Raw genomic sequence first — 56,301 nt, 5'->3', positions numbered from 1 at the left:
TTCAACAACTACATGAAATCAGCATATTTGACTTGAATCTGCAGAATACATAATTAAAACCGTGGAGGGTTTTCGTCCAGCAAAGTAATCTACAAATTGATTTCCTGAAAATTGAAAATTAAGGAACTCAATCGATTAAAGTGAAATGTAAGAAGATTCTTGATCTGCCTTATGCCGAATAGAAGAAGATCATATTCTCGAAGGATACTCTACATTACATGAAGAAGAATGCAATGAGTGAGAAGCCGTTTACTCTCAATGCTCATGTGAGAGAAAGGTTGGAGATGTGGGAAGGATGCTGAAAGAAAGTAGTGATTAAAAATATACATAAGTTAAAAAAATTAAGTTTGACCTAGTTCACATGATTTTTGTTGTAGTCATATAATGACATTTGCTTTCACCTTCCTTGAACTTGTCAAAGCAGATGAGAACTTTTACAAAAAAGATAAGAAAGCCTCGGGTGGGATTTGAACCCACGACCTCGTCCTTACCAAGGACGCACTATACCCCTAAGCCACCGAGGCATCATTATTAATGGGTACAACTCCCTGATACACAAAATCAAATATGAAGCTTTCGGTTGGGTTTATAAATCCCAGCGTTCGTCCACTGGAAACCTCTCATTTATCCACATCATGGTGCTGTTGTCATGTACTATGTGGTAGGAGCGTGAAAGCACCCTATTGATATCGAAAAGAGGGTCATTTTCTGCAATATTGATATTATCGAAATCCCTGCGGGTCTCAATGCCGCTGTTCCTCAATATCTTGCCAATGGGTATATCTGCGCGCATCAGGTCCTGGCGTATATTATCAGGCATCCTCTCGATGGGTGACAGGGACAATGCCCTCACAAAAGGAGTGTCACCTGCAAGAAGGGTGACCAGACGATAGTTCACGTCTGACCCTTCAGGGACCTTCAACAGAGAGGACATCTCAGCATCCGCTTTAACGATATGCTGCGCTTCAGTGACCACTGAAACGTCCTTACGGGTCATGATCTCCAAAAGGAAGGTCACAGAACCGTCTGTACCGGCACACACCCTAAGGCATGTTGGGATATCAAATGCCTTGAGATCCCTTAAGAATTCCGAATTAACGAATGTCACTACTGATCAATATCCGAACTTATTTTATGACCATCACTTTGAAACTGCTTTCTTTGCCTGGTTACGGCGTTCCTTAGCAGTATATCCGGTCGCGAGCAAAAGGAAGTCCCGGAAACGCTTGTTCGTATCAAGGATAAGCTCATCGTCAACAGAAGAAACATCCATGTCCGTATCCACTACAAGCATCTTGCCATTCATATAAACAGACAGCTCCTTCATAACACCATACGAAATAGAGAGCTTATCGCCATCTCTCTTGATTTCAACTGGGAAACATTTGCCTACCTCTTCATAGATCCGTTCGATGTCCGGAGAAAAACCACGTTTTAACTTATATTCCTGCATTGCAATCTCTTTCGTAAATACATTGAACACGAATAAATATTCCGGTGAGAATCAGCCGAATTTCTTCAAAGTCACCCAAAAGGAACAACCTTTTCCATCAGGATTGTCATCGACACCCACCTGACCCTTATGAAGTTCAGCTATCCTCTTAACAATTGCAAGCCCCAGACCCGCGCCTTTGATATGATCAGAATTAAACCTTGTGAACCTCTCGAACACAAACGGTTTGTCAGCATCAAGAACTCCAATGCCATTGTCCCTGACCATCACTTTCCAATGATCACCAAGGTCCGCTATATCCAGCTCTACCTTAGAGCCTTCCGGACTATATTTTATCGCATTGGAAAGATAGTTGACAAACACCGTATCGACCATCGGATTCGCATAAGCATGGCATTCCCCATTAAATGCTAACGAGACATCTATCGACTTCTTGCTTGAATGCGGCTCAAGGTCCTCGATCACATTCTTCAATATGGAAATAATATCTATCATCTTAAAGTCAATATCTTCGATCGACTCCAGCTTTGCATATTTCGATGAAGATTCAATGAGATCTATCATCTTATTGTTGCTCTTGCGGATCAGCCGTACCGATCTTTCCATCACAGGATCATCCATTCTATTGGACAAGAACTCGGAATAACCCTTAATGATTCCAGCCGGATTCATCAGATCATGACTTAAGATATCAACGAAAACATCCCTGGTATCATGCAGGCACTTCAGCTCCTCATTGGCACGTGACAAATGTTCAATGCGTTTTCTTTCGGACAGATCCCTGGAAGTAATAAGGACTACCGGCTTTTCCTCATAATCAATAAGCCTGCAATTGAGCTCGACAGGAATACATTTTCCATCTCTTGTATTGCAGCAAGACTCTAAAAGAATAGAATGGATATTCTCGGAACTGTTCAGGATATCGATCGTTTCCATAATTGAGACATCGACAAAAATTACAGAGCTGTCCATGCCAAGCAACTCGAAATATGAGTAGCCCAGCTCATCACATGCAGCCTGATTGATCTCCCATATCTTACCAGCAAGATCAAGGATGATCATGGGATCACTTGCTTTTTCGAAAAAGGTCTTGAACTTGAATTCGGTCTTGCTCACATACATAGTGGCCGAAAGAACAAGTCCGTTCAGTTTTTCAGAATTTGCTTGTATCGCTTCGATCGCACGTATTCGTTCTTCATTGACCTCACCATCAAGGAGAAGATCAGTACATTTTTTGATCGAAGCTGAAGGACTCAGCGGATAACACTCTGATCGCTCACAAAGGGAAGTATCAGAAGAGATAGGATCGTGCTTTTCAAAGAACGCTACAGGATCGTTGTATTTCATCTGCCCGGTCATATCATAGAAATAACCCACCCAACCTTCATTATAAATATCAGAGCCAATAGGAGATAATCGGTGTTCTAACCACCTGTGGGTTGCACCTTTTTTTGGGGGGATGTGTAGAAATATCTTTTCACCTTTGCAAAGCTGACCGACAACATTCGAATAACCGGAGCTTTCTCCGGACCCTGAGACCGAGAAAAGTATCTGGCATAGGTCCACCCCAACAACATCTTTCTGCCCACATAGATCATGGATCAAGAAATGATTTGCCCATTTTACCTTCAGATCACCATCTAATATTACCACACCGACCTTCAGGTGGTCCAAAACATCACTGGTCAATAAGCTGTAGATGCATTCTATGTGTTTTAATGCATCGGACTCCACCTTTCGACCTCCCAAATCATAATTAAAGGATATTAGCAAACTGTTTCCTTAAAATAAATAAATGCATCTTAATATTAAAACATGTCCATTTAACTTTAAGTGTCGCCTGTGTGTACAAATTGCAGTATTTCATGCACATGCTTATATATATCCTTAATTTCCATTGGACAAATATGATATTAATAACTACATATAACGCCCCGTAGCACAACATAAATAAATAAGTTATTACATATTATTATATAGAGTAAGGTTATATGATCGGTTCATATCGTACCACCAATCGCCACAACAACTTTTGTCAGTCGTTCAAAACCTTGCTCACTTTTTAATTATATCTTTTAAATATTGAAAAACATTATTACCCATATTGAACTGATTTTGCACAGCCCTTCGGAAACTTGTGCCCGGAACCGATCTTATTTTTCAAGGACAACTTTCCCATTGACACCCATCAGAATAACGCGGGGTACGGCCAAAAGAGCCTTCTTTCCGATCTTTTCCATATCCCCCCATGCAGGGACGGCACTTTCATAGTCTTGAAATGGAAGATCGAAATCGGGGTTGCTAAGGAACTGATAGAACAGTACTTCAGAAGCACCTTCCATATATGGGAACAAAGAAGGTAAAGTAACAAGGTTCACATACCCCGGAATTACGCGTACCCATATACGCAGCCACTTTTTGCGAGCAATTTCAAGAGAGGCCTTTAACAAACCCACATATTTCTTGGTTCTCTCTTCAGACATGCCCGTCAGCTCCATAATAGCCTTCACATCATCAAGAGGTGCTTTTAATTCCAGGACAAAGCCATGTACGTAAGGCAATGCTCCTTCCAGAACCTCAGGTTTCATCCCATTTGATTTTAACAGAACCTCTTTTCCGGCATCATTAAGTGCCTTTATGAGAGGGATAAGCTCTTTTTGCAATGTCGGCTCAGCCCCACCAAGGTGAACGGTCTTAGAAAGGGAATTGTTGGCAATATCTACCACTTCCCCCACAGACATTTCTTTGAAAGGCTGATGGATGTGAACACAATAAGGACATTTCATATTACAGCCAAAAAATTCCACACGCATCATTCCATTAGAATCAGATATATCGACCAAACGCATCTATACCCTCCAGTTACAACATTAACTACCTTGTATAGTAAGTTTTTCAGCAAAGGATATTAACCTATGTAACTACCTCCCCCCAGCCTTTCAAATAGGCATCACAGCGATTACTATTTATGCAGAACATGACATCAATTCATTAAATCCAAGGTGACCACAATGCCAAAAAAACTAACAATTGAAGATCTCGAAAGAAGGAAAGAGAAGATAGAGATAGAAGAAGAACTTGGCGAAAAGCTCGAAGACCTTTATGACATCATAATGCCTCCAGGAACCCCATCATACATAATGTATGACATGATCGAAGAGTTCGAACTGGAACCGGTCACAAGGAAACTTAGTGTCAACATCGTGGAATGTGATGAAAGGGATGTTATAGTCCTCAGAGGAAAACTCGAGGTCGTAAAGGAAGCAGAACAGTATTTCTTCAAAGAGATGGAAGAATATATCAACTCGAACTGAGCTGATAAAGGGAATGACCTGATGGCAGTGCCACAGGGTCATTCAACATCTTCTGCACTCAATTCAATTCCGGTTATAGTATCAGAGTTCAGGTCAAAGACAACTGCTTTTTGCTCACCCGAGTATATATCCACGAGACCGGAATCATTGATGTTTCCAACGACCGCCGCAGTTATACCGACCTCTTCAAAGATACGTATACATTCATCACAGTTCTCCGGTTTTGTACTGATAACATAGCCAGTAGCAGGGTAGATCTTAAGCCATTGTTCAAGCTCAAGCCCTTCAGGGATAGGGATCTTATCGACATCCACGGATGCACCGACTTTGCTTGTCTCACATAACATACCCAGAGTACCGATGGTACCGGGATTGCTGATATCCTTTCCTGCGATCGCCAGTTTCCTTTCAGCAATTGTCTGCATTACAAGGAAGCGGTCACGAACTGTCTGAGAATCCTTGAAAGATGTGGTATCCCAGCTGTAAGGGGAATTTTTCCCGACCCGACCATCCATATCATAGGCAACTATTATCGAATCCCCGGGTTTTGCCATATCACTTCTGATGATACAGTCCTTTTTGGCAACCCCGATTATTGCGACCCCAAGGGAATTGTAAGGGGTATCAGGGTGAATGTGGCCACCAACCATGGGAACGCCGAACTTCTTCACGCCGTCCTTTATGCCCCGCATCATCTCTTTGCAGGCCTCGGTGTCACAGGAAGACATGACATTGACCATTGCAACTGGCCTTCCACCCATTGCGGAGATATCATTTACATTGACTACCACAGAAGTGTACCCTGTCCACCATTGGCTTTCCATTGCGATCTTGCCCCAGATAGCATCAGCAGCGAACAGGATCACCTCATCGCCACCAGTATCCATCACCGCAGCATCATCACCAAAATCAACGATGGTCTCGCCGTATTCACTGCGGACATCCTCGAACATATTCACGATATCAGCAATGGGCTTTTTACGGGTCACACCTTCAAAATTCCGAAGGTTCACAGCTAATTGTTCAATATCCAATCGGATCCACCCTTTAATGTCCTTAAAAAAGAATGAAAGATCATTCGCTGTGATCTTTCTTTTCGATCGACTCCATCTTGATGACGTTCCTGCGCTCTTCACTCATCTGTGAAAGGTCCTTACCGATAAGACCGTAAGCATCAGACCTGCATTGGCGACAGTGCCTCATCTGCTGCACGTAAGGTTCACAGGAATCCTGTACCTCTTTACGTACTTCATTGGATGGAGGTTCCATGTCCGCGAACTTTGCCTGACATATAAGAGGCATGATGTTCATGATGAAAACACCCATTTCGCGTATCTTCCTTGCAACCTCTACAATATGGTCTTTATTGATATCAGGGATAAGAACGGTGTTCACCTTTACGACCATCCCAGCTTCAACAGCTTTTTTTATTCCTTCAAGCTGGTTGGCAATGAGGATCTCTGCAGCTTCAATACCTGTGTATGATTTGCCTTTGTAAGATATATGGTCAACTATCTGTGCCTGGATCTTAGGATCGATTGCATTGAGGGTCACAGTAAGTGTACTGACCCCTACCCTGAGAAGCTCATCCATTTTCTCCGGCAGAGCAAGACCATTGGTACTAAGACAAAGAGTTACTTCAGGGAACTCGTTCTTGATAAGTTCGAGGGTCTCAAAGGTCTCATCGTTAGCCAGCGGGTCACCAGGACCTGCCACAGCTACCACCTTAATGAAAGGATGTTCCTTGAGGACCTGTCGTGTCTTTTCAAGGGCTTCCTGTGGAGTTAATACTTCACTTGTCACACCTGGACGGCTTTCGTTCACACAATCGAACTTACGGTCACAATAGTTGCACTGTATATTGCATCTTGGAGCAACAGGCAAGTGTATTCGGCCATACTTATGCTGTGCGTTCTTATCATAACATGGATGTTCTGAGATCTTACGCAGAATCTCACGGTCCACATCATTTACATCATGACATTCTTCAGTGATTTTATCAGTATCAGGCAAAATATGTCCTCCGGCAGTAATAAAGCATCTGAACTTAAATTAAGACCCTTAAAGATATAGATATAGGTTTTGGAATGTATCAGTCAAAACCGTTCAATTCGCACCATTTTCCATGACCTTCCCATACCTTCACAGATACTGGAAGCCCGAGCTTCTCAAAAAGCTGACCATGCATGTGTTCACAGATATTTTCGGCACTTGGGAAAGGAAGAACGTCATTCAAGAGCTTATGATCATACGTTTTGAGGATCTCCTTTACGATCTTCTTGATAATGTAAAAGTCCATGACCATTCCATTCTCTTGTTTTTCGCCTTCCAGAACTATCTCTATCTTATACGTATGGCCGTGGACTATACCACAGGTCTCGTGTTCCGGCAAATAGTGCGCACTGTCAATGTATTCTATTATTCCAAGTCTCATTTTTGTCATTATAAGCAACCCCACATTTTGTGTGTCTGAGGAATTATTAATGTATCCACTGAATCAAGCAGGTCATTTTGCAATTGAAGCAAAAATCCAATGTCCGATGAAAAATGTTTTTGTGTAACCGGTTGAAGCACAACACAGGAAACATAGTCGTATATAGCATCCACCATGCCGAATACATCATCCGGGACGGTATCCTTCGTGACCACCAGTTTACAGAAACATTCCCTGTCCTTTGTCTGTCTGAGTGTCCTGAAACATTCGATGGTCTGTTCAAGATGTGCCACAAGGTCATCGCCTTCGAACTCATCTATGAGCTTTATGTCCCCTGAAACGTAAGAGACCTTATCTTTGATCTTTTCCGCCATATGAGGCAATGTCATGTTCGATTCCAGATACAATGGATGAGGTATATCCATCTCGGAAATGAAATCCGCATGTAGAAGAGGTTCACCACCGGTCAGGGAAACTGAATGGATATTGCCATAGTTGCTAAGGAGCTCACTGACCTGAGAGGTCACAAGAGGATTCGGGATGTTCTCAAAGCTGTTCGAACCCGGTACTCTTTCAAACATGCAGACACTGGGATCTGCCGGTTCGGTATCGCAATAGGAACAGTTCAAATTGCATCCGATGAAACGCACGAACGCCTGCCTCGCACCAACATGAGGACCTTCTCCCTGAACGGAACAGAATATCTCACTTATGGGAGCTTCCATCAGATCACATCCAGAGGACGTGATTTTCGCAGATCTTTTTCAATATCATGGATCTCAGCAACATATCGATCGCCAATGTCGGTGAGTAAGCTTACTGTCTTGCCCTCATCGATCCCGACATCATTGAGGTTCCCATAGAAATCGTGGTAGACATTGATACCAAAATGGATCTTCTGGGATACTGCCGAAGTGCTGGCTATAGAGATAGTCAGTTTTTTGCCATTTACAAAAAGGTCATCTCCCTGACGGGTGGTAACGACGCCATTAGCAGAGAGAGATTCTGCAACAATGGAAGTAAAGAGCCGCTGTCTTGCGTATACCAATTTAAGGTCAGTGGAATCGAAGTGCTCTATTAAGAAATGCAGCATATCCGTGGAATAGATGGAATCGCCCATCCTTTTGTCCTCAAGGTCTATCATATGTTCTATCTTGACATCGCATCCACCCCGGAAGGCAACGATGGAATCATACTGAACGCCTTTCAGATTATACGCCCAGAGAGAAGATATCTGGCTGCCATCATAATGTACTTTTTCATCTAGAACGATACATTCCATTACAAACACCTTATCATTTTAAGTCAGCTCGTTTTTTAGTAAGAGGGTCTTCAAACTCGGAGGCCAGGAAGGCACGCTTCCTCCTCATACAACTTTCACACACCCCACAAGGCTCATCATCCCCGTGGTAGCAGCTCCAGCTCCATTCCAGAGGTGCACCCAATTCCATTGCTTTGCGCACGATTGTAACCTTATCCATATCGATCAGTGGAGCAAGTACTTTTACACCGTTAGCGGTCGAATAGGAAAAACATTCATCCACTGCGTTCACGAACTCTTTGGAATTATCTGGAAATGTTCTTGCCTCTTCCCCGTTGAAGCCTGCGATGACATATTCACATCCGTAGCTTTCAGCAAAGCTTGCTGCGATATTAATGAAAACACCATTCCTATTGGGCACCCACACGTTCTTTGCAGAGTCCACAGTGGTTTTAGAAGTGTCATCTACAATGTCTTCGATCGAAAGTTCCGGAACATCCAGGTCCTTGTTCACAAGAGAAGTATTCGTTATGGAACCAAGCCATTTCAACGGAATTATCCTATGCTCGATACCATAGTGTTCACAGACAGCTCTGGAATTCTCGATCTCCTTTTCAACAGAGCGTTGACCATAATCGAATGTCAGCGCCATCACCACTTCATGGCCCTGTAATGCAATTGCAAGAGCAGCTACTGAATCAAGACCACTGCTCAGTAATAGAATTGACCTCATGGTAAAACTCCAAATTATATATTATTTAGATATTACCTTAGTAATACCCCAGTATTATTTAAAGTTGCCGAGAACAAGAAACATTAGCGAACATATTCATGAAAACGTGACCAATTGACATTTTTTAAAAGAAGAGAAGAGATCACGATACCTATTTTTAAGTATTTAAGAAATGAATTCGAACGAAAAAGAAGAGATAAGGATCAGTATGCCATTCTGACTGGCTCGATCCTTGACTGATCCACCATTGCGGATTCAAGACAGCGTATCGTACAATACTGCTCCTTCATGCGAGTATCATAAACGAGCATCTCGCACCCACAGTTCTTACATTTTACTTTTACAAGCTCCATATCAAATCACCTTCATTTTCTTCTTTGCAAAAGGAACATCAGACCCAACACAATAAGTACAGGAAGTGCGATCGTTGGGAATTCAGGGATCTCTTCCGGAGAATCTGCTACCACCGTGCCAAACTTGACATCATTACCATTGGAATTGGTAGCTGTCAATGACACATCGTAAGTGCCTGGAGTATTGTACACATAGACGAACTCCGATGCACTGGAATCCTCAACCCCATCGCCATCCACATCCCAGGAAATGCTGGTAGCATTTTGGGACAGATCAGTGAACATGACACTGAATGGAGGAGACCCAACGCTCACATTGGAAACAAAGTCAGCCACAGGCAGGATCGTTGCAGTATCCGGACCCAATGGACTTACAGTTTCTGGAGAAACATAGTCCCCATTTGACACCCTGATCCCAGGAACTACATCGTCATTTGATGTATTTTCATCAGACAACTCGGTGAAATTACTTTCATGGCTGTCTTGCACGTACAACTCTGTGAGATTACTTTCGTGGCTGTCGTCACCCGTATTCTTAGGAAGCTCAGGAGGAGCATCTGTGATAATAGTGAGACCACTCAAAAGCAAAGATATAAACAATAGGAAAACTACAGGTTTTATAACTGAATTCATATATACCACCCCGCACAATTTTTAGTTATTACCTAATTAAGACTATGTCAATAAATAATATATAAATATATCTATACTAAATAATATAATAATTATGAGTATTATATCATATGGGATTTTTTCTCAAAAAAGGAAGCACATAGCACAAAAAGTGCTTTTCACCAAGAAAATTTCACTAGATCAATAATTTGCCATGAATTATGAAATGATATTGCTTGATGAATGTAATAGACTTTAGAACATTGAAAGAGATCTCCCCAATCCCCTTTCCTTTGCAATATCATAAACGATGGTTGCGGTGGCAATATCCTGAATTGCAAGCCCTGTGGAATCAAAAACAGTGATTTCCGACTCGTTCGCCCTGCCAACTTTGATACCGGCGATCACTTCCCCAATTTCAGCCCAGATGTCATCGGAGGTTATGACCCCATCTGACAAAGGAACATTAACTTCTCCTGAATGTGATGCCTGAACAATGTCATCCACGACCACCTTTGCACGTGTCAGAAGCATCGGATCAAGTTCTTCCTTACCAGCAGCATCCGCACCTATGGCATTGATATGAGTGCCAGGTTTGATCCATTCGGACCTGACGACCGGTTCCCTGACAGGGGTCACCGTGACAAGGACATCACAATCACAGACATCCTCCACAGAAGATGCCACAATTATTTCAGCACCTGTTTTTTGCATCATATCCCCTCTGAAACCTTCAGCCCGATCCATGCTTATATCATAGACCTTGACCTGATGAATATCAAAGACAAACGACAATGCCAGCAACTGTGTCTTTGCCTGATTTCCGGCACCAACGATACCTACAACATGTGAATCCTTGCGCGCAAGATATTTTGCAGCGACCCCACCAGCAGCACCGGTACGCAGATCAGTAAGATAAGTACCATCCATCACCGCAAGAGGCTGACCGGTCTCTGTGGAGTTCAGGACGACCAGAGCCATCACCGAAGGCAGACCTTTGGCACGATTATCCGGGTGAACATTGACTATCTTCACACCCGTGACATCCTGCTCCTCAAGATAGGCAGGCATGGTCCGAAGGTCACCGTTGTGTTTATCAAAGTACAGATAGGATTTCGGAGGCATTTGAACTTTCTTTTTACCATGTTGTTCAAATGCCTTTTCAACAGCTTCCATTACCGCAGAAAGCTCAAGAATAGATCTTACGTCATTCTGATCCAGCCATAGAATATCCATGTTATATAACCCCAATAATAAAATGATGGTGAAAGCTATAAACTTACTGGAGAATTTTTATATCTCAGTCTTAACTGTAATATGCATTACGGATGCATTTATAAGATGAGATATATATTTCCAGTTTTTTTGAATGTGATAAGCCATAAATAGAATTTCCAACATAGTTAATTTATCCGACTAAATATCGGAGAGTGGTGTGGTTGATTACGGCATTAAGCAATTAAGAGAAGAATTGAAACACGTTTTGGTAGAGATTCTACTCTCGAGAGTGGCAATACTCCCCGTAGCCAACAGGCTCTTTCCCGGAGGCAATGCTATGAGTAAGTTATTATCTTTCTTGCATGACATAAGATACGTCCTTTTGTTCTACATAGTCGGGGATCTCCTGACCACATACATAGGAATAAACGGAGGATATGGATTCGAATCGAATCCATTCCTTCCATCCTTTGGTCTGACCTTTCTATTAAAGCTCTTATACATATGCCTGCTAGGTATCCTCTACATCCGAACGCTTGAAAGACCGATCTTATGGAATTTCACAAGACACACAATAGTATTGATCGGAATATTTGCCACAGTGAACAATCTGATAGTCATATATTATGGGTATTCCCCCATTCAGCTGGTCATCTAATGGCAAAAAACAAGTATCGAATTCACCAGAAGGGGAATACTTTGCATTGGGTATCCCTGACCTGAACCTTTACTACACTCCCTTTAACTACTTCCTTGAGAATAGCTAATGGAGAACTTTACACAAAGAGCGAAAGCTTTGCGATATATTGATGTACTCATAAAAGAGATTCATTCCAATGAAGCATATTGGAATCATCATCACGGACCAGAGCGATCCAACGGCTCAGGCATTTCAAAAGGCTTGCGAGTCGAACGACATAAGACCCCACATGATCGACCTTAGGAAAAGGAACGTCACGGTTGGAGAAAGGCTAAGCTCGCAGATTACAGATATTGACCTTCAACAACTGGATGCGATAATAGTAAGGGATGTCGGGGCAGGGGCCTTTGATGGGGTTTCGTTCCGTTTCGATGTACTAAGGCAGCTGGAACAGGAAGGTGTGTTGATAGTGAATTCCCCGGAATCGATACAGAGCGCTGCCAACAAGTATTATGCATCCAGCCTCATGGCAAAGGCAGGGCTGCCCATCCCCAGAACAATGGTATTTCAGGATACATTAGAGGCATTAAATGTCCTTGACACGCTGGAAGATGCGGTGATCAAGCCTATTTTCGGATATAAGGGAAGGGACATCATTCGAATAAAGGATGGTGCGATCATCAACAATGATGGAACGATGAATGACTCCGACATGGAAGGGACGATCGATGCTATCCTTGAACAGAGAGGGATGCTCCACATACAGGAATATATTGTCAATCCGGGAAGGGACATACGTGCCTTCGTGGTCAATGGAAAAGTGATAGCAGCAATATACAGGACTGCACCGGAAGGTTCATGGATAAATAATCTGAGCCAGGGTGGCAGCGAGTCCCGCTGCGAACTGTCCTCTTATCAGAAGGAGCTTTGCATAAAGGCTTCAAGAGCAGTAGGCACACACTTTGCAGGGGTCGATCTGATAGAGGATATGAATGCAAACGATGACAGTGACAAAAGCCTGATACTGGAGATCAATGCCACGCCTTCTGTGGCAGGCATTTATAAAGCATGGGGAATTAATGCTGCAGAATATATAGTCAGCGATATCAGCAGCGAGTTATAATAATGGAGATACCATATTCGTTGTTAACCGGAGAACTTTTAGATGGCAGAATATAAGCAGTGTATCATTATCAGGGATGACCTGAAACTTTCAAAGGGAAAGCTTGCAGTACAGGTAGCTCATGCTGCTGTATCTGCTGCAGAGTGGGCAAGCCGATCAGACCTTGAGAACTGGAAAGAAGGCGGACAAAAGAAAGTGGTCTTGCGTGTGGAGAAACTTCAGGACCTTTTCGAACTTAAAGAAAAGGCAAGAAGGGAAGGATTATCTACCGCACTGATAACGGATGCCGGGCTTACGGAAATAGCTCCCGGAACGGTTACCGTTTTGGGCATAGGTCCTGCCAGAGCAGACTACATCGACAAGGTCACAGGCAACCTTAAACTGGTTTAAGAAAGAGGCTATAGAATGGTAGATGTTAGGTCATTGCTGACAGCATTTGCTACTTTAATGGTAGTTGTAACTGTTGCATTGTTCCTCACATTCACTTCCACCGTGGATATCGCAGATGTAAAGGACCTGTCGATCAACAGTTTATTTTCAGGAAATAGCAAGGACATTCTGGAGAAAGGTGAACTGACCACCCCAACAGTGAATGGTGAAGTTAGTACACCAATAGAGAATAAACCACGTGCCAGCTCAACATTTTCACCGGGTTACGTAATATCTACATCTTATCAGCACAATGGACTGTACAGGGGAAGTACAGGGGTGATGGACATCACGGTCGAGAATGCCGGAGAAACGACCCTTTTCATATACGAATACGGAATAGAACCCTACGGCGGAAGTTTCAGGAGCTATTCCACAGGTTACACCATCGAACCGGGAGATGAAGAACACATAGGGTTCATTTGCATAGATGTCCCAACAAATACAGACACCGTTGAGATGAAGATCGGACTGGGAATTCTTGCCAAAGGAAGCTCAGGTACATGGTACGATTACGGAACTGAGTTCTTCGAAGAGATAGAGATAGATACTGAACCCATCCCAACAACTACCGATATAGAATACTTTTACAATACAGAACCATTCTTTACGGCCACCAATGACAAGATCGATCCACGCAACGAGGACGTTCGGGCACTTGCTGCATCTGCCATTGCCATGTATCCGGGAGAATATAATGTATACCAGCTCTGTGCTTTGTTCGATCATGTAAAGAACGATATCAAATACATGAGCGACCCAAGGGGAAATGATTACTGGGCAACTCCAAATGAGACCCTTAAAGTCAAGGCCGGTGACTGTGATGATTCAGCGATCCTGCTTTCATCCCTTATCGAAGCCATTGGAGGTACGAGCCGGTTATATATCACCGACACCCATGTCTTTGCTACTGCATATATAGGGAAAGGTGAAGAAGCCTCAAAGATAACCGATGCTGTGAAAGATAAGTATGGTTGTGTACCCGTATATTATGCCACCGACGAATATGGTTCCTGGCTTATAATGGATACCACATCAGGACTTTATGCAGGCGGTCTTTCTGCAGATGCCACACCTTCCGCAGATGGCTGGAAGTTCACCGATACTGAAGAAGTAATTATCATCGACATAGTCCCAAAATGAAGGAGACACACATGAATAACGTTCCAAATGTAGAAAAACAGATAGGAATTGACCTATACACAACTAAAACCCCAGGCATTGGAGGTAAACTGCGCCAACAGACCGAGGACTTCGGAGTAATAGAGATCACGAACAGGGAAGAGGGTTCCGAAGGAAAATATCTGATAGTAGAACTTACAAAGAAGAACTGGGAAACCCATCACCTTATCAGGGACCTGACACGAATATTAAGGATCAGCCAGAAACGCATTGGGTTTGCAGGTACCAAGGATAAGAGAGCTGTGACAACACAGAAGATCAGTATCTATGATGTGGACGAGGAAGCTGTGCAAAATGTCCATCTCAAAGACACGGAATTGAAGATACTGGGCCGCTCGAATAAGAGTCTGGAACTTGGAGATCTCACCGGAAATGAATTCATCATCACGGTAAGAGATATCGACATCGATGAGAAGGAGCTTGAGAGCAGACTTTCCCAGACCACTGCATCCATCAAGGAGCAAGGCGGCGTGCCTAATTTTTTCGGGATACAGAGGTTTGGAGCATTAAGACCCATCACGCATGTGGTCGGCGAATCAATTGTAAGGAATGATATCGAAAAAGCAGCACTTCAATATATCGCAGCATCATATCCCGATGAACCCGAAGATACACAGGAAGTACGCAACCGCGTGTTCGAAACAAGGGACTACATAGAGGGACTGAAAGAATATCCTCTGCAATTAAGGTATGAACGTGCCATGATGCACCACCTTGTGTCCAGCCCTGAAGACTATGCAGGTTCTTTTGAGACACTGCCGGCAAACATCAGGAAGATGTTCGTCCATGCTTACCAGTCGTACATATACAATACTATAATATGTGCCAGGATAAAGAAAGGATTGCCTTTGAACCGTGCTGTGGTGGGAGATATTGTCTGTTTTAAGAACAAGGCAGGACTGCCTGACAATTCCCGTAATGAAAGGGTCACAGAAGACAATATCGATGGCATGAACAATCTTGTCAGAAGGAACAGGGCCTTTGTGACAGCACCTCTTGTAGGACATAGCAGCGAACTTGCATCCGGAATTCCGGGAGAGATAGAGAGGGAAGTCATTGAGGAGCTGAACGTGCCCATCGAAGGCTTCAAAGTACCTGCCATGGAAGAGCTGAGATCAAAGGGATTGAGGCGAGAGATATTGCTATCAGCTGATCCGAAATACATGATCGGAGAGGATGAGCTCAACGAAGGGAAATACAAGGTAACGCTTGATTTCAGTCTTCCAAAGGGTAGTTACGCCACGACCATACTGAGAGAATATATGAAGGTCGAGCCTTTGAAGATGAGCTGATCCTCGAGCCTATAATATCAAGAGCATTTAAAGAAGACAAAAATCCAGACAGAAATAGAATTGTATCACATCAGAATGTGTTACGAATAAAAATATGAAAGGAAGAAAGATCGTTACTGATCTTTCTTTTCTTTGCTCTTTTTAAGCATTGCATCCATAAAGGCCTTGAATGGTGGAGAAGGTCTGCCAGGCCGGGATTTGAACTCCGGGTGGAATTGGGATGCGAAGTAGAAATCATTTGAAGGAACTTCTGCAATTTCCATCCTGTTCTTGTTCTTTCCGGAAAAGATCATTCCAGATTCTTCGATCCGGTCCACATAGTTAGGGTTCACTTCATACCTATGCCTATGGCGCTCGGTAATGAGCGATTCACCGTATATGGATTCAGCAAGGGAACCCTCCTTAAGAGTGGCCTCATAGTCACCAAGACGCATGGTAGCTCCCATGTCCACCACATCCTCCTGTTCAGGCAACAGATCGATCACAGGATAAGGAGTGTTCTCATCGAACTCACTGCTGTTCGCGCCTTCGAGTCCAGTGACATTCCTTGCATACTCTATGACAGCAAGCTGCATACCCAGACAAAGTCCAAGATACGGGATGTTGTTCTCACGGGCATACTTGATCGCGAGCATCTTTCCTTCGGTCCCACGCTCACCAAATCCTCCGGGAACCAGAATTCCGTCAAATCCACTCAGTTTTTCGACCTCACTTGGATCTTCATCGAATTCTTCAGCATCGAACCAGGTTATATCGAAATTACAACCGGTTTCAATAGCTCCGTGTTTGAGGGACTCTACAATACTGATATATGAATCCTCGAGGTGCGTGTATTTACCGACAATTGCCACATTCACTTTGCCCGTGCAATTGTTCATCCTCACTACCATCTCTTTCCAGCTGGGATCCTCTACCTCAAGTTTGGATTCAAGGAGGAGCTTCTTTAAGAGGAAATTGCTCATACCCTCATTTTCAAGCTGGAGTGGTACTTCGTAAATGTCTGCGGAATCGTGTGCACTGATGACAGCCTCCACAGGCACGTCACAGAAAAGAGCGATCTTGGATCGGGTACTTTCCATAAGTGCTTTTTTGCATCTTGCAACAATTACATGCGGGGTCAGACCCAGTTCCCTCAGTTCTTTAACAGAATGCTGTGTTGGCTTTGTTTTTTGATCCCCCTGGGAGTCAATGGGCACCAGTGTCACATGAAGGAATGCAATATTCTCAGGGTCTTCCTCTCTGTACATCTGCCTTACAGCTTCAAGGAAAGGCATACTTTCAATATCACCGACAGTTCCACCTACTTCAATTAGACAGACATCGGCACCACTTTTAGCAGCGATCCTCCTAATACGACCCTTGATCTCGTTCGTTATATGAGGGATGATCTGTACGGTCTTACCCAGGTATTCGCCTTTTCGTTCCTTGTCAATGACCGTCTGGTAGATCTTTCCAGTAGTTAGGTTGTGGTCCCTTGTGAGTTCAGTATCAAGGAACCTTTCATAATTACCCAGATCAAGATCGACCTCGCCCCCATCTTTAAGGACATAGACCTCACCGTGCTGGTAAGGACTCATTGTGCCTGCATCAATATTGATGTAAGGATCGATCTTTATTGCTGTTACCTTATAACCTTTGTTTTTCAGATTCCTGCCGACTGAAGCCGTTGTGATCCCTTTTCCAAGACCACTCATGACACCGCCGGTAACTATGATATATTTCATATGGACTCAACTACCTCAATTACTTTTTCAACGTTGAAAGTTTGATGAACAGATATGCCATCAGTGAAGTGAACAATATAGATAATGCTACGGCGGGATAAAAGCCGATATCAATGCTGTAACTCGTATCGCCTGAAGGTAATGAACGTATCAACATGTAGATAAGAGCTACGATAACGATGGATGACAATAGAACGATGATATGTTTTATATTAATTGACTGGTCAAGAGATGAAAGGAGCGTTGAAAACCTCTCTGAGAGCTGCATATTGAGATCGTTCTTCCTTTGAACAGGAATTGACTTCGAGGGTAACGAGAGACTTTCATCGATGTCAATTGGAGCAAGACCATCATCATACCCTGAACCCCCGATCATCACAGAAAAACTTTCGGTCTTTGAACCATAGCCAACAGTGACAGACACTTCACCTTTGTTCACCAGGCGACCATCAAAAGGTATCCTTGCAATGACCGGAACGTATTCTTCGTGTGAAACATAAGGGTTGTCTTCAAGAAATGTCAGGTTGTCATAGAGATCGTCACTTGCAGACAGATGAACATGCGTTGGAGAGCCATAGTTGATTATCACTATCTCAAAACTTTGTTCACCACCGGGAGACAGGGGTATATCCAATATATCTGTTTCAAATTCAATGGAATTAACACCAAGACGGTTAATGTGTACCTGCTGCAAGAATTCAACCTCAGTTTATATTATTCCCGCAATTCTGGAGGGAGCATGTTAGGAATGCCATCCGTGATCGGGTAATATTCATTACATTTTGAACAATAAAGAGTTCCTGAAATGATCTCTTTCTCATCTTCTTTGGTAATATTCAGAACAAGGTCACCTTTGCATATAGGGCACGCCAGAATATCCATGAGATCTTTCTTCATTTAATTTCACCAGACGAAAAAGCATTGCAATTCATATCAAGGTTTTGGTTTTAGATGGCAATTAGTATAACGCATTGTAGATAAACTTAATTTACATCTTCTATAATCATACATATATGTTCGATCTGTTCATCAGAGTTCTTGATTTTGCATTCCCAGTCATAATTACAATTTTCATAGGCCTTTTTGGGACAGGTGTTCTAATTGAGATGGGAATCATGCAAAAGCTTTCCCGGTTCACAGAACCCATTTTCAAACATACCCATCTTCCACAGGCATGTGCATCCGCATTCATGGTATCCCTCGGGTCCACAGTGGCTGCGAATAGCATGGTAGTGAAAGTAAAGGATGAGGGGTTTATTGATGATCGCGAAACTATGTTATGTGCGATTTTGAACAGTACGCCGGCTTATATAAGAGAGATATTGACCTACCAGATCCCGATAGTCCTTCCTGCGCTTGGCCCTATTGTGGGTGGATTCTACGTGATGGTATTCATCATCAGTGCGGTAGTGAAAGTTAGTGTTGTCATAGTTCTGAGCAGGCTCTGGTTCAAGGAACATAACGGTAAATTACCAGAACCCGAAAAGATAGAAAGACCAAAAGTTAAAGATGCTATTCGAAAAGCATTCAATAGACAAAAGAGGCTTTTTACAAAGATAGCCATCATTTACATTACGATGACCACGCTCGTCTTTTCTTTGAGGGACAGGGGTGCCTTCGAGATGTTCAATGTGCTGCCACTGGCAGACATATTTGGGATCCCGTCCGACAGCATAATTCCCCTTACGACCTATGTAGCAAGCCCTATCATTGGAATATCATTGCTGGGACCGATGATAAGTGACGGTGGGATAACATATCTTCAGGCAATGATAGTGCTCATGCTTGGAAGTATGTTCATGCTACCCATATTCAGCATCAGATCGATCCTTCCACGTTATGTGTCCATATTCGGACCCAAGGTAGGTTTAAGGATAGTAGCGTTCTCCACAGGATTGAGCATGTCGATAAGGCTCATCATATTGATAATACTGCTATCAATAGCAAAAATGCAATGACATTAAAAAAAGAAAAAAAGGAAAGGTCAGTATTAGTACTGACCTTCAGTGATGTTCACCACACAGTTCATCCTTTTTCTCAAAGGACTCACTGGATTCTTCAAGGCATTTCAGGCATATCTTTCTGGTTTTTACAATAGACCCTTTTGAAAATGAGGGGACGTTTACCCCTACATCTTGCAACTGGGCTTTTGTACCACAAAGATCACATTTACCAAATGTGCCTGCAGCCACTTTTTCACTAGATTCGTCATAGGCCTTTTTAGCAGCAGCCAGACAGCCGCCACAAAGACCTTTCCATATACCTTCAGGGTAAGAGTGCTCGAACCTTGGTGAGAATACCCTTACAGGACATACGGTTGGAATCGATACTCCGCAAAGATCACAATCTGCCATATCTTATTCCTCCATTAGATCAATACACTTGCGGCTTCCATTGCCATGCTTACGAAAGGCTCTGGCCAGATACCTATTACCAATACACCTGCAACTGCAAGAAGCAGTGCAACGACGTATGGAAGTGGTTCTGAGACCCTATCTCCATCAGTTGGTTTTGCATACATGTACCTGACAACCCTTGCATAGTAGTACAGTGAAAGTGCGCTGTTAAGAATAGCGATCACTGCGAGCCATACAAGACCTGACTGGATGGTTGATGAGAACAAGATGAACTTGCTCATGTAACCTGCTGTTGGTGGGATACCGGACAGTGCGAATACGAACACGGTCATACTGAGAGCAGTTATTGGCATTCTCCTGCCAAGACCCTTGAAGTTGTCAAGATGGTCAGCATTTAGAATGTCCTTGTTCTCTGATGTTACCATGTAGACCACAGCTGCTGTTGCAATGAAAGCTCCTGCTTTCATGAAACCGTGTGACAATGCATAGAGGATACCACCAGTGAGTGCCATAGGGGTCATGACCACAAATGCCATCGTGATGTATCCTGCCTGTGCAAGAGACGAGTAAGCAAGCATGCGTTTTACACTTGTCTGGGACAGAGCAACGATGTTACCATAGGTCATTGTCAGGACTGCGAGGATAGCAAAAGCGATCTGCCAGTCTGCCTGAAGGGCAATGAGAGCTCCTATGAAAACCTTGAAAGCTGCGATGATACCCATCTTCTTGGAACCTGCTGCCAGAAGCGCAGACACAAGGGAAGGTGCTCCCTGATAGGTGTCAGGTGCCCACATGTGGAATGGCACAAGAGCTATCTTGAAACCGAATCCTGCGATCAGCAGTACAAGGGAAAGAATGCCCATTGGACTGTTAAGCAGAAGACCGATGTTCTGAGCAATTCCCTCAATGTTGGTAGTGCCTGTTGCACCATAGACATATCCGATACCGAGCAGCAACAGAGCTGCTGAAAGGGAACCTATGATGAAGTACTTCATTGAAGCTTCAATGGAAGCAGGGTTCTTTTTCTCGAAGCCTGCAAGACCATAGGTTGCAAGACTTGCTAGTTCGAATGCAACGAACAGGACCATAAGGTCATTCGCAGATGCTACCATCATCATACCGATGGTCGCGAAGAGCACCAGTACATAGTATTCATCTGCATGGTCGTTGCCATTAGTGTATTTTACGGATGCAATACAAACAAGGGTCGTAACTGTAAGGAACACTATCTTAAAGAACTGAGATAGTGCATCGATGCTCAGTGAGTTCGAGAACATCACTGCAGTGGTACCAAAGCTGCTGATGGTCAGCAGCATGGCAACGAGACAACCAAGTGTTGCTATGTATCCGAGTATTTTCTTAGACTGGGCTGACAGGAAAAGACCTGCCAAAAGCACGATCAAACCTGTTACCAGGATTGTGATCTCAGGTGCAAGTAACATTAGATCCACCATTGCTTAGACCCCCATTACAGCCATCAGGCTGACAATATGTTCTGAATTCGTTATCATCATATCCAGCACCGGACTTGGGTTCAATCCGAAGTACAGTACAAGAAGGGCAATGATCCCCATGGAGAACGTCTGGAAGGACGAAATATCCACGATATCACCAAGCTTTTCATTGAAAGGACCAAACATCGCCCTTTGCAATGCCCATAGGTGATATGCTGCTGTGATCACAATAGCCAGCAGAGCGACTATCACGTAGACAGGTACGTTAATGAAACTGAATGTCAACACAAGGAACTCTGCGATGAAACCGGTAAGTCCCGGCAATCCAAGTGAAGCCATGAAACCGAGTACCATGATCACTGTGAGCTTAGGCATCTTCTGTGCAAGCCCACCAAGGTTATTGATGATACTTGTACCAGTTTTGGTCTGTATCACACCACATGACATGAACATAATGCTCATGATCAAACCGTGTGAGAACTGCTGGAACATTGCACCGGATATTGAAAGGCTCACAAGACCTGCACAACCAAGGGTTACGTATCCCATGTGGCTGATACTGGAATATGCGATCATTCTCTTAAGGTCCTTCTGTGCGAGTGCAAGGAATGCACCATAAATAATGCTTATTGCACCAAGAGCTCCCATGATAGTTATCATAAGGCTTGGGGTTGCTGTGAAAGGCAACATTGGAAGCATTACCCTGAACAGACCATATCCACCGATCTTGAGCAATATAAAGAGCACACTGCCTGCGGTAGGTGCTTCGGAATATGCATCAGGTAACCAGGAATGGAATGGTACTACAGGTGTCTTCACAATGAAACCGAACAATAATGCAAGGAATATTGCATCACGGGCAAATCCGGATTCGAAGAACTGGAACTGACCTATCAGGTAAGCCATGTCCATATTTGGAGTTCCGTTAAGAGACCATGCATTGAAGTATAGTCCAAAGATACCCAAAAGCATCACAAGGGATGCTACGTGAGTGTAGATGAAGAACTTGATAGCTGCATGTTTCTTGTTAGCTCCTCCCCATATATTGACCATGAAGAACAATGGTACGAGGGTAAGCTCCCAGAATATATAGAACAGGAAGAAGTCCAGTGATACGAAAACACCGATGACTGCACCCTGCATTGCAAGAATGAGAGCATAGAACCTGTTAGGTGTTGCTCTTTCATCATTCCAGGTGTATATGATCAATAGTGGAATGACTATTGCATTGAGCAATATAAGAGGCATGGAAACACCATCAACACCGAGGTGATAGGTAACACCCAATGAAGGGATCCAGTTAGCCGCTTCTTCGAACTGCATTGCTGCAGATGTACTATCGAATGAGAAGTACATGTACATTGTCAGGACCAGGGTGATAAGAGTACCCACTAATGCGGATATCCTTGCCTGCTCCTTTGTTTTTGTAAAGAATGTTACGGCTGAGAACAAAATTGGTATCAGCACGATCAAAGATAATATTGGTAACATTAGAAGACCTCCATGATCAGCTTGACCAATATTACCAGTAGTCCGACTCCTGCAACAACTGCTGCTGCGTAATCCTGTATAACTCCGGTCTGGAATTTCCTGAGAGAGTCTCCTGCCTCAATAAGGAAGGTACTGGTTCCGTTGACAAGCCAATCCAGCATCTTGTCTGAATAGAAGCTTGCGAGTGCAAGACCTTCATAGATGATCTTTACGGAAAAGATCTCGACAAATATCTGATGCTGGTAATATCTGTTATAGAGCAACTTGTAAACAGGATTTTCACTTGATACGATCCTGCTCATGTCAACGATCCTCTTGTTGTAGATCAGATAAGCGATCACAAGACCTGCAACTGCCACTATGAGAGGCATCCAGAGGACAAGAAGTGGTTCATGCCCGTGGTGTGCAAGGTGATAGCCACCGAGTTCTGCAAGAGCTTCGATATCCATGTGCACAAAGTTCTCTTCGATGAAATGATAGAACGACGTTCTTGTAAGAGCACCGAAGATCACTGCGAATACTCCAAGTATCGCCAATGGAATTGTCATTGATGATGGGGACTCGTGTCCACCATAGTCGCTCCTTGGTTTTCCTGTAAAGGTCATGAAGATCAACCTGAAGATATACAGGGATGTAAGGAACGCTGCTGTGATAGCGAACAGGTATGGTATCCAGTTACCGGACTCTGTAGCGAACAGGTATGCGCCTTCGATTATCGGATCCTTACTGAGGAAACCACTGAAACCAATGCTTGTACCAGGAATACCAAACCCTGCTAATGCAAGTGCTGCTGCGGTCATTGTAGCGAATGTTATAGGCATTACTTTACCTACACCGCCGAGCTGCCTCATGTCATGTGTACCTACAGCATGGATAACACTTCCTGCACAGAGGAAGAGCAATGCCTTGAAGAATGCATGGTTGATGAGGTGGAACATTGAAATTCCAACAGCTTCTGCACCAAGAACTGCGCCAAGACCAAGACCAAGCACCATGTAACCAAGCTGGCTGATGGTCGAGAAAGCAAGGACTCTCTTAAGATCGTTCATCACGATACCCATTGTTGCTGCGAACAGTGCAGTGAAAGCACCGAGCATTGCAACGACGATCAAGGTGTTAGGTGCTGCAAGGAACATTGGGAATGTACGTGCTACAAGATAGACACCGGCTGTAACCATTGTTGCTGCGTGGATAAGTGCTGAAACGGTAGTTGGACCTTCCATTGCATCAGGAAGCCACACATGTAGTGGGAACTGACCTGACTTACCAACCGCACCACCGAAGAACAACAGTGTTACAATGGTCAAATGACTTACTTCCATACCAAGGATCGTTGAGTTGATCGCAACGAGGTCAGGTATGAACTTGAATATCTCTTCGAACTGAAGGAGATAGACGCCTTCTGGAAGCTTGCCTTCTAGTATTGCGAATATGTCTGCGAAAAGCAGAACGATACCTGCAAGGAACATGACATCTCCGATCCTGGTGGTCAGGAACGCCTTCTTTGCTGCTGAAGCAGCTCCAGGCTTGTGGAACCAGAATCCTATGAGCAGGTATGAGCTAAGACCGACAAGTTCCCAGCAAACGAACAGCTGAAGAATGTTGTCTGAAAGGATCAGACCAAGCATAGCTGCTGTGAAAAGCGCAGTCTCTGCAAAGTAACGTGGCTTTGCAGGGTCATGTGACATGTAACCCACAGCATAGATGTGGATAAGCAAGCTCACAAAAGTGACCATTGTAAGCATTACCGCGGCAAGCGGATCGATCAATATTCCGAGATTGAGTATTGCAAACCAGTGAACAGATTGTGTTACAACATGTTCAGGGTTAGCTAACAGACCTAATGTGATAGCAAGAGAGATCACAAAGGATATAGCTATTGCAATGATCGGAATAATTGCACCGCCGGATGGTAACTTCTTCCCAAGGAAGAAAGTCAGCACAAAGGCGAGTGCAGGGAGTAGTGGTATTAAAAATGCAAGATTTTCCATTGCCATTTTTACCACCTCAATATGTTAAGTTTGTCAACATCTATCATATCTTGCATCCTGTAAATTGACATGAGTATTGCAAATCCGATAGCAGCCTCTGCTGCAGCGAGTGCAATGGAGAACAGAGCAAATACCTGTCCTGTCATGTCATCGTTATAACTTGAGAAGGCAACAAGATTGATGTTTGCGGAGTTTAACATAAGTTCCACGCACATCAGCATCCTGATACCGTTCTTATGAGTCATCAAACCATAGAGTCCTATGGAGAACACGATAGCTGAAAGAGCCAGATACCAGTTTAGTGGGATCATCAGTTATCATCTCCTTTTGCCATGTAGATCGCACCTATCAATGCAGAGAGCAATACTACAGAAAGTATCTCAAATGGAACTACAAAGTCTGTGAATATCAATACACCCAGTGCTTTGATGTTACTTTGGTCAGCTAAATTCTGTGGAAGCTCTGCCACCGTTGTCCATCCAGTACCATATAATGATACAAGGATCACTGCAAGGAACAAAAACGCAATGGTTAGCCTGAACATTGTGTCAAGGACCCCTCTCAAAGAAGGTGCCTCTATGTCCAGCAACTTTACGATCTGCCTCTTTGGATGGAACTGGTGAATGAATGAATCCAAAATTGTTGGACGATCATTAGTCATTGTTCTCACGCCCCATTGTTTTCTTAGTCAGCATCACTGCGAACAGTATCAGAACTCCAATTGCTCCTACATACACAAGGATCTGGACAACACCCAAAAACTGTGCATTCAGCATTATGTAAACAGCGGCTACTGTGAACATAGAGATGATCAGTGCAAGTGCTGCACGGACTATATCCCTTGTTAATACTGAAAGGATCGCAAATGAGATCAGTACAAGAGCAACGATCAGGAAGATGATGCCTTCGATTATACCTACCATTTCACTCACCATTCTCCCCTACCGGAGTTTCACGTGCTAACATGTCCGGAGTGTACAATAATTCTTCATGAGTCAATCTTATCACACCGGTTGTGTAGACCTTTGTACTTGAAAGCGCATCCTTTGGACACTGATCGATACAAAGACCACAGAATAGACAATGCCCAATGTCGATAGCAGGGAACCATCTTGTTTTGTCACTGTCTTTGCTTACCCTTGCCCTTACGATCTTGATCGCACTGTTGGGGCAGGTGTTTGCGCAAATACCACAGCCTATACATTTACTTTTATCAAGTTTTTGAAGCCCTCTGAACCTGTCAGGTAATTCGGTGGGCACCTCAGGATACCTTCTGGTAATAGGGGGCTTGTAGATATTCTTAACAGCTCTAGCAATATTTTTCAATACCATGGTATCACATTCCCAGGTAAATACCCAGCATTATTGCCCATCCAAGGTTCAATAATGAAAGTGGGAGAAGTCTTTTCCAGCTCAGGTCAACAACCTGATCGATCCTGAACCTTGGAACAGCCCATCTAAGCATGATGATGGTCAGTATAACAAGAGCGACCTTCAACAGATAGAATAATGTTGGAAGGAAGATTCCAAGTATCGTGACATTTGTCAGGAATGAAGGGAGGTTCCAGCCACCGAGGAACAAGAGTACAACAAGCATTGAACCAAGAATAAGGTGGATATATTCAGCAAAGAAACCAAGACCGAATCTCATACCTGTGTATTCTGTGATCCATCCTGCGACCAGTTCTTCTTCAGATTCGTTCTGATCGAACGGAAGACGACCCATATCGGCCATCAATGCGATAAAGAACACGATGAATCCGAGAGGCTGAAGGAATATGAACCAGATAGGACTCTGTGCCTGTGCTATCTCAACAATGTTCAATGAACCTACCATTACAGCAACACTTACTATAGTGATACCGAGTGGAACTTCATATCCGATCATTCTTGCAAAGTTCCTGAAAGCACCAAGAAGTGAATACTTGTTGTTGGAACTGTATGCATACATGAAAGCACCGATAATAGAGATCGAAGACACTGCTTCAATATAAAGAATACTTATGTCCATCTCAGTACCAACGATAGGGTACTCGACACCGTTAACAAAAACTGCACCGAATGGAATTGCCACAAGCATCAGGAACACTGAACCCATGAGCACGATAGGTGCTGATACGAACAGTAAACGGTCTGCCTTTGATGGAATAAGATCTTCTTTGGTCATCAACTTGATAGCATCGGCCACAAGCTGGAACAGACCAAAAGGACCTACATATTTAGGACCAAGCCTGAACTGAATATCGCCTGATAGTTTACGTTCGAACCAGACAACTACCATTGCACCGCCGAAAACTACACCGATCAGACAAAGACCGATCAGAGTACGGACCCAGGGATTGAAAAGAATATCTATTACTTCTGAAGACATCATGATCACCTGTCCGCCTCACTCGTACATCCGTCCATACTACCTGCAATTGCAGCCACATCGGCAATAGTAGTGCCTTTTATCAGTGGAGGCAATGCCTGCATTGTTGGATATACCGGTCCCCTTATCTTTACACGATATGGTTTGTCAGAACCATCTGATACCATATAGAATCCCATTTCTCCACGTGGATCTTCTACCCTGTGGAAAACGTCTCCTTCAGGAACTCTCATCACAGGTGTTCTTACACCGTATAATGAATCCTCATAGAAGAGAGGGCCGCTTGGCATCTGGTCAAGACATTGTTCGATTATGTACATTGCCTCTAGCATTTCTTCGAGCCTTACATTGATACGGGCTGCGATGTCACCGTCAGTAGCTGTACATACTTTGAAATCAAGGTCCTTGTAAACAAGATAAGGTTCATCTTTCCTTATATCGAAAGGAACACCTGTTGCACGAAGTGCTGGTCCTGATACCCCAAGATCTCTTGCGGTCTTTGAATCAAGAACACCAACACCGAAACAACGTAACTTGTAGATCTCATCATGGTTGAACAACCTTTCATAATCGGCTATCTGTTCCCTGAGACTTGCAAATACTACAGCAGATTTTTCCTTGAATCCTTCAGGAAGATCGTCACGCACACCGCCAAACCTGAGGAATGTGTGTGTGATACGTGCTCCTGTCACCATGTCCATCAAAGAGAGAATATCTTCCCTTTCCTTGATAGTATACATGAACATTGATACGAAACCAATGAACTCACCGAACTCACCCATTCCAAGAAGGTGGCTCTGTAATCTTGACAGTTCTTCAACAATAACCCTGATATACTGGGATTTTTCAGGAACTTCAATATCTGCAAGTTTTTCAACAGCACCGACATAAGCTTCTTCGTTTGTCATTGCTGTAAGATAACAGATCCTGTCAACGATAGGTATGCCTTGAAGGTACGTTTTGTTTTCTAAGATCTTTTCAATGCCCTTGTGAATAAATCCCAACTCGATATTACCATCGACCACGGTCTCACCTTTAAGTTTAAGGTTTAACCTGAATGGTCCTGGTTGCATCGGATGTTGAGGTCCAAGGTGAACGATCATTTCTGATGGGCCAACTGTTTCATCCATATTTATACCCTCACACCAAATTTCTGGCAGTTCTGTTCGGGAAACCTTCGTAATCCTTTCTCAAAGGCCAATCTCCCATCAATTCATCTGGAAGGACCAGAGGTTTGAGGTTGGGGTGATTGTTAAATTTAACACCGAACAGTTCGTATGTTTCTCTTTCATACCAATTTGCATTCCAATAAACAGGAACAATAGACTCGATCTCAGGAGCATCACGAGGAAGCTTAACTTTGATGGTCATTAGAACAGAATGGTCATATGAACCAATATGATAGACAACCACGATCTCGTTCCTTTTAGGATAATCTACAGCAGTCTCGCTTGAGAGATGGTCAAATAAAAGTTCATCTTTCATGTACTGGCAGACTTCCACGATCTTTTCCGGTTCCAGGTAAGCAGAGACCCTGATATCAGAATCTACTTTTGCATCCACGAGGGAATCCTGGAACTTATTAACCAATGAATCAATAATGGTTTTTGCATCCATGCGATCACCTCAATAATCTGTCCCATGGTCCTTCTTGGCCATGATCTTCTTCTGAAGCTCAATGAATCCCTGAAGCAGGGCTTCCGGCCTTGGTGGACATCCTGGAATAAAAACATCTATAGGGAACATTTTATCGATGTTCTGCACTGTGCTGTAAGATTCATAGAAAGGACCACCACTAATGGAGCAGTCACCCATGCAAATCACCCACTTTGGCGCAGCCATCTGTTCCCAGAGCTTATTAAGTGCAGGAAGGTATTTCCTTGTCACATATCCACTAATGATCATGACATCTGCAGCCCTTGGGGAATTACGTGGGATGATACCGAACCTGTCAGTATCATAGTGTGCACAACCTGTAGCGATCATTTCCACACCACAGCAACCCATTGGCTGAGTCAGGAACCACAAAGAGTTCTTCCTACCCCAGTTAATTACGTCCTGAGCTTTTGTCTTTTTCAAGAAGTCAGTGATAGCCATGGAAGTGGTGGTAATAACACCGGGTATCTCTTCCACGTACTCCTCCTGATTCTCTACTGTTTCGTTATCGTTTAATTCATCCATTTAAGAGCACCCTTCTTCCATAAGTATGCATATCCGAACAACAGAACAAAAATGAAGATCAGCATCTCAACGATCGCTGTTACCATATCGACAGAGTTACCCTGATAGATCATTGCCCATGGGTACAGGAAAAGAACTTCGATATCGAACAAAACAAATGCTATCGCATAAAGATAATACTCAACATTAAACTGTATTCGTGCATCTCCTAACGGATCTGAACCACATTCATAGGTCGTGTATTTGTTAGGTGATTTGCTTCTGGGGCTTACCAACTTAACCATAGCCATCGTTGCCGGAGGCATCAGAAGCGAAACAACAAGAAACACAGCAACCGGAATGTAACTATTGATAATACTGCTACTATCGATTATTACTGACATGATGAATCACCTGAAGATTAATAATCGTAGATATAGTATTCTCTATATAACTATTTCCAAAAAACACACATTCATAACAAAAGAGGACTAAATATCAACAGACAAAAAATACAATAGGTGTACGGAATTTCGTGTAGAATATATGACAAAAATGCACAGTTAGAATTTTTATAAGGGGTGAAATTACGAATAGGTAAAATTTAAAAAAGTCAAAGAAAGCAGGATGTACCTGCTTTACAAATATCAGATCAGCTTTGGGGAGTAATACTTCTTGACCATTTCGCCACAATTGGAACAAGTTATCACAAGCCACTCGCCCACTTCTTCAGTTTCATACTTATCAAAGATAGAGGAGCTACAGCTCGGACAAGTGTAATATTCCTTGAAATAATAATGGTAGAACTGTGGCGTCTTCTCAAGCCAATCAAGCACCTCATGCATTCGTTCAAAGTAACGCTGCTTTGAAGGCGTCTTACTCTCATGAAGAGCATCATCTGCGCGTTCAGAAGCATCTACAGTATACTTGTGTGATTTAGAGCTTATCTTCTTGTAATCACTCACATATCGAGTAGTGCTATCAAGATAATGCAGATAACCTTCATGCGCCTTCGGTTTTGTAGCATCACTCACCGTTTTCATGAAATACTCGCCCATTACATCTTCCATGATATCGGCACATGCAGTACAGATATTATAGCCCTCATATTGCTTGAAATCCTGATCATCCCCACAGATCACGCATTTTTCCATTTAAAAGCCCCCTTTGGATCAGTTCATTTTACAAGCACAGGTTTCATAGCTTCCCTTGTGAACATGATAGGGAAGACATTCAGTACACCAAGCAGGTCCCCTGCCCTGACCTTTCCGGTCTCCTGTCCGAATACATAAGCATAATTGATGGTACGCGGACTTTCAACGAGACAATTCCCTTCCTTTGAAGAGACCTTCAGAACGGAAGCAATTGCATGATAAGTGAACGCACATGGAATTGCAAGTGTGTCAGCATCCAATGTGACTTCCTTAATTGCGATCTTCTTATATTCGCCAGCACGAAGTTCCAGATCCTCATCAGATATTACCATCTTCCACTTTGCGCGGGTAGCGATAGTAAATTCATAAGGAGCAGCCTTGAACTTCTTCGAAACCATTTCACCGTCTTTACGAGCTACTACTTGGATATTTTCCGTGGACATGTATATCACCAAAGTATAATCTGACATATTACTATAAAAGGATTGTCATTATTGATAATGATAATTAGAGTACATTGCTAAATACAAAACATACCAACAAAAAAACTATACGACCACACATGATAGTACAATAAAGATAGGACGCATCAGTATTAATACATTGCTTATGTTAAAGGACACACATAAGACAACATCAAAATATTGTATCACACTTCCGTAAATTAGAACAAAATACTTTTACTATTAAGGAACTAAAAGAACTCCAACTCGAGGAAGATTCATGAAGATCAACGACAACTGTGTTGGATGCGGCCAATGTACAGCATTTTGCAAAATAGATGCGATCATCGTAAAAAGTAAGGCACACATCACCGATGCATGTGTAAATTGTGGCGTATGTGCAGCATATTGCCCCATGAAAGCGATTGAGGCAGATGAATGAAAGCGATCGTTATCGGAGCAGGACTGGGAGGTTTGCTCAGCGCAGCCAAGCTATCCGGAACGGGCTATGAAGTGGAAGTGTTCGAACGCCTCGCAATGATAGGAGGAAGGTTCACGAACTTCAACATCAACGGTTACCAATTGACAACCGGTGCCCTTCACATGCTGCCCCATGGACCAACCGGGCCACTGGCACAGTTGATCAAAGAGGTAGATGCCGATGTCATCATTGAAAGACAGGATGACACCGCATTCCTGAGAATACATGAAGACCTTGAGAAGGGAATATACAAGGACGTCCCATTTGGGAAGTTCGGTTCGACCTTTTCAACATGGAATCGCATAAAACTTGCATTATTATTAATTTCGACCAGAAAATGGTCACCTAAGAACTGCTCTTTTGGAGAATGGATAACAAAGAACCTCAACATGCCCATTGCTCATCAGATGGCAGACTCATTCTGTGGTTGGGCCCTGAGCCTGAAAGCAGAAGATACCCCCGTGGAAGAGGCCTTTGAGATATTCGAGAACCTCTATAGGCACGGAGGACCGGGAGTTCCTATTGGCGGCTGTAAAGCAGTCACAGATGCGCTCGCAGACGTTGTAAGGAAGAACGGTGGAAGCATCGACACAAAGACAGAGGTCACAGAGATATTGGTGGAAGACGGTAAAGCCGTTGGCGTGCTGATCGATGGACAAAGGCATATGGCAGACATCGTCATCAGCAATATTGGACATCCATTTACAAATGACCTCTGTAAGGATGCACCCACTACACCCCAATATGAACAATATCTTGACAAGATAAGAAAGATAAAGCCCTCCGCCGGAGTGAAGATCTGTCTTGCTGCCAATGAACCGCTCATAGGCCATGGAGGAGTGCTTTTCACGCCATCGGCAAAAAGGGTCAATGGAATCAATGAGGTCACTAACATCGACCCAAACCTCGCACCCCCGGGAAAACATCTGGTCATGGCACACCAGACGGTCCAATGGGACAGGATACCTTACCTTGAAGAAGAGATCGACATGGGGATAGCGGACCTCGAAAGGATATTCCCGAACAAGGACTACGAGATCATTCTTGCACAATCATATTACGGAGGCTGGCCAGTCAACAGGTCATCATCAGGAACCGATATTGGCAATACGACCCCAATAGAAGGACTGTATGTGGTCGGAGATGGTGCAAAGGGCAAAGGTGGGATCGAGGTAGAAGGGGTCGCCCTTGGCGTCAAGAATACAATGAACATCATTTTAGGCGAAGGAAATTGATCATTTCGCCAATTCCTTTTTTATTTTTCTTTTCAGAAATTTTCAAGAATATTATTTATTACATAACAAAAACCCATCAGTTTAAACCTTCAATTAAGCTTATGTACTAAATCCTTCATTCATTGACCAATTATGCCCGAATTTGTGACATTCTCGCGCAATGTTTTCATTCCTGTTACCAATATTTGCAGGAACCGTTGCGGCTACTGCACCTTTAGGCGCGATGCCGGACATCCTGAAGCCCGCCTAATGAACATGTCGGAGATCAGGCCGATCCTTGAAAAAGGAGAAAAGGCAGGATGTACTGAAGCCCTTTTTGTTTTTGGAGAATACGCTGAAGAAGTTCCGGAATATTTAACGGAGCTTGAAAAGCTTGGATATTCCAGTACTGTTGAGTATGTTGCCGATCTTTGCAAACTTGCCATCGAAATAGGACTTCTGCCGCATACCAATGCCGGTATCCTGACCCGGCAAGAGCTCGAGATATTAAAGCCTTTGAACATAAGCATGGGCCTTATGCTGGAAACCACCGCAGAACTGAAAGCACATTTCGAATCCCCTGGAAAAGCGCCATCTAAGCGCATAGAGATGATAAGGACCGCCGGAAAGTTACAGATACCATTCACCACAGGCATACTGGTGGGCATCGGGGAAACAAAGGCTGACCGCAAACGTTCACTCAATGTCATTGCGGACATCCACAGGGAATTCGGACACATACAGGAAGTCATCATACAGAACTTCATGCCAAAACCTGACACCCCAATGGCAGACCATGCCCCACCATCAAAGGAAGAAATGATAGAAACCGTTTCCATTGCAAGGGAAATACTACCGGATGATGTTGCAGTCCAGGTCGCACCAAACCTTATCGATCCATATATATTGATAAAAGCAGGCGCATCTGACCTTGGAGGAGTATCCCCCACAACCATTGACTGGATAAATCCGGAAGCTGAGTGGCCGGATGTCATCGAGCTTCAAAGGATGACAAAAGAAATAGAACTCAGAGAAAGATTGCCCATATACCCCCAGCACATAAAGAAAGGATGGTACAGCAGCAACCTTTCCGACCTGTTAGGGACACTTACTGATAAAAACGGATTTAAGAGGAAACAGCAATGATCCCCGAGGATATCTTAGAGAGAGCATATCAGGGTACTACTACCAAAGAAGACGCTCTTAACCTATTGAAAATAAAACCCTTTGAACTGTTCGCACTTGCAGACCAGATCAGAGATGAAACCGTTGGAGATGACGTTACGTACATCATCAACCGCAACATCAATTTCACAGACATATGCGTCGGAACATGTGGTTTCTGTGCATTCAAAGATAAAAAACGATATCTGCTTTCCATTGACCAGATAAAGGAAAAGATAAAGGAAGCCCATGTTTCCGGTGCGACCGAAGTCTGTATCCAGGGTGGATTGTTACCTAATGCAGATATAGACCTCTACATAGATATTCTCAGAGCGGTAAAGTCCGAATATCCACACCTCCACACCCACTGCTTCTCCCCAATGGAGATCAATCATGCTGCAAGGGCCAGTGGTCTTTCAGTGGAGGAAACACTGAAAAAGCTCAAGGATAACGGATTGAACACAATGCCCGGAACCGCTGCAGAAATCCTTGTGGACAAAGTAAGAAAGATAATCTGCCCGGACAAGTTAACAAGGCAGGAATGGGTAGACACTGTGACCCTTGCCCACAACATAGGAATTCAGACCACTGCAACAATGATGTATGGACATGTGGATACGTGGGAGGATAGGATCGATCACATCCTCACCATCAGGGAAATACAAAAAGAGACAGGCGGCTTCTCCGAGTTCGTACCTCTATCTTTCATGCCTTACAATAACCCCATAGGCGAGAAAATGCTGGAAGAAGGACGATTCATGAACACCGGTATAGACGACCTCAAGGTCTATGCCATTGCACGCATATTGCTCAATACACACATCGACAACATACAGACAAGCTGGGTAAAACTTGGAAAGAAGCTTGCACAAATGGCCCTGTCCTGTGGTGCGAACGACATGGGAGGAACGCTCATGGAAGAAAGTATTTCACGATCAGCAGGAGCATCCAGCGGGGAAGTCATCTCAGTAGAAGAACTGGAATGGATCATAAAAGCCACCGAAAGGACACCAGTCCAGAGAGACACACTTTACAGGAGCATATGATAATGACCATTCCTGAAGATATCATTGAACGGGCCAGCAAGGGAACCGCTACAAAGGAAGATGCAATTGCACTCCTGGATGTAAATCCCTTCGAACTTTACACACTAGCAGACAACCTGCGTAAGGAAGCTGTTGGAGATACAGTGACCTATGTCACCAACAGAAACATCTACATCACCAACATGTGCAAGGGACACTGCGGATTCTGTGGTTTCAGGGAAGAAAAAGGGTACATACTGACCATTGAAGAGATACTTGAGCAGGTCGACCAGGCAGAAAAGGCCGGTGCCGTGGAGATCTGCATCCAGGGAGGTTATCTTCCACAGCTGGACCTTAAATTCTATAATGACATTGTGAAGAGCATACACATCAACTACCCGAATATGACCATACATGGATTCTCCCCCATGGAGATCCACTATGCTTCATCCCTATCAAAAACACCCATCGAGGATGCCTTAACCGAACTGAAAATGAACGGGCTGGGCACGCTTACCGGGACATCCGCAGAGATACTTGTGGACCGTGTACGAAAGATCATCTGTGAGGATAAGATAACAACGGACCAGTGGATAGAGACCATCAAAGCGTCCCACAGAGTAGGTCTGCGCACAAATGCCACCATAATGTACGGTCACGTGGAGACCTGGGAAGAAAGGTTCGACCACATACTGACAATACGTAGCATTCAGGAAGAGACAGGTGCATTCACCGAACTGATAACCATGCCCTTCATGCCCTACAACAATAGAGTTGGAGAGGAGATGCTACGTTCAGGGAAGTTCATGACAACCGGAATGGAAGACCTCAAGCTGATAGCCATTTCAAGGATACTGCTCAACAAGCATGTGGATAACCTTCAGGCATGCTGGGTCAAGCTTGGAAAGAAGCTTGCACATGTAGCCTTGTCCTGTGGTGCGAACGATATGGGCGGCACGCTCATGGAAGACCAGATCACCCTAGCCTCAGGAGGAGCGAACGGGGAATATCTATCACCGGAAGAGCTTGAATGGATCATCACAAGTGCAGGCCGCAAACCGATGCGAAGGAATGCATTATATGAGGAAATATAATATGAGAGCTGTCATTCCTTATAAGAACGAGAATGCAAAATCAAGATTATCCCCCGTCCTCTCAAAGGAAGAGAGGGAAGAGTTCGTAGAGCTTATGCTAAAAGATGTCATTAAAGCACTTAATGATGCAGGAATAGCAACCATAGACATCCTCACCACATCAAAGAAAGGAATTCCCAAAGAGTTCAAGGGAGAACTCATTATCACGGAACCCGGACTGAACAGGTCTATAAATGAATACTTGCAAAATGCCAGCGAACCCGTATTGATAATCATGGCTGACCTGCCCCTTGTGACAGGGGACCATATCAGAAGGATAACATCAGTTTCAGAGGATGTGGTCATCGTTCCGGGAAAAGGCGGAGGAACTAACATCCTTTTCATACGCCATCCGAACGAGTTCACTGTAAAATATCACGATTGCAGTTTCACAAGCCATTGTGAGATCACTGAAGATCTCGACAAGAGCATGCACATATTCGACTCATTCCTTGCAAGTACCGATATCGATGAACCCCACGATATTGTCGAGCTCATGCTTCACGGAAAAGGAAAGGCAAAGGAATACGCAGAGAAACGGTTCGGTTCTGAGACAGGAAAAGGAAGAGTGAAGATCTCACCCTTATCAAAGCTTTCCAGTTTCATCTGAGATCCACTGCAAATACTCCTCATCCCCGGAGATATCCCAGCAGACGATACATGGAAGCTCATAGCTATGTAGCAACCTTACCGTTTCTTTTAGTTCATCAAATCTTTCAGAGATGGTTTTTAGCACGACTGCAACTTCCTGACCTTCAACGACCTTCCCACCCCATCGGTAGACAGAATCGATGCGATGAAAGTTAGCACATGCTGCAAGATTCCTTGACACCAGTTCTTTTCCCAACATTCGAGCTTCATCCATACTTCCCGCAGTAACGTAGACCATGATATGTTGCATATAAAGAAGGACTGTTGTCAGAACATATAAAATGTCGTTAAGTCCATCATAAGAAAATAGTATAAGCTGTTTTGTACGGCACTATTAGCAATATTCTCCGCAATATTGCCAAAAGCCACATACAATATGAACAAAATATATATTCTGAAATAACTGATATTAGTATTATTGTCCTAAAAGAGAAAACTTGTCCACTATTTTTAGCGTCTTATAAGTACTAGCATATAAATGTCACCATTATGAAAAATGGATGCCACGAAACATATATTATAATGGAAGTAATAATGATAGCAACACATCTGAACTATTCGGTGATAATCAATGAGCATCAGTGTAAATAAATATATATGTGGATACTGCGGTGCATGTGTAGGGGTATGTCCAACGGGAGCTCTGGAACTTGTCGAGACATGGATAGAAGTAGACAATAAATGTACTGGATGTGGCATCTGTCAGAAGATATGCCCGCTCGGAGCCATCGAGGTGAACAGATGAAAGACCACTACGATGTCATCGTCGTTGGCGCAGGCCCGGGAGGATCCATTGCTGCAAAAACCGCAGCAAAGGAAGGGCTCGACGTATTGATGATAGAAAAAAGACAGGAGATCGGCGATCCAGTCAGATGCGCTGAAGGCGTAGGTAAATTTCATTTAAAACAACATATTGAACCAGATCCACGATGGATATGTGCAGACGTAAAAGGATCATGTATCATATCACCGGACGGAACAAAGGTCGAAATGGCAGAGGAGATGTCCGGCGGGGAAGTGGGTTATGTACTCGAAAGGAAGATCTTTGACAGAGCACTTGCTAACGAAAGTGCATTGGCTGGCGCTGAAATTATGGTCAAGACAAGAGCAACGGACCTGATCATCGAAAATGATACTGTCTGCGGAATAAAGCTAATGCATTTGGGAAAAATGCATGAAGTGCGGTCAAAGATAGTTATTGGCGCAGACGGAATGGAATCAAAGGTCGGACGTTGGGCAGGTATTGATACATCAGTAAAACCATCCGACATGGAAACCTGTGCTCAGTATCTTGTGAGCAATGCCAACATTGACCAGGAATTCTGCTATTTCTATCTCGGAAATGAGATAGCACCTGCCGGTTATGTATGGATGTTCCCCAAAGGCGGCAACAAAGCAAATGTCGGAATAGGCATACTAGGTAGCAAATCCGGAAAGGACAGGGCCATAGACCTCCTCAATGACTTTATGGAAAAGAACATGCCTGATGCTAAGATAATCGAGATGGTCATCGGAGGCGTACCTGTTTGCGGAACCATCGATAGAACGATAGCCAATGGACTTATGCTTGTAGGAGATGCTGCACGCCAGTCAGACCCGATAACAGGTGGCGGGATCATCAATGCCATGGATGCAGGCAAGATGGCCGGAGAGATAGCTGCCAAAGCGATCAGAAATGGAGATTGTTCCACAGATACACTTCAGGAATATGAAGAACTCTGGAGAAAAACGATCGGAAAAGAGATAGACAATAGCCTCATTGTCAAAGAGACTTTTGTCAAATTCACTGACGAAGACCTTAATTCCCTTGCATACTCCCTTAAAGATATCAATTTCACAAGCATGAGCCTTCTGGACCTTTTGAAGGCCTTGTTCAAGGCAAATAAGAAGCTTCTCTGGGACCTCAGAGGAATATTCAAAGATTTCATAAAGAACGACATTGATTTCAAGTACAAAGCAGAATAAAGCATCTTTTCGCTTCATCCAAGGATGAAGCAATCTCTTTTTCACCGTTTCCAGAACTCAGGCGTCAGCATCACTATAACAGTGAATACTTCCAACCTTCCGACCCACATATTGGCAATAAGGACAAGTTTACCTATCGCAGGAACCGTGCTGAAGTTTGCCATTGGCCCTACCAGATTGAAACCCGGACCAATATTACCCAATGTTGCAATAGACGCAGTTATGGAACTTGTAAGGTCCATGCCAAGAATTGCAAGAATTGTAGAACTGAGTAAAAAGATAATTAAATAGATGACAACAAAGGAAATTATCGCATGCATAATGTCCCCAGGCACACTTTTTCCATTGAACTTAACAGGTCTTATAGCCTTAGGATGAATTGCCTTAAAAAGTTCACGGCGGGCATATTTCAGTAATATCAGAACCCTGACGACCTTAATTCCCCCCGCAGTCGAACCGGCACATCCACCGATGAACATTATAGCCAGCAATATGACCTTTCCTGAATCAGACCATAGATTAAAATCAGCAGTTGCATACCCGGTCGTGGTCAGAATGGACAGCACCTGAAATACCGCATACCTGAACGCTGTGGGTATCGTATCATAATTATCCCTCAGAAGGATGCCAGTCAAAAGGATGGTTGCAATAGCCACGATCACAAAATAGAACTTGAATTCGTTGTCTTTTAGGAGACTTTTTTTGTCAGAATATAGGGTCTTGTAATGCAAAGCAAAGTTTGCACCTGCTATGAACATGAACAATGTGATTATACCTTCTATCAAAGGACTGTCAAAAGCAGCAACACTATCAGCATATGTAGAAAAACCACCACACGCCATTGTGGTGAACGTATGTGTGCAAGCATCATAGAATGACATCCCTGCTGCAAGCAACAGTATAAGTTCAAGTACAGATATCGAGACATAGACCGCCCACAATATCTTTGCGGTCTCCCTTATCCTCGGCTTGAGCTGATCTTCTTTTGGACCAGGGGCTTCTGCGCGGAACATCTGTCGGCCAGCAACACCTAATTTCGGAAGAATGGCAATGAACAACATAATGATACCCATCCCACCTATCCACTGCGTCATACTTCTCCAGAACAACAGGCTTCTCGAATGGCTTTCGATATCCACGAAGACCGTTGCCCCAGTGGTTGTGAAGCCAGACATGGATTCGAACAGGGCATTAAGAGGAGTTACCCCATCGAACATGTAAGGTATGGAACCAAATAAAGCAGCTGCAAACCATCCAAATGCAACTATGGCAAAACCTTCTCTTTTTTCCCATTCATCCTCACCGGTGGATAGGAACCTAAAAGAAAGCATAGAACCAACAACTGTCGTCACTGCGAATGATACTGCAAAAGGATAGGGCGACTCGCCGTAATATAATGCCACTACCAGAGGTATCAGCATCAAGGGACCAAGAAAACAAAGAAGAGAACCTAATACGTTAAATACTACTCTATAGTTTATCAAAATATAGACCTTCCGATTTTACTTGAACAAACGTTCAACTTTTTGATGTACAGAAGGTAATAAGAAGACAAGGACACGGTCCCCTTCTTTAATGATATAATTACCACGGGGAACGAATGTATCCCCTTTATGCACCACCATACATACCAGAGCACCTTCAGGGAACTGTACGTTCTTCAAAGGTTTACCGGTTACCTTGGAGGTACTGGATGCAATATACTCTATGATCTCGGCCTTTTCACCTTCGATCATTGTCAATGCTTCAATACCAGTACCCATCGTCAATTTTAGAACTTCATTGATAGTAGCTTCCCTTGGACTTACCGCACGGTCCACGCCCACCAGTTCGAACAATGGCACATAATCAAGATGGTCGGCCCTTACAACAACCTTCTTTGCACCAAGTTGCTTGGACAGAAGAGCGCATAACAGATTTTTCTCATCACTGTCAGTAACGGAGATCACAACATCCATATCCTGAACACCCTCTTCTTTTAGAAGATGTATGTCGGTCCCATTTCCTTTCAGTACAAGAACTTTTGGAAGAAGATCTGCAATAGCTTCACATCTATCCAGATTCTTTTCAATTATCTTGATACTCGTGTTGCTTTTTTCCAGAAGCTTTGCAAGATAGAAACCAACGGTCCCACCACCAATAATAAGAACTCGCTTCACACTGTCCGCATGTCCGGCAAAGAGGTTACCAATGTCCATCATTGCATCGGATTTGCCGATTACAACAACATGGTCACCTTTGTGAATGACATCGTCACCATGTGGAATGATAATATTTGATTCTCTATAGAGTGCACTCACGATACAACATTCAGAAAGATCAAGGTCTTTCATTTTTTTGTCAACAAGATCGCTTTCATCCGATACAACGAATTCCATCATCTTGACCTTTCCATCTGCAAACACCTCAGCATCTATTGCAGAAGGCATAGAAAGGATCTCAGCGACCTCAGAAGCCAAAGCAAGCTCAGGACAGATCATGACATCGATACCTACCTGAGTGCGCGTTGCAACTGGCCTATCGATATAATCAGGATTCGTTACCCTCGCCATTGTCTTGAGCTGTTTGTGTAAAGGAGATATCAGCTTGGCAGTCGTACAGGTAACAATGTTCAGTTCATCTGAACCCGTTACGGCAACAAGGAGATCAGCATCGTTAATCAAATGTTCAAGAATAGAAACATTCGCACCATTACCCTGGATCACCTGTACATCCAGTTCATCAGCTCTCGCACATGCATCCTCATCAATATCAATGACAACAACATCATTGTTCAGATAGAGAGAACTTGCAATATGAAATCCTACTTCTCCAGCACCTACGATAATGATCTTCATAAATCACACAGCCCTGTGAAAATAATTGAAATTATAAAGAATGGTTAATGAAACATATCTGTGTTAAAGGTTACTACAAAAATAAAAGAGTGAAAAAGAAAAATATTTAGGCACATGCCTTAATCGACAGTGCCAGATGAATTATCAGAGATGGAACTCTCAAATGCATCCTTAACCTTATCAAAGAAACCTTTTCCTTTAGAACCCTTATGATCACCGTTACTGATCCTCTCGAATTCTTCAAGTAGCTCTTTTTGTTTACCTGTAAGGTTCGTAGGTGTTTCAACGGTGACCCTGACAAGCTGGTCACCCTGACCATGCCCGTGAAGATGAGGCATGCCTTTACCCTTCAGGCGTAATATTGAATGCGTCTGAGTGCCAGCTTTGATCTTCATCTTCACTTTTCCGTGAAGGGTCGGCACATTTATCTCAGTGCCCAGGGCTGCCTGTGAGAATGATATTGGGATTCCATAGACAATATCATCCCCAACACGCTCGAACTTATCGTGTTGCTTGACATGGATGACAATATAGAGATCACCTGGTGGTGCACCGGGGCTGCCAGCTTCACCTTCTCCAGACATCTTCAGGCGCAGACCTGTATCAGCACCCTTTGGAATTGAGACACCCATCTTGCGCACTTTCTTTTGCTTGCCTGAACCTCTACAGACAGGACAGGGAGATTCAATGACCTGACCTTTTCCATGACAAACATCACAAGTGGTTGTGGTCATGAAGTTGCCAAGCGGTGTTCTTCTTGCATGGGTTACCTGGCCACTGCCACGGCATGTGGCACATGTTTTAGGACTCGTGCCTTCCTTTGCACCGGTGCCCCCACATGTTTCACAATTCTCTGCGCGTGGGACATTTATCTGTACCTTTTCCCCGAAAGCAGCCTGTTCCAGTGTTACGCCAAGGTCATACCTCAGGTCCGAGCCCCTTGTAGGCCCCTGCCTGCGGCGTCCTCCGCCACCAAAACCGCCGAAGCCGCCACCGCCTCCGAAGATACTGCCAAAGATATCGCCGAGGTCACCAAAATCACCAAAATCAGTATTTCTAAAGATGTCTTCAGTACTGTATCGACCATCGATACCCGCATGTCCGAAACGATCATACTGCGCTTTCTTCTCAGCATCTGAAAGGACGGCATAAGCTTCGGAGATCTCTTTGAACTTCTCTTCAGCATCCGCTTCTTTGTTCTTGTCAGGATGAAATTTCATTGCAAGTTTGCGGTAAGCTTTTTTCAACTCAGTATCAGATGCATCTTTCGATACACCAAGTATTTCATAATAATCTCGCGTGGTCGACATTAGAACTCCTTTAAAGGTAAATAAAAGTGCAGATGGAAATCATCTGCACATATTGCCCTCAGGTATTTATTTGTCTTCGTCAACGACTTCATAGTCCGCATCAACGACATTATCATCTGATGCAGAACCAGCTGATGAAGGACCACTTGCATCTTCAGAAGCTTCAGCACCAGCACCAGCCTCTTTCTGAGCTTTCTCGTACATTGCAGCGGAAACCTTATAGACAGCTTCCTGAAGTGCTTCGGTCTTGCTCTTGATAGCCTCGAGGTCTTCCCCTTCAAGGGCAGTTTTCAGCTCAGCTACCGCAGCTTCGATCTGCTCTTTCTGCTCATCGGTTGCAACGTCCCCAGCTTCCTTAACAGTCTTTTCAGCAGCATTGACAAGAGAATCAGCATTGTTCCTGATCTCGACCTCTTCCTTGCGTGCCTTATCTTCCTCAGCGTGCAGTTCTGCGTCCTTGATCATCTGGTCGATCTCCTCATCGGACAATCCACCTGGCTTCTGTATGGAGATGGACTGTTCCTTGCCGGTACCGAGGTCCTTTGCATTGACATGAAGGATACCATTGGAATCGATATCGAATGTTACTTCGATCTGTGGCATTCCCCTTGGAGCAGGTGGTATGCCATCAAGCACAAAGCGACCGAGGGTCTTGTTCGCAGATGCGACACCACGCTCACCCTGCAGGATATGGATCTCCACAGATGGCTGGCTATCTGCCGCAGTTGAGAATATCTGGCTCTTCTTAACAGGAATAGTGGTATTCCTCTCGATAAGTGGTGTTGCAACCCCTCCAAGGGTTTCTATACCCATTGTCAATGGTGTGACATCGAGAAGGAGAACATCGTGGACCTCTCCAGAGAGTACGCCTGCCTGAATAGCTGCACCTACTGCAACTGCCTCATCAGGATTGATGTTCTTGTACGGGTCCTTTCCAATGAAGTTCTTGACAAGATCATATACTGCAGGGATCCTTGTGGAACCGCCGATCAGAAGTACACGGTCAATGTCCTTTGTGGTCAATTTCGCATCACTAAGAGCCATCTTCATTGATTCGAGGGTCTTACCAACAAGGTCTTCGGTCATCTTCTCGAACTGAGCCCTTGTGATGTCAATATCGATATGTTTTGGCTGACCATTGGAATCTGCGGTAATGAACGGAAGGTTCACGTTTGTAGAAGCAACACCGGAAAGTTCGATCTTTGCCTTCTCTGCAGCATCACTGAGACGCTGGAGAGCAGCCTTGTCATTTGACAGATCTATACCTTCAGCCTTCTTGAATTCCTCAACAAGGAACTCTGAGATCCTCTGATCGAAATCATCTCCACCAAGGTGAGTATCACCGCTTGTGGAAAGTACTTCGAATATGCCATCGCCCAATTCAAGGATGGATACATCGAAGGTACCTCCCCCGAGATCGTAAACGAGGATCTTGTGATCGCCTTCCTCTTTGTCGAGACCATATGCAAGAGATGCTGCAGTAGGCTCATTGATGATCCTTAGGACCTCAAGACCTGCGATCTGTCCTGCATCTTTGGTAGCCTGCCTCTGAGAATCATTGAAATATGCAGGCACAGTGATAACTGTCTGAGTGATGGTCTCACCGAGGTAAGCCTCAGCGTCTTCCTTGAGCTTCCTCAGGATCATAGCGGAAACTTCCTGCGGAGTGTAATCCTTACCGTTGAGATTGACATTATAGTCACCTTCACCGATATGACGTTTGATAGAACTTACACTGTTCCCAGGGTTAGCTATCATCTGTCTTTTTGCTACCTGACCTACAAGCTTGTCTCCCTTCTTTGAAAAACCAACCACTGATGGAGTTGTCCTTCCACCTTCAGCATTTGGAATTACAGTAGGTTTACCACCTTCGATCACAGCCATACATGAATTAGTAGTTCCAAGGTCAATACCTAATATCTTTCCCATAATAATACCTCACTTATATTTGATTAAAATCAGATTAACGGTAGTATAGTTAGTTCTTTCGTAAACGATACGAAACGTTCATTCCTCATCCGGATTCTGTGCAACTGTGACCATCGCATGACGGATGACCTTTGAGTTTAGCTCATAACCAGCTTTGCAGACATCAACAACATGGTTGTCAGCATGCTCAGTGGTCTGCACATGCATCATAGCCTCATGAAGATGGGGATCAAATTCCTTGCCCTCACAATCTATCATCTTAAGACCTTCTTTTTCGAGGATAGATGTGAATTGCTTGAACACCATTTCAACGCCATCTATAATGGACTTCACATCATCTGCCTTTTTAGCAGATTCGAGAGCACGCTCAAAGTTGTCACGTACCTCAAGCAACTCCACCATTATTTTTTCAAGAGCAAATTTTCGAAATTCTTCTTTTTCCCGCAGGCTTCGATTTCTGAAATTCTCAAATTCTGCCCTCTGGCGCATTATTTGTTCATTTAGTTCAGCGATCTGAGAATCACAGGAAGTTTGCAGGTCCTCTGTGCTTTCAGGAGCATTTTCCTTTGAGCATTCTGTGTTCTCATCTGCACAGCAAGTACAAGGATCGGACTTCTTCTCAGATTTAGATTTCTTTCCAAATTTACCTGTCATTTCTCACGACTCCGCCATAATTTGTGAGCGGTATAATTAACAACGTGGGATTGTTTGATGTTCTATAAATAAGTTGCGGTTAGAAAGAATGCATGACACTAAATAAGTTAGACAAAAAAACAAGCACCGAAGAGGCTCTGATCAGATATGATCAGGCATAATCGGTTTGCATCTTATAAGATAATAATTTGACAAGCAACATACTGGCGATCATACACAACGCAAGTGCGGAGACCATCTTATCCCAACCCAGTGCCTCAAGCCCACCAGTTCGCACAAGTTCAACGCCTCCAAAGAATGAAAAAATGGAGATCGTAGCTGCAAATGAGACCACACACCCGCCAATAAGTGCACCGACCTGATCGGCACCCCTCATTTCAAAGAAGACAGAACCTACAATGAACAATACAGCAAAGATCAGTAATATCATTGAAGATGGCATAGGACTCTTACCGGTCGCGAAAATGTTCATTACACCCAAGGCCATGCCTATCATGAATAAAGACAATGTGCCTGAAACTGCTAGTGCTTGTACAAAAGGATTATCTGAAATATCTACATCCATCCTTTACATCCCTCGTTCAGTGATTGTATTGCTGCTATATATATTAATTGTTAAGAATATTGCCTTAAAAGGATCGAATATGGAATAAAATCACAGTAAATAACAAATAAGATGATATAATCTCAGCTTATATGAAAATACTCCTTTCTGAATATGCTGTCAGCACAGGGATGAGCGGCACCTACCTCCTGGAAGGAAGAGCAATGCTATCCACCCTGGCATCCAGCTTTTCGCGTCTCGGGCATGAAGTTATATACACAACGTCCGATACGACCATTGAATATGGAAAACCAGTAGGATCATCCGAAGAAGATATCGAATCAACGATAAGGAAATACGCCAAAGAATGTGATGCCGGACTAGTGATAGCCCCCGAAGAGGTCCTTCCGGGACTTACAGCAATAATTGAAGATAATACACTGAACCTTGGTTGTTCCCCGGATGCAGTATCCATCTGCTCAGATAAACTTGAGTGTACCAGAATGCTCGAAAATGCAGGGCTTGCAGTCCCCAGAACATATGCATCCGGACAAAGGATACCAATGGAAGGATGCTGGGTAACAAAGCCCAGATATGGTTGTGCCTCTGAAGATACTTTTGTTTGCCACCGACCAGATATTAAAAGCAGCCATATTGCGACCGAATTTATCAAAGGCGAACATCTAAGTGTTAGCCTGATCTGCGGAAAAGAACAGCTCCCCCTCACAGTGAACGCACAGAGAATGGAGATAGACCCCACAAAGGATGCTTCCAAAATAGACTATTGCGGCTGTACAACCCCATACATAACAGGTAGGGAACAAGAGCTATATGATGTAGCAATGAAAGCTACAAGAGCATTAGGCTGCAATGGATACATAGGCGTGGACATAATACTTGGGGACAGACCATACATAATAGATGTCAATCCAAGACCTACAACATCCCTTGTGGGCATTACAAAGATAATGGACAAAGAGATAGCAGAACTTCTCCTCAAGAACGGCATGGGAGAAACACTGCCAGAAATAAAGATAAACGGAGAATATTCATTCACCAAAGAGGAACTGAGATGAGATATATAGGAATAGACATCGGCGGAGCAAACACCAAAGTTGCATCAAGTGATGGCGAGATCACAGAATTGCTCTACATTCCACTCTGGAAAGACACAACCCTCCCATCTGCGCTTAAGGAACTGGCAGATCGACTTCGACCCGACGGATTGGCCGTTGTCATGACAGGAGAGCTGGCAGACTGTTTTGTCGACAAGGAGGAAGGTATCAATTTCATAATGGACGCAGTGAACAACGCCTTCGACTGTGAAGTGAGATACGTCAACAATACCGGCCATTTTCAGGAAAGTACACAAAGCAGCAGAGAACTTGCCGCTGCAAACTGGGCTGCATCTGCCCGCCTGATAGGAGAAGAGGTAGGAGATTGCATTTTTGTGGACGTGGGCAGCACCACCAGTGATGTTATACCCATCAAGAACGGAAAACATGTTGCAGGACACACTGATTTTTCAAGATTGCTCAGAGATGAACTGTTCTATGCAGGCACATTGCGCACTAACCTTGCAGCATTGCTTGAAACCGTGGAACTTGATGTGGGCACATGCAGAGTATCATCTGAGCTCTTTGCAAATACCGCAGATGCATATATGCTTCTTGGAGATATCGATAAAGGGCTCTATACATGCGAGACGGCAGACGGTGCAGGCAAGAACATGATCGACTGCATGAGAAGACTTGCGCGTGTGGTCTGTGCAGACCTTACCGAAATATCAGAAGATGATATATACAGACTAGCAAAGAACGTTAAGGAAAGACAGATAGAACTGCTATGCAATTCAATATCCACAGTTGCGCAAAAGAATGACCTTGATATCATAGTATCGGCAGGTTTGGGAGAGTTCATGATAGAAGAGGCTGCAAAAAGGCTTGGATATGACTGTTTCTCAACTGCGGACAAATGGGGCAAGGATATATCAAAGGTATTTCCCGCATATGCTGCGGCCAGATCGATGGATAAGGAAAAGAACGAATGATAATGGAAATTGCTCATGAAGGTCGTCCTTAAACTTGGAGGAAGTCTGATAGACAGCTCAGCAGAGCTCATAAAAGCTATATATGACAACTTTGCTGGAACCGAAGGAGACATGCAAGTGATCATCGTACCCGGCGGTGGCATCTTTGCAGATAATATACGCAGGATATCCGAAGAGTATTCAATAACGGAAAAAGCATCTCACTGGATGGCCATAGCAGCAATGGAACAATATGCACATCTCCTCGAAGATATGACAGGGATACCAACCATCGAGGATACCAAAAATGTCAAAGAGAAGGTATCAATTCTGCTCCCATACAGGCTTTTGAAAGATACGGATGAACTACCCCATTCCTGGGATGTTACCTCAGACACCATTGCCGCATGGGTGGCGCAAAGGATGGATGCAAGACTTGTCAAAGCCACCGATGTCGATGGGATCTTCAATGATGGGAAAATGATAGAGGAGATGACCTTAAGAGAACTTGAGCAAATGGGAGAAACATGTGCCGACCGGATGTTGTCGACCATGCTGATAAAGCACGGCATGGACTGCATGATCGTAAATGGAGATCATCCGGAGAGAGTGGTTGCAGCCATTGAAGGGAAAAAGGTCATAGGAACTTACATCAAGGGGAATATTTAAATTATATACCACGTATGTACAGAAACCGTTAATAGCTTACAGCGACACAAAACGTTTCGTTCCAGCATCATACAATTTACTAAATTAAAAAGGAGATTTATAATATGGCAAAAGTTGAACAATGCACATCATGCGGAATTCACCTTGTTGAGAAAGGGTTCACAAGACTCCCTTGCCCAACATGCGAAACCGAACTTGGAAGATGTACCAAGTGCAGACAACAGAGCAACCCTTACACATGTCCAAAATGCGGATTTGTAGGACCCTGAGGAATCATAATGGGTGAAGTAGCAGCAACAATGAAGATCATGCCAGAAGGTGTAGATACCGACCTGGATGACCTTAAGATCAGGCTTGAAGCAGCATTACCAGAAGGCGCATCTGTATTCGGCTCAGAGATAGAACCTGTAGCATTTGGTTTGAAAGCACTCAAAATAGTAGTTCTTGTTGGCGACCTCGAAGGCGGCACAGAGCCAGTAGAAGAAGCTTTTGCAGCAGTTCCTGGTGTAGAGAGCGTACAGGTCACCGAATTAGGAAGACCTGTTTAATTCTAAATTTTTTATTTTTTTATTTCTCTTTTTATTATTTATCCATAGGGCTCGTAGATCAGGGGGAGATCGTTACGTTCGCAACGTAAAGGCCACGGGTTCAGATCCCGTCGAGTCCATTAGAGAGATCATTAAAATAAAATAATAAACTTAATGAAAAAAGAGTAATAAGAGGATTATTAATCCCCCATACGGATCACTTTTGCGTTGGATACTGATTCATTTACAAGAGCTTCAATATCCACTTTTTCTTCTTCTTTGACAATGGAACTAAATACTGCTTTCACTTCTGGATGAACAGGAACAGCACCACAGCCTGAAGTTGGCATTATCGAAATATCATAGGAACCGATACGTTTGGCAATATCGATTATTTCGGTTTTGTCAAGACCTATGAGAGGATGATAAAGCGGGATTCCCAGACCATATACCTCGGCATGCATATTGGCAGCTGTCTGTGAGGCCACCTGACCGATGGATGAACCTGTGATGATACCATCAGCATTCTCTTTTTTCATGATCTCATATGCCATGCGATACATTGTACGCTTACAGAGAAGACAGGTATTCTTCACAATACACTTCTTCATGAACTCGTCAAGGTTCTTTCCATGAGGAACCTCATACATCTTCATAGGATCTGCAGGAGACCATTTTTGAAGCAGTTCAACAGCCTTGATCGCACGTTCAAGTGCTCTCTCATCAGAAAAAGGAATGTTGTTCGCATAGACAGGTATGACCTTCACACCACGCTTCATCATAAGCCATGCTGCAACCGGAGAATCGATACCCCCCGACATTAGAACGACCATAGTACCCTGACTACCGAGTGGAAGACCGCCCACGCCTTTGACAATATCTGTGAAAACATAGGCCTTGTTCTGCCTCATTTCAACAGAAATAGCATGATCAGGATTTGAAAGGTCCACCTTAGGGGACCTCCCAATGGATTCAAGCCTTGTCCAGACAGCATCCCCGCATAATCTGCCAATGTCCGTGGAAGAGGGACCCTCTTTACCCACACGGCGTGCACGAATTCCGAAGGACTCGCCCTCATTTATGATATCGGCACCAATATCGGCACAAAGCTTTGCAGCTTCATCAACATCAGCATCTATGATCTTAGCTGCAGATGTGGAAACAACACCAAAGACATCCGCGGCTGCTATTGCAGCTTCCGGGTCATCGGAAGTGATGAAGATACGACCCCATTCACGATGAACTCTGGAAAACGATACGTTTTTCTGCCTCAACATAGCTTCAAGGTTCCGTACAAGGATCCTTTCATAGAGATTCCTGACACCCGGACTCTTGAGTGCTAGTTCTCCATACCTTACAATAACCACATCGAACATGGAGCATAGTAATCATACATCGGTTTTAAGCTATTTGGTAGAGGCAAATGATAGCAAATTTCAAAATTAAAAGCGATTTGTCCGAAAAATAGATTTGTCCGAATATTCATATTTTTGACCGATCAAATATCCTATTTTTCGGACAAATCGAACAAAAAGGAAAACTATATATATGGATGAATCCCCTATGTAGGGTTATCCATAAGGAAAAAAGACAATATTGGAAAACAATATTGTAAGACATATAAAAGAAAAGAGTGAGGTTGAGGAGTGGGATTTCCAATACACTTTTTTACGCCATATAAAAACGCAATATTACTTACATATCATTAATCCGTGGGGGAATACAATGAAAACATTAGACGAATGTCCAAAGTGCAACTCAGAGCTTGATCTAGAAAATAACAGCTTGCAGGTATGCAAGGTGTGTAAATACTGGACAAAAGCAGGAACTGCAAGACTTGACTCGATCACAATAATGGGATAAGGCGATCTTATGACAGGTTCACTAAAATGCAATCGTTGCGAGATAGATCTCAGGCGTATGAAGATGGGAGGCAATCTCATGCACTACTGCAGAAAATGTGGCAGTACGACGTCAATAGACACAAGTTATGAAAGTGTCACAAGATCGGACTAAACATAGTGATCAGATATCGATCTGGTCACCAGTTACTATTTTTCTTAATTTCATAACATAATTGTAAAGGCTTTCGACATCCTTGATCTCTTTTTTAACCAGCGAACTTAGCTTATCACGTAGCTGCATATCAACATCTGAACCGAGATATACCAGGTCCTCAGAAAGCTTCGCAGCAAGGATGTTACCTCTCCGATCCCAATCAGTAAGAACGATAACTCGTTTATTCTTACCTGCAACCCTTCCTGAGATCTCGGCCAGAGGAGACTGAGTTACGAGTTCAATAGGACCATTGATGCCAAGTTTCCTCAATGAGACGATGTCACGCTTTCCTTCAGCCAGAATGATATCCCCATTATCGGAACATTCCACCAGCTCAGCAAGTATGACCTCGATAGATTCGAGCCTCCACTGATAATCAGAAAAAGGAGCTTTCAAATGACCCTTAATTGTAGTGGACCTATTGCCAGGATGATACTGTGACATTAATATAGAATATCACACACAACCCTAAATAATCATCCCAAACTGACATAATTTCTTTCCCATAGAACGATAGCATTATATAGAGAGATCCATGAAACTTATAATGGATGGGACAATTGATCGTACCATCAGGAGTGGTAGAAATGAGTTGCATATTTTGTGGGAAAAAATGCCTGGAAGCAGGTGTTGAAGGAGACTATGGCGACGACATGCCCGAAGGCAGAATAATAGGTCGCAGCCATGTTTGCATGGATTGTATCATAGAACTGAAAGAGGTCCTGGGATTAGAGGATATTGAAAAAAAGGTTGCTGAAACGGAATATGAGATGTTCGAAGAGAGCGAAGACTAAATTTTGAACATATCCTTTTGAAAAAATAAAGATCGCTGACAATGGAGACCATAGGTCAACCGATCATCTTTTGATAATAAAGTCTGTGAAAGTATCAGAGAGAGCTATCCAGCTAACTTCAATACTTTCAACATTTGATAGCTCAGGACCAATATGTAGATGGTCCAACAGTTCTGAAATGTCGGACCTTTTCCCCTGAGCAACCACTTTGACACGACCATCCGGGAGATTCTGGGCATATCCGATCAGACCTAAACTGATAGCGGTCTTCTGGGTAAATCCCCTGAAATATACCCCCTGGACCCTGCCGGAGACATATATCTCCGCACAGGACACATCATCTGTCGCAGTCATAGATCCAACACCTGAAAGACCATTAAATGAACTTTGGCCTCATGGAAAGCAGTTTTGCAAGAGGAAGACTGCGATATGGCATATCACCGATCTCATTGAATACGCGTTCACTCAACTCCTCAGCAGTCATTTCCACCTTCATCGGCTTCTTTGGCTCAGATTCTGCACGTATCGTCACAGTGACCTTGCCGCTCTCGAGCTCACTGTCACCGATCACTGCCACATAAGGGATCCACTCACGGCCTGCATCACGTATCTTCTTACCAACGGTCTCTTCCCGGTCATCGATGTCCGCACGGCACAAGAGGGAATCAGCGACCTCCTGAGCGAAATCCATATGCCTTTCTGCAATTGGAATAACACGCACCTGAGTAGGTGAAAGCCAGACAGGAAGATTTGGAACCTTGCCCCCTTCTGCATCCATTGCCGCCTTTTCAAGAAGGGCATAGATACACCTTTCGATCGCACCGCTTGGAGAACAATGCAATACAGTAGGACGGTTTATCTCACCATTGGCATCAATATAATTGATATCATAGCGTTCTGCGTTCTCCACGTCTATCTGCACAGTGGAAAGTGCACTCGCTTTTGCTGTCGCGTCGACAAAATTGAACTCGAACTTAAGTACGAAATAGAAGAAACGAGTATCCCACATCTCCACAAGAACAGGTTTATCGACCTTCTTTGCAAGCTCGGTTATGAACTCCCTGTTATCATCGTAGAACTCACGGGTAAAACGAATAGCAACCTCAAAGTCACTCACATCTATACCGATCTTACGAAGGAGATCAATACACATGCTATATTGTTCGCCGAACTGGGAGATAGCAGCATCCATGTCAGGACAGAGGGTATGCATATCAGGCATTGTGAACGCACGGAGTCTGCGAAGACCTACAAGTTCGCCACGCTGTTCCTTCCTGAAGCTGTACCTTGTCATCTCTATCATCTTAAGAGGGAGATTCTTGTAAGAGATCGTCATGTCATGGTTCATGAGGAACTGCCCGAAACATGCAGCAAATCTCAGGAACATACTACGTTTGTCAGACTCGATGGAGTACTGACGTGCCGGGAACCTGTCAAGATACTTTTTCAAGGTAGGATGATTCATATCATACATCAATGGGGTCTCGACCTCCATTGCCCCGATCTTTGATGACTCCTCAAGAACGAAGTTCTCGATCAGTGATTTCATCAGCCTGCCTTTTGGATAATAGCGCATGTTGCCGGAATCAGACCCGGGTTCATAATCCGCGATCTCGAGGCGGCGCATGAGCTCAACATGAGGAGGAGCTTTCTCAATGTTCCTGTTCTTGGATATCTCATAGTTCACGAACTTCTGAAGATTATCATGTCCTGTAAGATCAAAGGTTTCTGCATCGTGAAGCTCACCATCAGGTGTCAGAATACGCCAGTAGGACTTTGCAGAATCTTCTGCTTTAAGAGCTTCAGAAACAACCTCTTTCTTTTCAGCACCTATAGAGACGACCTTTCCACAAGGTTCAGCACCTTCCGGCCTGATAGTACGTGATAGTTCAGAAAGCGGATGTCCCTTACAACTGATACTGAATGCCTTGTACCAGCCAAATGGAGCCCTCATGACATTGTACTTGCCTTCAAGTGCATTTTCAATACTTTTTAGGACTGAAACAGCTGCTTTCGGAGATGAAAGGTCGGAGCTTAAATGTGCATAAGGGTAAAGCATTATGTTCTCTGCCTTGACCTGACCTGCAACATTCTCTATCTCAGAGACTGCACGATCAATTATCTCCTGTGGGTTTGCTTCATCGAAGCTCTCAACGGCCATGAATGCCGTAAGTGCGTCCTCAAGACGACCCTGCTTAAAGGACTCTTCGATATCTTCCGCTACAGGAGTGCTCTTTTTTACTTCGTATTCGATATAATCGGAATGGATGAGTAATAATTGCATGATTTCACCGCTTGATGGTCCTGTGAACAGAACAACCTCTACAATATTGAAGATAGATCAGATCTGAGTATCCCCGGTAAAGATCGTAAAGACAGGATGATTACTTGATGTCTTGCGACATGTTATACATACATTCTTTAAATATCCTTTGTGATGAGAAGGCAATGGAATTTAGAAGAACAGAACCATTCATCAATTAAAGGTCATAAACCATCCTTTTGCATCGGACCTGAATGAGAATAACATTGGGAGAAGCCCTATTTAGACAGGTCCTGAAAAACATAGATGAAAATGGTCATTCGTCTGAGGAAGTCTCAGGCGGAACATACTCCAGATTCTCCACATAAACACGGTAAGCTGATACCAGAGTACCAAGGAGTATGGGTGCTGCAAAGAAACCCGCGATACCCCCAACAAATGCACCACCGAGGAAGGCCAGCATTATCAGGAAAGGATGAATGTGTGACTTGATGCTTGCAAGATAGGGACGCAGGAAGAATTCGGGCGGAGCATAGATAATTATCGATGATACAACAAAGAAGATCAGCGCACTTTCAAATCCCAAATTGAAATAACGTATGATCGTAAGCACTACCAGGACCATATACCCTGCAAACATTGGAATGGCCGATGCTATGAATATGAGAGTCGCCAATGCAAGTACATGCGAAAGACCGAAGGCATAGAACACTATGACCGAAAGAGTGCTCACCGAGAGCGCTGCATAAGCATTCCCTATGAAAACCCCACTAAGGATAACATCCATGTGCTGGACATATCTTTTGACCAGATGCTGATTACGTTTTGGAATTATTCTAAGGACAGCACGATAAAGTCCATCCCCGTCCGCAAGAAGGAAATAACAAACTAGAACAGCAACTAACAGGTTGATCATGAACATTGCAATACCGCGGGCATAGGATACGAAGACCAGATTACCAAGAAGAGGAAGAATGGAGAGAGAGGAATCCCATATTGTCTGCTGAATGTTCTCGTAATAAGCATCTGGAATATTTAGATTGCGAACAAAATCTAATAGAGACTCAATGACTGCACCCTGATTCTCAGTTATCCATATCAACTGATTGGCGATCTCGATTATGCCCATTCCAAGTATCATCACAATAGGGATCACAATGAACATCGTAGCCACCAGAGCACCCAGATGACGTTTCATTTTTATAAAATTGTAGATCGGGCGGGCAATATATGCGAATACAAGTCCCAGCATGATACCATCAGCAATGGGTAGGAGAATGATGATGAATAGTGAAAAAAGTAGAACTAAAGCTACACTAAGGAACATCTTCCATTTGGAACTAATTTGAGGGAACAACTCGCCCGATATATCTGTGACCATTGGATACACGCAAAATATTTCTGAATAATATTAATCAGTATATAATATAACAGCTACACCCTATTAAAGGTTCACTCAAAAAAAGATGTTCACTTCCTGCCATTCAACATGGCAGAAAGGATCTTGTCCGAATATTTCAGCACCACACATCCATCAGTGCATTTTCCACAGCGTATACACGAATCATTTATGTATATCCTGCCTTTTTCCGAACCCAGTTCTATGGCATTTACAGGACAGACCTTCAAACATATCCCGCATTCAGTGCACTTACTTGCACGCAAAAGTTGTTTGGCTGTCGCTTCGAGGCAGGAATGTGCATCCTCTTTGGAGTTCGCTGTGACCTTCAAACTGCCTGATGAAAAGAATTTCACAGTTCCGGAATCCATTTTAAGGAGGACCATTCCGAGTTCTTCAGAAAAGACAGTTGAGCCCAGCATGTTCAGAATCGCAGAAGCTTCACTGACAAGCACACCTTTGACAC

At 43.7% G+C, this 56,301-nt stretch carries 67 protein-coding genes and 2 tRNA genes (1 of these 69 only partly in view); 24 read left to right on the top strand and 45 right to left on the bottom strand.

The window, feature by feature from the left end; translation table 11 throughout:
* Positions 1 to 452 precede the first annotated feature (452 nt).
* From AC20MK_RS02645 to AC20MK_RS02625, 5 genes are all read right to left on the bottom strand, one after another.
* Positions 453 to 524: transfer RNA gene (locus tag AC20MK_RS02645), tRNA-Thr, on the bottom strand.
* Positions 525 to 586: 62 nt separating this feature from the next.
* Entirely contained in the window at positions 587 to 1,108 is a 522-nt protein-coding gene (locus AC20MK_RS02640) for a chorismate--pyruvate lyase family protein (protein WP_487356456.1), read from the bottom strand.
* A 33-nt stretch (positions 1,109 to 1,141) separates the two neighbouring features.
* Positions 1,142 to 1,453, bottom strand: a complete 312-nt coding sequence (locus AC20MK_RS02635; protein WP_487356455.1) for a DUF5611 family protein — start codon at positions 1,451 to 1,453, stop codon at positions 1,142 to 1,144.
* Between the two features lie 51 nt (positions 1,454 to 1,504).
* Positions 1,505 to 3,187, bottom strand: a complete 1,683-nt coding sequence (locus AC20MK_RS02630) for a PAS domain-containing sensor histidine kinase (RefSeq protein WP_487356454.1) — start codon at positions 3,185 to 3,187, stop codon at positions 1,505 to 1,507.
* Between the two features lie 419 nt (positions 3,188 to 3,606).
* Complete coding sequence (locus AC20MK_RS02625; RefSeq protein WP_487356453.1) at positions 3,607 to 4,302, bottom strand: radical SAM protein; 696 nt, start codon at positions 4,300 to 4,302, stop codon at positions 3,607 to 3,609.
* A gap of 162 nt (positions 4,303 to 4,464) precedes the next feature.
* On the opposite strand from AC20MK_RS02625, the gene AC20MK_RS02620 reads away from it, so the two are divergent.
* On the top strand, positions 4,465 to 4,767 hold the full coding sequence (locus tag AC20MK_RS02620; protein ID WP_487356452.1) for a hypothetical protein: 303 nt from the start codon (positions 4,465 to 4,467) through the stop codon (positions 4,765 to 4,767).
* Positions 4,768 to 4,805: 38 nt separating this feature from the next.
* On the opposite strand, the gene AC20MK_RS02615 is transcribed toward AC20MK_RS02620, so the two are convergent.
* From AC20MK_RS02615 to ala, 9 genes are all read right to left on the bottom strand, one after another.
* The gene (locus tag AC20MK_RS02615) at positions 4,806 to 5,801 is read right to left on the bottom strand and encodes a methanogenesis marker 2 protein (protein ID WP_487356451.1); all 996 of its coding nucleotides are present in this window, start codon (positions 5,799 to 5,801) and stop codon (positions 4,806 to 4,808) included.
* A gap of 40 nt (positions 5,802 to 5,841) precedes the next feature.
* Positions 5,842 to 6,780, bottom strand: coding sequence for a nitrogenase cofactor biosynthesis protein NifB (gene nifB, locus AC20MK_RS02610; RefSeq protein WP_487356450.1), 939 nt, complete (start codon positions 6,778 to 6,780; stop codon positions 5,842 to 5,844).
* 79 nt (positions 6,781 to 6,859) lie between these two features.
* Positions 6,860 to 7,210, bottom strand: a complete 351-nt coding sequence (gene queD, locus AC20MK_RS02605) for a 6-carboxytetrahydropterin synthase QueD (protein WP_487356449.1) — start codon at positions 7,208 to 7,210, stop codon at positions 6,860 to 6,862.
* Entirely contained in the window at positions 7,210 to 7,926 is a 717-nt protein-coding gene (locus tag AC20MK_RS02600; RefSeq protein WP_487356448.1) for a 7-carboxy-7-deazaguanine synthase QueE, read from the bottom strand. The genes queD and AC20MK_RS02600 overlap by 1 nt, the downstream gene beginning before the upstream one ends.
* A complete protein-coding gene (locus AC20MK_RS02595; protein ID WP_487356447.1) occupies positions 7,926 to 8,483 on the bottom strand; it encodes a DUF366 family protein in 558 nt (185 codons plus the stop codon). Before AC20MK_RS02595 ends, AC20MK_RS02600 begins: the two co-directional genes overlap by 1 nt.
* Before the next feature lie 13 nt (positions 8,484 to 8,496).
* The gene (queC, locus tag AC20MK_RS02590) at positions 8,497 to 9,195 is read right to left on the bottom strand and encodes a 7-cyano-7-deazaguanine synthase QueC (protein WP_487356446.1); all 699 of its coding nucleotides are present in this window, start codon (positions 9,193 to 9,195) and stop codon (positions 8,497 to 8,499) included.
* Between the two features lie 203 nt (positions 9,196 to 9,398).
* On the bottom strand, positions 9,399 to 9,548 hold the full coding sequence (locus AC20MK_RS02585; protein WP_487356445.1) for a hypothetical protein: 150 nt from the start codon (positions 9,546 to 9,548) through the stop codon (positions 9,399 to 9,401).
* Between the two features lie 12 nt (positions 9,549 to 9,560).
* Positions 9,561 to 10,181: a PEF-CTERM sorting domain-containing protein gene (locus tag AC20MK_RS02580; RefSeq protein ID WP_487356444.1), complete on the bottom strand. Its 621-nt coding sequence runs from the start codon at positions 10,179 to 10,181 to the stop codon at positions 9,561 to 9,563.
* 234 nt (positions 10,182 to 10,415) lie between these two features.
* On the bottom strand, positions 10,416 to 11,396 hold the full coding sequence (ala, locus tag AC20MK_RS02575; protein WP_487356443.1) for an alanine dehydrogenase: 981 nt from the start codon (positions 11,394 to 11,396) through the stop codon (positions 10,416 to 10,418).
* A gap of 319 nt (positions 11,397 to 11,715) precedes the next feature.
* Here ala and AC20MK_RS02570 point away from each other — a divergent pair, with 319 nt between their 5' ends.
* The 5 genes from AC20MK_RS02570 (at position 11,716) to truD (ending at position 16,044) form a co-directional block, all read left to right on the top strand.
* Positions 11,716 to 12,036, top strand: coding sequence for a DUF5658 family protein (locus tag AC20MK_RS02570; RefSeq protein WP_487356442.1), 321 nt, complete (start codon positions 11,716 to 11,718; stop codon positions 12,034 to 12,036).
* Between the two features lie 178 nt (positions 12,037 to 12,214).
* On the top strand, positions 12,215 to 13,141 hold the full coding sequence (gene mptN, locus AC20MK_RS02565; RefSeq protein ID WP_487356441.1) for a tetrahydromethanopterin:alpha-L-glutamate ligase: 927 nt from the start codon (positions 12,215 to 12,217) through the stop codon (positions 13,139 to 13,141).
* A gap of 42 nt (positions 13,142 to 13,183) precedes the next feature.
* Entirely contained in the window at positions 13,184 to 13,531 is a 348-nt protein-coding gene (gene pth2, locus AC20MK_RS02560; RefSeq protein WP_487356440.1) for a peptidyl-tRNA hydrolase Pth2, read from the top strand.
* A gap of 15 nt (positions 13,532 to 13,546) precedes the next feature.
* Positions 13,547 to 14,713 (top strand): transglutaminase domain-containing protein, encoded by a 1,167-nt coding sequence (locus tag AC20MK_RS02555; RefSeq protein ID WP_487356439.1) that lies wholly within the window; start codon positions 13,547 to 13,549, stop codon positions 14,711 to 14,713.
* 11 nt (positions 14,714 to 14,724) lie between these two features.
* On the top strand, positions 14,725 to 16,044 hold the full coding sequence (truD, locus tag AC20MK_RS02550) for a tRNA pseudouridine(13) synthase TruD (protein WP_487356438.1): 1,320 nt from the start codon (positions 14,725 to 14,727) through the stop codon (positions 16,042 to 16,044).
* A 113-nt stretch (positions 16,045 to 16,157) separates the two neighbouring features.
* Here truD and pyrG read toward each other — a convergent pair whose 3' ends face one another.
* The 3 genes from pyrG to AC20MK_RS02535 are packed head-to-tail and all read right to left on the bottom strand — an operon-like array spanning position 16,158 to position 18,665.
* Positions 16,158 to 17,768, bottom strand: a complete 1,611-nt coding sequence (gene pyrG, locus AC20MK_RS02545; protein ID WP_487356437.1) for a glutamine hydrolyzing CTP synthase — start codon at positions 17,766 to 17,768, stop codon at positions 16,158 to 16,160.
* Between the two features lie 19 nt (positions 17,769 to 17,787).
* Positions 17,788 to 18,462 (bottom strand): DUF7524 family protein, encoded by a 675-nt coding sequence (locus AC20MK_RS02540; RefSeq protein WP_487356436.1) that lies wholly within the window; start codon positions 18,460 to 18,462, stop codon positions 17,788 to 17,790.
* A gap of 20 nt (positions 18,463 to 18,482) precedes the next feature.
* Positions 18,483 to 18,665 (bottom strand): methytransferase partner Trm112, encoded by a 183-nt coding sequence (locus AC20MK_RS02535; RefSeq protein ID WP_172366610.1) that lies wholly within the window; start codon positions 18,663 to 18,665, stop codon positions 18,483 to 18,485.
* 116 nt (positions 18,666 to 18,781) lie between these two features.
* Between AC20MK_RS02535 and AC20MK_RS02530 the strand changes: the two genes are divergently transcribed.
* Positions 18,782 to 19,726 carry a nucleoside recognition domain-containing protein gene (locus AC20MK_RS02530; protein ID WP_487356435.1) on the top strand — a complete coding sequence of 315 codons (945 nt, stop codon included), beginning with the start codon at positions 18,782 to 18,784 and terminating at the stop codon, positions 19,724 to 19,726.
* 45 nt (positions 19,727 to 19,771) lie between these two features.
* Here AC20MK_RS02530 and AC20MK_RS02525 read toward each other — a convergent pair whose 3' ends face one another.
* The 15 genes from AC20MK_RS02525 to AC20MK_RS02455 all read right to left on the bottom strand — a co-directional run bounded on the left by AC20MK_RS02525 (position 19,772) and on the right by AC20MK_RS02455 (position 31,189).
* Entirely contained in the window at positions 19,772 to 20,122 is a 351-nt protein-coding gene (locus AC20MK_RS02525) for a F420H2 dehydrogenase subunit FpoO (protein ID WP_487356434.1), read from the bottom strand.
* Positions 20,123 to 20,136: 14 nt separating this feature from the next.
* Positions 20,137 to 21,579 (bottom strand): F(420)H(2) dehydrogenase subunit N, encoded by a 1,443-nt coding sequence (fpoN, locus tag AC20MK_RS02520; protein WP_487356433.1) that lies wholly within the window; start codon positions 21,577 to 21,579, stop codon positions 20,137 to 20,139.
* Between the two features lie 3 nt (positions 21,580 to 21,582).
* Positions 21,583 to 23,070 (bottom strand): F(420)H(2) dehydrogenase subunit M, encoded by a 1,488-nt coding sequence (fpoM, locus tag AC20MK_RS02515; protein WP_487356432.1) that lies wholly within the window; start codon positions 23,068 to 23,070, stop codon positions 21,583 to 21,585.
* Positions 23,070 to 25,067, bottom strand: a complete 1,998-nt coding sequence (fpoL, locus tag AC20MK_RS02510) for a F420H2 dehydrogenase subunit FpoL (RefSeq protein ID WP_487356431.1) — start codon at positions 25,065 to 25,067, stop codon at positions 23,070 to 23,072. The genes fpoM and fpoL overlap by 1 nt, the downstream gene beginning before the upstream one ends.
* A 2-nt stretch (positions 25,068 to 25,069) precedes the next feature.
* Complete coding sequence (gene fpoK / locus AC20MK_RS02505) at positions 25,070 to 25,372, bottom strand: F420H2 dehydrogenase subunit FpoK (protein WP_487356430.1); 303 nt, start codon at positions 25,370 to 25,372, stop codon at positions 25,070 to 25,072.
* The gene (gene fpoJ / locus AC20MK_RS02500) at positions 25,372 to 25,722 is read right to left on the bottom strand and encodes a F420H2 dehydrogenase subunit FpoJ (RefSeq protein WP_487356429.1); all 351 of its coding nucleotides are present in this window, start codon (positions 25,720 to 25,722) and stop codon (positions 25,372 to 25,374) included. The genes fpoK and fpoJ overlap by 1 nt, the downstream gene beginning before the upstream one ends.
* Entirely contained in the window at positions 25,715 to 25,984 is a 270-nt protein-coding gene (locus AC20MK_RS02495; RefSeq protein WP_487356428.1) for an NADH-quinone oxidoreductase subunit J, read from the bottom strand. The genes fpoJ and AC20MK_RS02495 overlap by 8 nt, the downstream gene beginning before the upstream one ends.
* A 1-nt stretch (position 25,985) precedes the next feature.
* On the bottom strand, positions 25,986 to 26,393 hold the full coding sequence (gene fpoI / locus AC20MK_RS02490; protein ID WP_487356427.1) for a F420H2 dehydrogenase subunit FpoI: 408 nt from the start codon (positions 26,391 to 26,393) through the stop codon (positions 25,986 to 25,988).
* Positions 26,394 to 26,397: 4 nt separating this feature from the next.
* Entirely contained in the window at positions 26,398 to 27,432 is a 1,035-nt protein-coding gene (gene fpoH / locus AC20MK_RS02485; protein WP_487357045.1) for a F420H2 dehydrogenase subunit FpoH, read from the bottom strand.
* Between the two features lie 5 nt (positions 27,433 to 27,437).
* Positions 27,438 to 28,562, bottom strand: coding sequence for a F420H2 dehydrogenase subunit FpoD (gene fpoD / locus AC20MK_RS02480; protein ID WP_487356426.1), 1,125 nt, complete (start codon positions 28,560 to 28,562; stop codon positions 27,438 to 27,440).
* A 10-nt stretch (positions 28,563 to 28,572) separates the two neighbouring features.
* Positions 28,573 to 29,049 (bottom strand): F420H2 dehydrogenase subunit FpoC, encoded by a 477-nt coding sequence (gene fpoC, locus AC20MK_RS02475; RefSeq protein WP_487356425.1) that lies wholly within the window; start codon positions 29,047 to 29,049, stop codon positions 28,573 to 28,575.
* A 9-nt stretch (positions 29,050 to 29,058) separates the two neighbouring features.
* Positions 29,059 to 29,613 (bottom strand): F(420)H(2) dehydrogenase subunit B, encoded by a 555-nt coding sequence (fpoB, locus tag AC20MK_RS02470; RefSeq protein ID WP_487356424.1) that lies wholly within the window; start codon positions 29,611 to 29,613, stop codon positions 29,059 to 29,061.
* Positions 29,601 to 29,996: a F420H2 dehydrogenase subunit FpoA gene (fpoA, locus tag AC20MK_RS02465; RefSeq protein ID WP_487356423.1), complete on the bottom strand. Its 396-nt coding sequence runs from the start codon at positions 29,994 to 29,996 to the stop codon at positions 29,601 to 29,603. The genes fpoB and fpoA overlap by 13 nt, the downstream gene beginning before the upstream one ends.
* Before the next feature lie 243 nt (positions 29,997 to 30,239).
* Positions 30,240 to 30,746, bottom strand: a complete 507-nt coding sequence (locus AC20MK_RS02460; RefSeq protein ID WP_487356422.1) for a hypothetical protein — start codon at positions 30,744 to 30,746, stop codon at positions 30,240 to 30,242.
* Positions 30,747 to 30,769: 23 nt separating this feature from the next.
* On the bottom strand, positions 30,770 to 31,189 hold the full coding sequence (locus AC20MK_RS02455) for a DUF22 domain-containing protein (RefSeq protein ID WP_487356421.1): 420 nt from the start codon (positions 31,187 to 31,189) through the stop codon (positions 30,770 to 30,772).
* A 280-nt stretch (positions 31,190 to 31,469) separates the two neighbouring features.
* On the opposite strand from AC20MK_RS02455, the gene AC20MK_RS02450 reads away from it, so the two are divergent.
* The 6 genes from AC20MK_RS02450 to cofC all read left to right on the top strand — a co-directional run bounded on the left by AC20MK_RS02450 (position 31,470) and on the right by cofC (position 36,816).
* Positions 31,470 to 31,631, top strand: a complete 162-nt coding sequence (locus tag AC20MK_RS02450; protein ID WP_487356420.1) for a 4Fe-4S binding protein — start codon at positions 31,470 to 31,472, stop codon at positions 31,629 to 31,631.
* Positions 31,628 to 32,905 carry a phytoene desaturase family protein gene (locus tag AC20MK_RS02445; protein ID WP_487356419.1) on the top strand — a complete coding sequence of 426 codons (1,278 nt, stop codon included), beginning with the start codon at positions 31,628 to 31,630 and terminating at the stop codon, positions 32,903 to 32,905. The genes AC20MK_RS02450 and AC20MK_RS02445 overlap by 4 nt, the downstream gene beginning before the upstream one ends.
* Positions 32,906 to 33,037: 132 nt before the next feature.
* On the top strand, positions 33,038 to 34,030 hold the full coding sequence (gene cofG / locus AC20MK_RS02440; RefSeq protein ID WP_487356418.1) for a 7,8-didemethyl-8-hydroxy-5-deazariboflavin synthase CofG: 993 nt from the start codon (positions 33,038 to 33,040) through the stop codon (positions 34,028 to 34,030).
* Positions 34,027 to 35,094 carry a 5-amino-6-(D-ribitylamino)uracil--L-tyrosine 4-hydroxyphenyl transferase CofH gene (gene cofH, locus AC20MK_RS02435; RefSeq protein ID WP_487356417.1) on the top strand — a complete coding sequence of 356 codons (1,068 nt, stop codon included), beginning with the start codon at positions 34,027 to 34,029 and terminating at the stop codon, positions 35,092 to 35,094. Before cofG ends, cofH (AC20MK_RS02435) begins: the two co-directional genes overlap by 4 nt.
* Before the next feature lie 2 nt (positions 35,095 to 35,096).
* Positions 35,097 to 36,167 (top strand): 5-amino-6-(D-ribitylamino)uracil--L-tyrosine 4-hydroxyphenyl transferase CofH, encoded by a 1,071-nt coding sequence (cofH, locus tag AC20MK_RS02430; RefSeq protein WP_487356416.1) that lies wholly within the window; start codon positions 35,097 to 35,099, stop codon positions 36,165 to 36,167.
* 1 nt (position 36,168) lies between these two features.
* Complete coding sequence (gene cofC / locus AC20MK_RS02425; protein WP_487357044.1) at positions 36,169 to 36,816, top strand: 2-phospho-L-lactate guanylyltransferase; 648 nt, start codon at positions 36,169 to 36,171, stop codon at positions 36,814 to 36,816.
* Here the strand turns inward: cofC and cutA are convergent.
* Complete coding sequence (gene cutA, locus AC20MK_RS02420) at positions 36,793 to 37,107, bottom strand: divalent-cation tolerance protein CutA (RefSeq protein WP_487356415.1); 315 nt, start codon at positions 37,105 to 37,107, stop codon at positions 36,793 to 36,795. The genes cofC and cutA overlap by 24 nt on opposite strands.
* Positions 37,108 to 37,428: 321 nt before the next feature.
* On the opposite strand from cutA, the gene AC20MK_RS02415 reads away from it, so the two are divergent.
* Positions 37,429 to 37,602 (top strand): 4Fe-4S binding protein, encoded by a 174-nt coding sequence (locus tag AC20MK_RS02415; protein ID WP_011499370.1) that lies wholly within the window; start codon positions 37,429 to 37,431, stop codon positions 37,600 to 37,602.
* Complete coding sequence (locus tag AC20MK_RS02410) at positions 37,599 to 38,822, top strand: NAD(P)/FAD-dependent oxidoreductase (RefSeq protein WP_487356414.1); 1,224 nt, start codon at positions 37,599 to 37,601, stop codon at positions 38,820 to 38,822. The genes AC20MK_RS02415 and AC20MK_RS02410 overlap by 4 nt, the downstream gene beginning before the upstream one ends.
* 41 nt (positions 38,823 to 38,863) lie before the next feature.
* On the opposite strand, the gene AC20MK_RS02405 is transcribed toward AC20MK_RS02410, so the two are convergent.
* From AC20MK_RS02405 to AC20MK_RS02380, 6 genes are all read right to left on the bottom strand, one after another.
* Positions 38,864 to 40,303 (bottom strand): TrkH family potassium uptake protein, encoded by a 1,440-nt coding sequence (locus tag AC20MK_RS02405; RefSeq protein WP_487357043.1) that lies wholly within the window; start codon positions 40,301 to 40,303, stop codon positions 38,864 to 38,866.
* 21 nt (positions 40,304 to 40,324) lie between these two features.
* Positions 40,325 to 41,659: a Trk system potassium transporter TrkA gene (trkA, locus tag AC20MK_RS02400; protein ID WP_487356413.1), complete on the bottom strand. Its 1,335-nt coding sequence runs from the start codon at positions 41,657 to 41,659 to the stop codon at positions 40,325 to 40,327.
* Positions 41,660 to 41,778: 119 nt separating this feature from the next.
* Entirely contained in the window at positions 41,779 to 42,969 is a 1,191-nt protein-coding gene (gene dnaJ / locus AC20MK_RS02395; RefSeq protein ID WP_487356412.1) for a molecular chaperone DnaJ, read from the bottom strand.
* A 66-nt stretch (positions 42,970 to 43,035) separates the two neighbouring features.
* Positions 43,036 to 44,898, bottom strand: a complete 1,863-nt coding sequence (gene dnaK / locus AC20MK_RS02390) for a molecular chaperone DnaK (RefSeq protein WP_487356411.1) — start codon at positions 44,896 to 44,898, stop codon at positions 43,036 to 43,038.
* 78 nt (positions 44,899 to 44,976) lie between these two features.
* Positions 44,977 to 45,552, bottom strand: coding sequence for a nucleotide exchange factor GrpE (grpE, locus tag AC20MK_RS02385; RefSeq protein ID WP_487356410.1), 576 nt, complete (start codon positions 45,550 to 45,552; stop codon positions 44,977 to 44,979).
* A 151-nt stretch (positions 45,553 to 45,703) separates the two neighbouring features.
* Entirely contained in the window at positions 45,704 to 46,117 is a 414-nt protein-coding gene (locus AC20MK_RS02380) for a heat-shock protein (protein ID WP_172367776.1), read from the bottom strand.
* A 131-nt stretch (positions 46,118 to 46,248) separates the two neighbouring features.
* On the opposite strand from AC20MK_RS02380, the gene AC20MK_RS02375 reads away from it, so the two are divergent.
* The 6 genes from AC20MK_RS02375 (at position 46,249) to AC20MK_RS02350 (ending at position 49,461) form a co-directional block, all read left to right on the top strand.
* A complete protein-coding gene (locus AC20MK_RS02375) occupies positions 46,249 to 47,172 on the top strand; it encodes an ATP-grasp domain-containing protein (RefSeq protein WP_487356409.1) in 924 nt (307 codons plus the stop codon).
* Positions 47,169 to 48,146, top strand: coding sequence for a hydantoinase/oxoprolinase family protein (locus tag AC20MK_RS02370; RefSeq protein ID WP_487356408.1), 978 nt, complete (start codon positions 47,169 to 47,171; stop codon positions 48,144 to 48,146). The genes AC20MK_RS02375 and AC20MK_RS02370 overlap by 4 nt, the downstream gene beginning before the upstream one ends.
* Before the next feature lie 15 nt (positions 48,147 to 48,161).
* A complete protein-coding gene (locus AC20MK_RS02365; RefSeq protein ID WP_487356407.1) occupies positions 48,162 to 48,794 on the top strand; it encodes an amino acid kinase family protein in 633 nt (210 codons plus the stop codon).
* A gap of 104 nt (positions 48,795 to 48,898) precedes the next feature.
* Positions 48,899 to 49,063, top strand: coding sequence for an HVO_2753 family zinc finger protein (locus tag AC20MK_RS02360; RefSeq protein WP_011499381.1), 165 nt, complete (start codon positions 48,899 to 48,901; stop codon positions 49,061 to 49,063).
* A 9-nt stretch (positions 49,064 to 49,072) separates the two neighbouring features.
* The gene (locus AC20MK_RS02355; protein WP_487356406.1) at positions 49,073 to 49,342 is read left to right on the top strand and encodes an elongation factor 1-beta; all 270 of its coding nucleotides are present in this window, start codon (positions 49,073 to 49,075) and stop codon (positions 49,340 to 49,342) included.
* 47 nt (positions 49,343 to 49,389) lie between these two features.
* Positions 49,390 to 49,461, top strand: a tRNA-Ala gene (locus AC20MK_RS02350).
* 60 nt (positions 49,462 to 49,521) lie between these two features.
* On the opposite strand, the gene thiI is transcribed toward AC20MK_RS02350, so the two are convergent.
* Positions 49,522 to 50,697, bottom strand: coding sequence for a tRNA uracil 4-sulfurtransferase ThiI (gene thiI, locus AC20MK_RS02345; protein ID WP_487356405.1), 1,176 nt, complete (start codon positions 50,695 to 50,697; stop codon positions 49,522 to 49,524).
* A gap of 349 nt (positions 50,698 to 51,046) precedes the next feature.
* On the opposite strand from thiI, the gene AC20MK_RS02340 reads away from it, so the two are divergent.
* The gene (locus tag AC20MK_RS02340) at positions 51,047 to 51,184 is read left to right on the top strand and encodes a hypothetical protein (protein ID WP_487356404.1); all 138 of its coding nucleotides are present in this window, start codon (positions 51,047 to 51,049) and stop codon (positions 51,182 to 51,184) included.
* A gap of 9 nt (positions 51,185 to 51,193) precedes the next feature.
* On the top strand, positions 51,194 to 51,337 hold the full coding sequence (locus AC20MK_RS02335; protein WP_487356403.1) for a hypothetical protein: 144 nt from the start codon (positions 51,194 to 51,196) through the stop codon (positions 51,335 to 51,337).
* Between the two features lie 9 nt (positions 51,338 to 51,346).
* On the opposite strand, the gene AC20MK_RS02330 is transcribed toward AC20MK_RS02335, so the two are convergent.
* Positions 51,347 to 51,823, bottom strand: a complete 477-nt coding sequence (locus AC20MK_RS02330) for a toprim domain-containing protein (RefSeq protein WP_487356402.1) — start codon at positions 51,821 to 51,823, stop codon at positions 51,347 to 51,349.
* A 143-nt stretch (positions 51,824 to 51,966) separates the two neighbouring features.
* On the opposite strand from AC20MK_RS02330, the gene AC20MK_RS02325 reads away from it, so the two are divergent.
* Entirely contained in the window at positions 51,967 to 52,173 is a 207-nt protein-coding gene (locus AC20MK_RS02325; protein WP_487356401.1) for a hypothetical protein, read from the top strand.
* Between the two features lie 63 nt (positions 52,174 to 52,236).
* Here the strand turns inward: AC20MK_RS02325 and AC20MK_RS02320 are convergent, their stop codons facing one another.
* The 4 genes from AC20MK_RS02320 to AC20MK_RS02305 form a co-directional block, all read right to left on the bottom strand.
* Complete coding sequence (locus tag AC20MK_RS02320; protein ID WP_487356400.1) at positions 52,237 to 52,527, bottom strand: acylphosphatase; 291 nt, start codon at positions 52,525 to 52,527, stop codon at positions 52,237 to 52,239.
* Between the two features lie 22 nt (positions 52,528 to 52,549).
* Entirely contained in the window at positions 52,550 to 54,457 is a 1,908-nt protein-coding gene (locus AC20MK_RS02315; protein WP_487356399.1) for a threonine--tRNA ligase, read from the bottom strand.
* Between the two features lie 295 nt (positions 54,458 to 54,752).
* Positions 54,753 to 55,817 carry an AI-2E family transporter gene (locus AC20MK_RS02310; protein WP_487356398.1) on the bottom strand — a complete coding sequence of 355 codons (1,065 nt, stop codon included), beginning with the start codon at positions 55,815 to 55,817 and terminating at the stop codon, positions 54,753 to 54,755.
* An 89-nt stretch (positions 55,818 to 55,906) separates the two neighbouring features.
* A protein-coding gene (locus tag AC20MK_RS02305; RefSeq protein ID WP_487356397.1) for a phosphoadenosine phosphosulfate reductase domain-containing protein crosses the window boundary here: on the bottom strand, positions 55,907 to 56,301 show its end. Its footprint extends 1,609 nt past the window's final position; 395 of the gene's 2,004 nt are visible here — the last part of the coding sequence; its start codon lies off the right edge, out of view — the gene reads right to left on this strand; its stop codon occupies positions 55,907 to 55,909.

This window comes from Methanococcoides sp. DA23 (assembly GCF_057593895.1).
The sequence above is the reverse complement of the archived record's forward strand: the minus strand, read 5'-3'. Positions and strand labels throughout refer to the sequence as shown.

Bases quoted from the DNA above. Each gene is read 5' to 3' on its own strand.
- AC20MK_RS02635 (WP_487356455.1), bottom strand. From the start codon at position 1,453: ATGCAGGAATATAAGTTAAAACGTGGTTTTTCTCCGGACATCGAACGG.
- AC20MK_RS02625 (WP_487356453.1), bottom strand. From the start codon at position 4,302: ATGCGTTTGGTCGATATATCTGATTCTAATGGAATGATGCGTGTGGAA.
- AC20MK_RS02620 (WP_487356452.1), top strand. From the start codon at position 4,465: ATGCCAAAAAAACTAACAATTGAAGATCTCGAAAGAAGGAAAGAGAAG.
- queD (WP_487356449.1), bottom strand. From the start codon at position 7,210: ATGACAAAAATGAGACTTGGAATAATAGAATACATTGACAGTGCGCAC.
- AC20MK_RS02600 (WP_487356448.1), bottom strand. From the start codon at position 7,926: ATGGAAGCTCCCATAAGTGAGATATTCTGTTCCGTTCAGGGAGAAGGT.
- AC20MK_RS02595 (WP_487356447.1), bottom strand. From the start codon at position 8,483: ATGGAATGTATCGTTCTAGATGAAAAAGTACATTATGATGGCAGCCAG.
- queC (WP_487356446.1), bottom strand. From the start codon at position 9,195: ATGAGGTCAATTCTATTACTGAGCAGTGGTCTTGATTCAGTAGCTGCT.
- AC20MK_RS02585 (WP_487356445.1), bottom strand. From the start codon at position 9,548: ATGGAGCTTGTAAAAGTAAAATGTAAGAACTGTGGGTGCGAGATGCTC.
- AC20MK_RS02580 (WP_487356444.1), bottom strand. From the start codon at position 10,181: ATGAATTCAGTTATAAAACCTGTAGTTTTCCTATTGTTTATATCTTTG.
- ala (WP_487356443.1), bottom strand. From the start codon at position 11,396: ATGGATATTCTATGGCTGGATCAGAATGACGTAAGATCTATTCTTGAG.
- AC20MK_RS02570 (WP_487356442.1), top strand. From the start codon at position 11,716: ATGAGTAAGTTATTATCTTTCTTGCATGACATAAGATACGTCCTTTTG.
- mptN (WP_487356441.1), top strand. From the start codon at position 12,215: ATGAAGCATATTGGAATCATCATCACGGACCAGAGCGATCCAACGGCT.
- pth2 (WP_487356440.1), top strand. From the start codon at position 13,184: ATGGCAGAATATAAGCAGTGTATCATTATCAGGGATGACCTGAAACTT.
- AC20MK_RS02555 (WP_487356439.1), top strand. From the start codon at position 13,547: ATGGTAGATGTTAGGTCATTGCTGACAGCATTTGCTACTTTAATGGTA.
- truD (WP_487356438.1), top strand. From the start codon at position 14,725: ATGAATAACGTTCCAAATGTAGAAAAACAGATAGGAATTGACCTATAC.
- pyrG (WP_487356437.1), bottom strand. From the start codon at position 17,768: ATGAAATATATCATAGTTACCGGCGGTGTCATGAGTGGTCTTGGAAAA.
- AC20MK_RS02535 (WP_172366610.1), bottom strand. From the start codon at position 18,665: ATGAAGAAAGATCTCATGGATATTCTGGCGTGCCCTATATGCAAAGGT.
- AC20MK_RS02530 (WP_487356435.1), top strand. From the start codon at position 18,782: ATGTTCGATCTGTTCATCAGAGTTCTTGATTTTGCATTCCCAGTCATA.
- AC20MK_RS02525 (WP_487356434.1), bottom strand. From the start codon at position 20,122: ATGGCAGATTGTGATCTTTGCGGAGTATCGATTCCAACCGTATGTCCT.
- fpoN (WP_487356433.1), bottom strand. From the start codon at position 21,579: ATGGTGGATCTAATGTTACTTGCACCTGAGATCACAATCCTGGTAACA.
- fpoM (WP_487356432.1), bottom strand. From the start codon at position 23,070: ATGTTACCAATATTATCTTTGATCGTGCTGATACCAATTTTGTTCTCA.
- fpoL (WP_487356431.1), bottom strand. From the start codon at position 25,067: ATGGCAATGGAAAATCTTGCATTTTTAATACCACTACTCCCTGCACTC.
- fpoK (WP_487356430.1), bottom strand. From the start codon at position 25,372: ATGATCCCACTAAACTGGTATCTGGCTCTTTCAGCTATCGTGTTCTCC.
- fpoJ (WP_487356429.1), bottom strand. From the start codon at position 25,722: ATGACTAATGATCGTCCAACAATTTTGGATTCATTCATTCACCAGTTC.
- AC20MK_RS02495 (WP_487356428.1), bottom strand. From the start codon at position 25,984: ATGGTAGGTATAATCGAAGGCATCATCTTCCTGATCGTTGCTCTTGTA.
- fpoI (WP_487356427.1), bottom strand. From the start codon at position 26,393: ATGGTATTGAAAAATATTGCTAGAGCTGTTAAGAATATCTACAAGCCC.
- fpoH (WP_487357045.1), bottom strand. From the start codon at position 27,432: ATGTCTTCAGAAGTAATAGATATTCTTTTCAATCCCTGGGTCCGTACT.
- fpoD (WP_487356426.1), bottom strand. From the start codon at position 28,562: ATGGATGAAACAGTTGGCCCATCAGAAATGATCGTTCACCTTGGACCT.
- fpoC (WP_487356425.1), bottom strand. From the start codon at position 29,049: ATGGATGCAAAAACCATTATTGATTCATTGGTTAATAAGTTCCAGGAT.
- fpoB (WP_487356424.1), bottom strand. From the start codon at position 29,613: ATGGATGAATTAAACGATAACGAAACAGTAGAGAATCAGGAGGAGTAC.
- fpoA (WP_487356423.1), bottom strand. From the start codon at position 29,996: ATGTCAGTAATAATCGATAGTAGCAGTATTATCAATAGTTACATTCCG.
- AC20MK_RS02460 (WP_487356422.1), bottom strand. From the start codon at position 30,746: ATGGAAAAATGCGTGATCTGTGGGGATGATCAGGATTTCAAGCAATAT.
- AC20MK_RS02455 (WP_487356421.1), bottom strand. From the start codon at position 31,189: ATGTCCACGGAAAATATCCAAGTAGTAGCTCGTAAAGACGGTGAAATG.
- AC20MK_RS02450 (WP_487356420.1), top strand. From the start codon at position 31,470: ATGAAGATCAACGACAACTGTGTTGGATGCGGCCAATGTACAGCATTT.
- AC20MK_RS02445 (WP_487356419.1), top strand. From the start codon at position 31,628: ATGAAAGCGATCGTTATCGGAGCAGGACTGGGAGGTTTGCTCAGCGCA.
- cofG (WP_487356418.1), top strand. From the start codon at position 33,038: ATGCCCGAATTTGTGACATTCTCGCGCAATGTTTTCATTCCTGTTACC.
- cofH (WP_487356417.1), top strand. From the start codon at position 34,027: ATGATCCCCGAGGATATCTTAGAGAGAGCATATCAGGGTACTACTACC.
- cofH (WP_487356416.1), top strand. From the start codon at position 35,097: ATGACCATTCCTGAAGATATCATTGAACGGGCCAGCAAGGGAACCGCT.
- cofC (WP_487357044.1), top strand. From the start codon at position 36,169: ATGAGAGCTGTCATTCCTTATAAGAACGAGAATGCAAAATCAAGATTA.
- cutA (WP_487356415.1), bottom strand. From the start codon at position 37,107: ATGCAACATATCATGGTCTACGTTACTGCGGGAAGTATGGATGAAGCT.
- AC20MK_RS02415 (WP_011499370.1), top strand. From the start codon at position 37,429: ATGAGCATCAGTGTAAATAAATATATATGTGGATACTGCGGTGCATGT.
- AC20MK_RS02410 (WP_487356414.1), top strand. From the start codon at position 37,599: ATGAAAGACCACTACGATGTCATCGTCGTTGGCGCAGGCCCGGGAGGA.
- trkA (WP_487356413.1), bottom strand. From the start codon at position 41,659: ATGAAGATCATTATCGTAGGTGCTGGAGAAGTAGGATTTCATATTGCA.
- dnaJ (WP_487356412.1), bottom strand. From the start codon at position 42,969: ATGTCGACCACGCGAGATTATTATGAAATACTTGGTGTATCGAAAGAT.
- dnaK (WP_487356411.1), bottom strand. From the start codon at position 44,898: ATGGGAAAGATATTAGGTATTGACCTTGGAACTACTAATTCATGTATG.
- grpE (WP_487356410.1), bottom strand. From the start codon at position 45,552: ATGACAGGTAAATTTGGAAAGAAATCTAAATCTGAGAAGAAGTCCGAT.
- AC20MK_RS02380 (WP_172367776.1), bottom strand. From the start codon at position 46,117: ATGGATGTAGATATTTCAGATAATCCTTTTGTACAAGCACTAGCAGTT.
- AC20MK_RS02375 (WP_487356409.1), top strand. From the start codon at position 46,249: ATGAAAATACTCCTTTCTGAATATGCTGTCAGCACAGGGATGAGCGGC.
- AC20MK_RS02370 (WP_487356408.1), top strand. From the start codon at position 47,169: ATGAGATATATAGGAATAGACATCGGCGGAGCAAACACCAAAGTTGCA.
- AC20MK_RS02365 (WP_487356407.1), top strand. From the start codon at position 48,162: ATGAAGGTCGTCCTTAAACTTGGAGGAAGTCTGATAGACAGCTCAGCA.
- AC20MK_RS02360 (WP_011499381.1), top strand. From the start codon at position 48,899: ATGGCAAAAGTTGAACAATGCACATCATGCGGAATTCACCTTGTTGAG.
- AC20MK_RS02355 (WP_487356406.1), top strand. From the start codon at position 49,073: ATGGGTGAAGTAGCAGCAACAATGAAGATCATGCCAGAAGGTGTAGAT.
- thiI (WP_487356405.1), bottom strand. From the start codon at position 50,697: ATGTTCGATGTGGTTATTGTAAGGTATGGAGAACTAGCACTCAAGAGT.
- AC20MK_RS02340 (WP_487356404.1), top strand. From the start codon at position 51,047: ATGAAAACATTAGACGAATGTCCAAAGTGCAACTCAGAGCTTGATCTA.
- AC20MK_RS02335 (WP_487356403.1), top strand. From the start codon at position 51,194: ATGACAGGTTCACTAAAATGCAATCGTTGCGAGATAGATCTCAGGCGT.
- AC20MK_RS02330 (WP_487356402.1), bottom strand. From the start codon at position 51,823: ATGTCACAGTATCATCCTGGCAATAGGTCCACTACAATTAAGGGTCAT.
- AC20MK_RS02325 (WP_487356401.1), top strand. From the start codon at position 51,967: ATGAGTTGCATATTTTGTGGGAAAAAATGCCTGGAAGCAGGTGTTGAA.
- AC20MK_RS02320 (WP_487356400.1), bottom strand. From the start codon at position 52,527: ATGACTGCGACAGATGATGTGTCCTGTGCGGAGATATATGTCTCCGGC.
- AC20MK_RS02315 (WP_487356399.1), bottom strand. From the start codon at position 54,457: ATGCAATTATTACTCATCCATTCCGATTATATCGAATACGAAGTAAAA.
- AC20MK_RS02310 (WP_487356398.1), bottom strand. From the start codon at position 55,817: ATGGTCACAGATATATCGGGCGAGTTGTTCCCTCAAATTAGTTCCAAA.